Source organism: Streptomyces sp. QH1-20 (assembly GCF_041283565.1).
Lineage (GTDB): Bacteria > Actinomycetota > Actinomycetes > Streptomycetales > Streptomycetaceae > Streptomyces > Streptomyces syringius.
Genome location: NZ_CP166299.1, coordinates 6,577,036 through 6,631,013, shown reverse-complemented (window position 1 = coordinate 6,631,013; position 53,978 = coordinate 6,577,036). Strand labels below are relative to the sequence as shown.

Genomic DNA, 53,978 nt, shown 5'->3' with positions numbered 1-53,978 from the left:
CTCTGCAGAGCACTAACCGCACTGTGTGGTCGGACGTTCAGTCCGACGTCGGTTCGTCGGTCTCCCACGCGTCCAGCTCCCTGTCTCGCCTGCGGTCGAACCTCGATGACACCAAGCAGTTCTTCGAGTCGGCCTCGGGCCGAATTCGGGATGTCTGGCGCTCTGCCATGTCCTACGTGGACTCGTCCACCAGGAGCACGGTGAGCGGTCCGTACAACCGCGGTGCGGTCTCGATGATGTCCGCCATGGCGAAGCTCGCCGGTACAGGGGTTCCTCTGTCTCCGGTGCATTTCGCAACGGGTGGCATCGTGCCGGGCTATCAGCCTGGCGTCGATACGGTCCCGGCGATGCTCTCCAAGGGCGAGGGCATTCTTCGTCCAGAGGTTGTTCGCGCGCTCGGTGCAGAAACGATCCTGCGCTGGAATGACCGGGCGCGTAAGGGCGGCAACGTCTACGCCAACGGCGGCGTCGTCGGCCAGAAGAACTGGTCCGGGCAGACCGGCGGCGACTGGGTCACCAAGCACAAGGACGACGACTACGAAGGCTACACAGCCGCTTTCAAGGCGGGCTGGAAGGCCGTCGTCAAGCCGATGCTCGACATGGTGTCCCCCTCCTTCGGAGTCTCGGGTGACCTGAACAAGCGGGGGTTCGAGAAGGGCCAGCCGTGGGCCGAGAAGTGGACCAGGTGGGTTGACGACCACACCTCCGGCGGCGGCCAGGTCGTCAAGGTCGCCCTGGACGAGTTCCGCACCGAGGCCCCGATGGTGGGCGGCGCTAAGTACAACCTCGGCAACGGGGAATCCTGGTGCGCGGACTTCGTCTCGTACGTCGTAGACAAGGCGGGGGCGAACGCGTCGTACGGGAATTCCCCGAAGGGCACACCGCAGAATCGCTGGCCGGCCGTCGCGACCTGGAACGCGGCCATGCGTCACGTCCCGGTCTCCGAGTCACAGCCCGGCGACCTGCTGACGTACCGGGGCAACGGTCACATCAACATCAAGACCGGTGCCGACGACACCGTTGGCGGTAACGAGTCCAACTCGCTGAAGCACAGCCGCGGTTACTGGCGAAACGCCACGGCGGCCCTTCGGCCGACCGGTGGGAACAGCTCGACTGACGGTCCCATTCTGAAGGCTTGGCCGGGCAGCATTCCGAAGTTCTCGGGAACGCTCGGTGGCGGAGTCGATAGCGATATCGCTCAGGCCATCGCGAAGGCCATGAGCCTCACGGGAGTGAGCGGTTCGAAGTGGGCTGATGGCATCGCGACGATCATTCGTCGCGAGTCCGGAGGCAACGCGAGGGCCGTAAACGACTGGGATTCGAACGCGAAGGCCGGCAACGCTTCTCGCGGGTTGATGCAGGTGGTTCCTTCGACGTTCAAGGCGTTTCACCAGTCGGGTACGTCGTGGGACATCTTTGACCCGGTTGCGAACATTGCTGCCGCGATCAACTATATCAAGTCCCGCTACAAGGACATCTCGAATGTCCAGCAGGCCGATTCCAGCAAGCCGCCGAAGGGCTATTGGACCGGAACGAACTACGCGTCTCCTGGTCTTGCCCTCGTGGGCGAGAAGGGGCCGGAGTTGATCAATTTCCGTGGCGGTGAGCGGGTCTACAACAACGGGGAAACCCGAGACCTTCTTGGTTCCCGTTACGAGATCCACATCCATGAGGCCAAGAGCGAAGACACCACTCAGGCGGTGATTCGCGGCCTCAAGTACGTGGAGACCATGTACGGCATGTAAGCGGTAGCAGCGAGGCCCCGGCCAGTGGCCGGGGCCTTTCTGCTGCCTGAAAGACGAGGTGTTCTATGCCTGTTCCGGGATATAGGTTGCCCAGTTGGGAAGACAATTCCCCAATCGTCGGGATTCCGCCTACCCCGGACCACTGGGGGCATACGCGGGTCACGATCACGGGAGGCAACGGCCACGGGGAAGAGATCCCCCTCACCGACTTCTCGGGCCGGGCCTGGCCCGCAATCTTCCTCCAGGACGGCGCCTCGGGCCTGGACATGCCCCCGATGGAAGTCTTCTCGGACACCAGCCCCAACCTCGACGGCGGGTGGTTCCGCTCCACGAGTGCGAGCGAGCGCCCCATCATGCTCCCGCTGTACCTGTACGGCGTTGACCGCCGCACCCTCCTCAAGCTGAAGCGAAAGCTCTCCCGCGCCCTGAACCCGAAGAACGGCTACTGCCTGCTCCGGTTCACCGAAGGGGACGGCACCTCTCGGTACATCACCGCCTACTACAAGGGCGGGATGGAAGGGAACGAGGGCGTTGACAATGCGGGGTTCACCTGGTGCCGCTACGGCATCCAGCTCGTAGCTTTCGACCCGTGGTTTTACGGAGACCGAGATGTAATGGCTGAGTGGAAGACCGGCGTCGGTAAGGTCTTCCTCAAGGGGGCCGGCAGCCCATTCCTCCCTCTCGATGTCAGCAAGGGAACCATCTCTTCCCGAGGGGTTCCCGTCTTCAACCCCGGCGATATCGAGGCTTGGCCCATCTGGGAGATCGAGGGCCCAGTGCGGTCCTTCACGATCTCCAACCAGGCCAAGCAGAAGGTCGGCATCACTCCGGAGAACCCCTCCGCGGACCTCATAGCTTCCGGCGAGACCCTGACCATTGACACGCGTCCCGGATACAAGACGATCCGCAAGGACAACGGCGAGAACTTCTGGCCCAAGCTGGACGTGAACCCCTCTCTGTTCCACATTCCGGCCGGTGAATCCAAGGTCAACGTGCAGATGAATCCGGGGGCTTCTTCTGCGGTCCTCCGCCTGAAGCTGTCCCCGCGATACGAGACCTATTAGGAGCCGACATGGGTTACAGGGTTTTCGTTCGGGACCGCCCCGGACAGGACGGAACTATGCCGATCCTGGGAGAGATTGATACCTGGATCAAGCTCGACTTCACGATGCGGTTCAACCAACCGGGGGCCTGGCAGATGCTCGTGAAGGTCGGTACCCCGCACGAGCGTCTTCTGAAGGAAGGCCGGGGAATCGTCATCTATCAAGATGGCGTCCCCTCCCCCATATTCAGCGGCCCCATCGACGCCTTCGAGAAGTACTGGACGGTCGAGCAGCACACGGGCGAGGGGTCGGTGTACGTGGGCGGGAAGTGTGACAACCAGATCCCGTTCAACTACCTGGCGCTGCCGAGCGTGGCCGGCGAGGGCACAGACGCCATGCAGCTCCGCCCGATCTCGGACCAGTGGCAGGGGATCGACCGCAGGCCGGCCGGGGGGCCTGTCGGCCAGGCCCTCTGGGTCGAATGTGATCTGGCCTTCGGTTCGCGGGCCCTTCCCGACAGGAAGATGCTGGGCGTCGTCGTGGGCGCCAACCCGAAGATCGGCCCCGACATCACGGACACCCTTCGGTACGACAACTTGGGCACCAAGTTCACGGAATGGCTCAAGGAGAAGAAGGTCGGCTTCCGGTTCCTCTACAACCCTTCGTCTCAGAAGGTCGAGCTGAAGGTCTACGCCTGCGAAGACCTCGGCAAGACAGTCCGCTTCGCGCCCGAACTGGGCAACATCAAGCAGTACACATGGCAGCTCAAGGCGCCGACCGTGACACGAGCCATCGTGGCCTGCCAGGGCGAAGGCAAGGACCGCTACATCTACCAGGCCACCGACGAGGCCGGCGAGAAGCAGTGGGGTGTGGTGGTCGAGCAGTTCATAGACCGCCGTGACATCCCCCTGAAGACCGTGAAGGGCAAGCCCGAGCTGGTCACCAAGTCCGACTCCTCCTCTGGCTTCGAGGACATCGGCCTCAACCCGGAGGGTAAGGAGTGGACGACCGAACTCGCCGCAAGGAAGGCCGCCCTCTCCGCGGTCGAGGCCCAGGTCTCCGCAGCGGAGAAGGCTGTCGCCGAGGCCAAGACGGACGCTGAGAAGAAGGCCGCCGAAGCCCAACTCGCGAGCGCGAGGGCAGCGCTCGTCTCAGCCCAGTCCGCGGTGAAGCAGGCGATCGTGGCGGCTAAGCCGGTGGTCGTAGAGCACTACCTGAAGGCCGTTCAAGACGCCGCGAAGGCGGCGCTCAAGGAGGGCGAGCGGACGGGTCACTTTCAGGTGTATCCGATCGACACCCCTCAGTGCCAGTTCGGGCGCGACTACTACATAGGCGACATCGTGAGCGTGGAAGCCGATAGCCAGACAATCACGGATGCCGTAAAGGAAGTCACCATCACCGTCGATGACGGAGGCCGAGTCAACACGGTCACCCCCAAGGTTGGCGACCAGGGAACTGGCGAGCCACTGAACCTCTACAAGCAGGTCTTCGAAATGCGGGAGAAGCTGCGGAAGTTGGAAGCGAGGATGTAATGGCTGAGATCAGTTTCCCGTTCGAGAAGGACACCGACATATCTTCCAAGCCGGAAGACGGTGGTGGTCGTACTGCGGTCACTCAGAACGACTGGCAAAACATGGCAACCATGTGGTCTGGCGACCGAATCAACCACGTGATCACCAAGGGCAACATGGTCACGGAGACCATGCCTTTCCACGCCCGCGTGACCGACGTAAACACGATCACGGTCGGAAAGGGCGAAGCCTACGTCGGCGGCTTCTACTACAAGCTCGACGCACCCACGAGCGTCCGGGTCGACACCAACCTGAACACCCGGTACGACCGCAAGGACCTGCTTGTGATCCGGGCGGACCTCGCCAAGGGATACGCCAAGCTGGGGGTTTCGCGTGGTGTAGAGACCTCGAACCCGCAGATCCCGAAGCCTGCCAGGCAGCCGGGTGGTATGTGGGAGCTACCGCTGTACGTCATCACCGTCCCCAAGAACAGCGGTCGGCCGGTACCGGACGCGGTCCACCCCTACGCGACCCCAGACGACGTGGCCTCGGTGGCGCCCGCTCAGTCGGTGGCCTACCACCAGCCGGAGGGCACCTTCCTCCGCTGCTTGAGTCCTGGTGGCCAGTATGAGGCGTTCAACGGCGCTGATGGCTTCACCATCACCCGAGACCTCGGGGCGACTAAGACCTACACACCGCGGATTCTCTACACCCGCGTGACGAACCCTCCGGGCCTGGTGGCTCGCGGCCGTTACCGCCGCATCGCCCCGAACTTGGTCTGGTTCTCCATCGACATCAACAACCCAACCAACAACGACTACTGGAATGACGCGAAGGACAACTGCATGTCGTTCACGCTGCCGGAGGACGCCAAGCTGAACGGCACCACCGGTCAGGTCTTCTCTGGCCTTCTGACGAATGGTGGATACGACGCTGGCCTTCCGAACTTTGTGGACCTCCGCGGATATGCCTGGGGTGGCCACAAGGGCGATTACGTGCGGATGCTGCACCAGAACCCGAAGTACCTTCATGAGGGCCTTGACTACATGCGCGTCTTCCCCCGCAAGTCTTACATCCTCTTCTCTGGCGTCTACGAGACGCAGGGTCTCAAGTAACTGGGAGGCACAATGGCGCGCAACTACTTTGGCGGCACGGCCGCGGACTCAGCCGAGAATGAATCCGGCGGCCGGCTCCCCAACCTCAAGGGCCGGGTGTACGCCTCGGAGGAGTCACCGGACCTGGTGACCGATCTCCTCGACGCCTCGGGCAACCCGCTGAAGGATGGCCTCCTCACCGATGAGCGAGGCATGATCCCGCCCTTCCAGGGACCTGATGGCGTCGAGCAGCTTTGGGTGGACTTCAACTCGGGTCGCGTGATGCTGACTCCGAACGATGTCGGCAAGCGCCTGGCGGTCCACCTCGCAGACCCCGACCCCCACGGAGCCAAGGCGTACACCGCCGAGGCCGTGAAGGACTACGTCGCCAAGCGGGGCCGTTCCGACATGCAGACCTCGACCGAGGTCCTGCTTGCTGTGGACGCTCCGGTGGGCACCAACGACGTGATCCGCATGAGCCGCGACGGCGGGACCGGCACTCAGCTCAAGTCCTCTGGTGCGCTGAACCTGCGGCCTTTCGCGGACAGTACTCCTCTGGCCATCACTGCTGACCCGGTGTCCGCTTCCACGCCCGCCGTGAGCGTGAGCGATGGCGGGGCCACCAACATTCGCATGTTCAAGAACGGCGACATCGAGTCCGCGGGCAAGGTAACCGTCGGCGGAGACGTGACCGTTTCTGGATCGGTCCTCGCCGGAAACATCGGATCGGCCCGAGTCTTCTCGGGGACCGTCGATCCCGCCTCTCAGGGAGTTGTTCTCAAGCCCGGCGACATTTGGGTTCAGTATGGCAGCTAGTTACAACAAGGTCGTCCTGTGGAATGGGTCGCGATGGGCTGAATTGCCGAAGAAGATGTGGGACGGAAAGCAGTGGACCGCCAAGCCCCGATTCCGCGTCTGGGACGGCGCGGAATGGATGACCAAGTACCCCGACCCGGTGATGTATCCGACCTACGCAACCGGCAATGGCGGAGCCCTGGCCGCGGAGTACCGCACGTACAAACTTCCAGACGATACCCGGCTCGGGGATTTTGTCGTGTCCATCTGCGCGGCCCGTAGCGCTATGCCGGAGCTACTGAACCCTGCCGGTAATCTCACGGCCGCCAAACAACTCGCCTCGGGCTCCTGGGTTTCCTGTGTCATGTGGAGGTACGACGGGGAATGGGGTCTTCGCAACGGAGATTCAGTCAGGTGGAGGATTCCAGGCGGCGGTGATTCTACGGTGGCGAACTACGTCTACCGAAGCGCGGACGCCTTGCACATCCCCATCACTCCCTTCCACGAGATCAGGGAGTACAAGGACACCTACGAGGTCCCTCTGAACTCTCCTGCGGGCAATACGTCGCTTTTCGTCGTGCTGACCGAGGCCAAGAACCTAACGAACATCAGGTTCCCCGAGGGCGTGATCTCCCGCAAGAAGATCGACGGAGCTTTCGGAGAACATCAGATTCTCTTCCATGCCGGCGACACCCCCGGGTCGGGTTCTGAAGCCTTCGGCAAGGTTCTTTTCGATACGACTGTTCCCGCAGCCGCGGTTATCACGATCAAGATTCCTGGCGCAGACGACGGTAAGCCGGTCTGGATTCTCGGCGACCCTGCGGCTTCTGTTCTCGGCACCACTACCTATCTCCAGTGAGGTGACATATGCCTAAGCCGACTCTGACTGATTGGTCCGTGCGCGAGATCCCTACACCCGCGCTCATGGAGGAGCGGGTGTCGGGGCCGCAGAAGTACTTCGCGAAGATGCCGTACCTGTCGTGCCGCGGGGTGACTGCGAATATGGCAGGCGGGCGGGCGGGGCAGCGCCTTACTCCGGGTTCGACCCTGGAGGTTCAGTTTGATGCCGACCGGGCTCGCCTCTCAGGGTTCTCCAGCTCGAATTACAAGAGCTTCGTCATTCCCGAGGACGGCATCTACCACGTTCATTTTCAGGCAAGCGTGTGGGGCAAGAGCGCCCGTGATATCGGCGACAACGTGAACGCCTACATCACCCTGACTGGGAACGGAGTCAACGGGAACATCGCCGCAGTCACACAGCAGTACGTTCGCTCTGGCTGGTACCAGACAGTTCAGGTGAGCGTCACAGAGTTCTTCACCAAGGGCCAGCGGATTCAGCCGACCATCTATCTCGATAGCGGTGCGAGCGGGGATTGGTGTGTTGCTGACGGGGACGTGGACACCGGCTTCTACGCCTTCATGATCTCCCCGAACACGGGAGGCTGGCTCGAACGGTCTCCGGGGCCGGCCGCCGACCTGTCCAAGTGGACGGACGGCGAGTACGTCTCCGTACAGACGATGAATGAACGGACTGTCGGGCAGCTCAGGGCGAAGGTGAATCCGCCCCGGATCACTTGCCGCAACACGTCGTTCAACATGCAGGGAAACCCGCCCGACAAGAACGCGATCTCGTGGCAGTACATGTACGCCAACGATCAGTTCGATAAGATCGCCATCGGCTCTGGGTGGGGTTCCAACACCGGCTTCACGATTCCGCATGACGGCATCTATCTGGTGTCCGTGATCGGCAACGCCAAGATGATGACGCCGCCTGCCGAGAACGCACAGTTCGCCTTCCAGATCGGGATTTACAGGAACCTCAACGATCAGCCGTACATTCTGTTGCAGAGCGGGAACGCCCGAAAGGCCCACGAGTCGGGGCTACTCATTAGCGATGTCGCGCGCTTCTCCAAGGGTGACAGGGTGAATATCCGATTCTTCGGATACACCTCCACTAGCAAGTGGGAGTCCGGCCGCTCTGACGGGCGCTGGTGGACGATGGCATTTACTCACCTGGGACGGGGGACCTATGGCACTTAGCTATCCGCAGTGGGAACCTCGCCAGAAGATATCCGCTGCCGAATTGAATAGCGCGTCCGCCAACTACAAGACACTGGTGGACCCGCCCTACATGCGGGCTACCGGGATCTCCACGATCACCAACGTAACCAACGAGACGCTTCTGAAGTGGGACGCGTTGGACACGGCCGGCGGCTTCACCACCAAGGACATGGTGGATTTCATAGTCCCGGCCGATGGCATCTATTGGGTTGCCTGCACGGCCACAATGCACACCCCTTCCACCATGACCGGATACAACACAGCCGGCCTGAGCTTGATATCCGGCTGGACGTACAACGGTATCGACGGCCACAACGGGGACGTGAAATACATCAAGGGCATGGTGGGGTCGAAGATTAATAAGGGATATCACAGCACTTCGGCCTCGGGCCTGATGTTCCTCAAGAAGGGTTACAGCATCTGGGCTTCCGTTCAGGGCGTCGGAGGAGTTTGGCGGAAGGCTGATACCAGTAACCCGGCAACATCCCTTTCGTACCTGTCCGCGGTACTGCTCTACCCGGACGCCGGGCAGTTGTGAGGGCCGCCTATGAATAACACGACTCTGATACTCGACATCTTCGGGCTCGTAGGCATTGCAGCCACCATCGTTGGTGGCTTTGTTGTTGTGCGGGCCGCGAAGGAAGCCAAGACCGCCGAGGTTTGGAAGTCTGAGGCCGAAGCGCAGAAGGCGCGTGGTGACCGACTTCAGGACGATCTGACCGAGATTAAGGACCGGTTGCAGCGGATCGAGGAGGAGAACAAGCGCCTTGTTCAGATCCTCACCACTATCGACCCTGAGCGGCTGTTGCTGCTTCGTCATCGTGAATGAACTAACTAGCCGATAGAGGTTAGTTCACGCAGGGGCCGTCCAAGCGGGCGGCCCCTTTGTCATGCCCGAAAGGGGGCAACAATGAGTCAGGTTTCCAAGGTCCTTTCCATAGCCAAGGGAGAGGTCGGCTACAAGGCGGAGCGCGCTCCGGGCGAGCGACCGAGCGGCCATCAGAAGTACTCGGGCCAGGTTCCCGGCCTGGGGTGGTCGAACTTTCAGCCGTGGTGTGCGACTTGGGTGAGCTGGGTCGCCATGAAGGCCGGTGTCGCCAGTCTCTTCCCGCGTACCGCAAGCGTGTGGACCGCGATGCAGTGGTTCAAGCAGCGGTCGAGGTGGAGCGAGTACCCCGCCGTCGGAGCCCAGGTCATTTACGGCACGAGCGGCAGCACGCATACCGGGATCTGCTACGCGTACGACGAGACGTACATCTACACCTACGAGGGCAACACCTCGCTGACCAACGACGCCAACGGCAACGGCGTCATGGCGCGGCAGCGCCACCGTCGCGACTCCTACGTGCACGGCTACGGCCTTCCGGAGTACGCCGAGGGCATCGTCACCGCGGACCCCTCGAAGAAGGGGACGACCGGCTACACCTACGCGGCGAAGGCGGCGGGTTCGACCAGCAGCTCGGGCGGCTCGACGAGCACGAGCAAGTACAGGATCAAGAAGGGGCAGACCCTCGGCGGCATCGCGGCGGCGCTCGGCGTCTCCCTGGCGGCGCTCCTAGCCGCCAACCCTGGCATCAAGGACCCGGACGTGGTCCAGCCGGACCAGGAGATCAACGTTCCGGCGAAGCCCAAGCCCCCGGCCAAGCCGGAGAAGCCGAAGCCGACCGAGAAGCCCAAGCCTCCGGTCGAGAAGCCGAAGCCTTCAACGCCCGAGTCCGGCGGGGGCACTTACACGGTCTCCAAGGGGGACTCGCTCTCCTCGATCGCCAACCGCTTCGGGGTGAGCCTGAACCAGCTCATGAGCTGGAACCCCGGCCTGGCCGCCAACCCCCACCTGATCTACCCCGGCCAGAAGGTGAAGGTCCGCGGTGGCAAGCACGCGGCCACACCGGCCCCCGTGAAGGAGTCGAAGCCTCGTGAGCAGTCTCGTCCCTCGAAGCCCGTCTCGAAGCCTGTTGCGCCTGCGGTTCAAAAGCCCTCTCAGGATGACCGTCTGGCCCGCATCGAAAAGGAGCTGCGAGAGGTCAAGGGCAAGCTCGATGAGGTCTCCGGGAAGCTCGACAAGCTGACCCCGAAGCCCGACCGGAAGCCGGTCGAGAAGCCGAAGCCGGACGTGAGCGAGAAGCCCGAGCCCGCGAAGCCGGCCGTGCCGGTCCAGCCCGAGGTCTCGACGCCCACCCAGGTCCCCGTCGTCCCCCAGCTCGTCATCCCGACCCCGGAGGTTACTCATGCTCCGTAAGCACGTCGTGCGCCTGCTCGGCGCCCTGGCTGCGCTGACTCCCTGGCTGGTCGCGCAGTTCCCGGACATCCCATGGGAAGCACTGATCCCGTTCTCGCTGGCCCTGCTGGGCGGTGCCGAGGTCGCACAGCGGGTCGAGGACCAGAAGACTGATACAGCACTCTCCGAGCCGTCTCCTGACGAGACCGCTTCGGCGGCACACCTCCGTCTCGCCCTGTACGAGATGGAACACGCTTCCAAGGGTGGGACCTTGGGGGGATAGATGAGAGCGCCCATGAATGAATGAACTAACCGCATGACAATGGTTGGTACAAAATGGGTACAAAAAAGAGCCGGGGCCCCACGCGGGGCCCCGGCTTTTGGTGTATCTGCTACTCGTCGAACTGCTTCACGGCCTTGTTCAGGATGGGGAGCTTGCTCGGGCAGTGCTTCTTGTAGACGGCCCGGTAAGCGTCCTCCGCAGCCTTGTCGGCCCTGGCGTTGGTCACGCCGTTGTCGACGGCGAGGACGCTAATGGTGATCAGGTCGGCGCTGACCTCTGCCACTGCGGTGGCCTCGTCCTTGGAGTCAGAGCACATCTTCTTGACGGACAGGCTCCGCAACTTGCCCTCGCTGATCCAGCCGCCGTTGTCCTTCACCGCCCGAGCCACGAGACCCGGCGCGGGGTCGGTCGGCTCGCTCGCCTTCTCGTCGTTGCCACCGTTACCGCAGGCGGAGAGGGCAGTCGTCAGCCCCAGGGCCAGAATGGCAACGAGGGCGGTCTTTCTTATGTGCATATGGTCAATCTACCGACATATGCGTCAGTACCGACAACGGGTGTAAGGCCGTCCCCGAGACAACGAAAGGGCCCCTCAGAACGGAGGGGCCCTCACGTAGGAACTGGGGCTACTCGACGGGTTCTGCCTCGCCCAGCTCCGCCTTGTCCAAGTCGATCCAGTGTCCCGCCGACCAGCGGCGGGCCAGGTCCGCGTACCGCCCCTGCACCATGCGGTTGGGGCGCCTCTGTGGCATCTGGCTGGGGCTCACAGTAGGTCAGCCAGGGGGTTCTTGGACGCGTCTGCCGTCTGGCTGGCGGGGGCGTTCTTCGACGTCCCCTCGCTCTTCTTCCTGACCGCCTTTTTGGCGGGGGCCTTCTTCGTGGCCGGCTGCTTGGGCCCGGTGCTGGCCGCCCGCTTCCGGGGCACTGGCCGCTCCGTCTGCGCGGGGACAACGGCGAGCTTCGGCCGCTCCTCGGGCTGCTCCTGGTGCTCGTCCTCACCCTCCTGCTTGGCATCGACGAAGCGCAGCATCACAGGCTTGGGCCCGCCCTTGGCGGCGCCCTGCCCTATCTCCATCACCACGTCCGGCATCTTCTCGACGGCCGCGGTGAGTGCGTCAGCGTTGCCTCGGGTACCGAGTGAGCGGAGGATCAGAGTGCGGGTGGCCTCGCCGCCGTAGCGGTGCAGCGCCTCCCTGACGATCTGCTCGACCGTCTTCATTTGTCGCCCCGAGCCCTGTCGGGCTTCGTTGATGAGCTGTTCAGTGCAGTTCATTGAGTACTCGATCATCGCGTGAGCGGCCTTCCACGCCTTCACGGAGATCACGGTCTTCCGCTCGGCGGCCACCAGGAGACATGCGATCCGAAGAAGGTTCTCGTCTCCTCGCACGATGAAGCAGGCGGCATCTTCGGGCATCGACGCAATGCGGTCATCGAACTCACGGCGGTACGCGCCGTGCAACTTTGCCGCCTCCGGAGACAACTCCATCTCCCGGACCTTCTCCCGCGCCCACCGGTAGGCGCGGGTGAGTGCTGGGGTTTCCTTCACAGCGTCCAGCGGCTTCTTGATGTCGTCGGGGAGGCTTTGAGACTGCTTCACCAGGAAGTGCGGGATGCGGTTGAACGCACCGCCCAGCGCGAACTCTGGCTTGACGAGGGGCGCCCACCGGCCCGGCTGGATGTGAACGTGATAGCCGAGGAGAGGTACGTCGACCCGCTGTTCCTCCCTCTTACCTCCCTTGCCCTTGGTCGTGTTCACCACGGCCTCACCATCCCAGGCGTTGATGAGCTGGTCGTGGTACGTCGCATCCCGATTGGCGCGCTTGAGGATCGACGCCCACTCCCCTTCCGTGATCATGACGCGGCCATCTCGACCGCCTTCCGAGGTCAAGGACTCCTGCTCGACCTCGAACAGTGCTGTCACCAGCGCCGGGCCGCTACTGATGCCCTTGCGCATTCGCGTGGCCAAGAAGCCGCCGATGGACGGTTCCAGGATGGCCCGCGCGGTACTCAAGGCGAACCCCTTGCGCCCCGCCCTCGTAACCCCTACCAGGGCCGACCAGAAGACAGTCGGCCGGCCGCTGGGCTGGAAGACCTTGCCAGCCACCGCGGAGGACCATAGGGACAGGGTGGCTGCGTACACGCCGATCGGGTCTGCCTCACTGTGCGGCATGGCCGCTGCCACTGCCTTCCCCAGGGGGCCGTACTGCATTTTCCGGAACTGCTCGAACTGCTCGGCGCTCATGGTGGGTTGTTCTTCCTTCGAGGTCTAGGCCGCGACGGCGGCAGTGGTGGCGGGGGTGAACAGGTCCGCGAAGTACGCGGCGAACCGGTCAGCGTGCTCCTGGCACAGGTCGTAGCTATCCGAGCCCACGGTCAGCGCCGTAACTCCCTTGCGCTCCGTGCCCTTTGCACGGCACCCGTCGCAGACGATCTCTTCGATGACTCGTCGCGCCATTTCTTTCTCCTCCATTCCGAGAGGCCATAGCCAAGGGGCCGGATCACCGGCCCCCGACTAAGGCCCCTCGGATCACTTCTGGGCGTGAACCTGGTAGGCGTACCGGCCGAACGGGGTGATGTCTCCGCGCTCGTCGATGAACTCAAAGTTCAGGAGCCGCTTGGCGGACACAGCGAAGCCCGTCACCTTCCCGCCCTTACCTCGCGGGAGGTCACCAACGAGCTGGCCGAGGATCTTGAGGTTGCTGTCCTGGAGTGCGTTGACCCGCTCCAGAAGGGTCATGTCCTCGATGCGCGCGGTGCGCTCGCAGCCATACCCCTCGCGCTTGTGCCAGTTCTTCTCGCGGCCCTGGGGCACCGGAAGCGGCTGATAGTGCGTGGCCGCCTCCTCTTCACTCACGATCACGTCAGACTGCGAAGTCGGATCAGGTGTGGCGGCAGGGGCGGGCGAGGACCCCTCACCGGCCGCCATGCGGTACGCCTCCTGGATGGCGGCCGGGATGCGGCCCCGGTCGTTGACCTCGAAGCCGTTCTCCCTCGCCCAAGCCCGTACGGCCTGGGTGTCCAAGGTGTTCTTGGGCCTGGCAGACGACCGCGAGGCGGGGCGGCCGGCCTCGCCCTGGGCCCTCCTTCCTGCGGCCAGATACGGGGCCAGGACCGAACGAAGCTGATCCTCGTTGGTGTCCGTCAGGTCGATCTCGAACAGGGCCCCATCTATCCCGAACTCCACGGTCCGGATGACGCCCGGCTCTGTGGTCTCCGTGCCGTCGAGGTCATCGATGTAGGTGGTGACGAGCTGCTGCGCCATGACTATTTCTCCTTTGTGGTGCCTGATCGGTTGTCGATCAGCCATGACAAAGGGCCCGGCAGATGCCGGGCCCTTCACCAAAGCTGCTCGCGTCAGCCGTACTGCTCTTCGTACATCGCGGTCTCTGCCGTGCTCAGCCGCGCCAAGACTTGATCGACCAGGACAGTCGGGAAGTCCAAGAGGCTGTGTGCCTCTTCCGCTCCGCACGTGAAGAATGTGGGCGCATCGTGCCCGGCGATCGTGAAGTATGCGGCGCCGTCGTCGTCCGTCCAGATGTTGAGCCACATCGGGACCGTCATCTCCAGGAACGAGTCGCAGTCGTCCACCGGGCAGGGGTAACGGGTCAGGTTCTCGCTCATTCGCGGTGCGGCCTTTCGTATCGCCATGATCTGTACTTCGTCCGCCCGGCTTGCCGTGCCCGTGTAGGTAACGGCGATCATCCGAGGGAAGTCTTCGAGCGGGTTACGTCCGTCCTCCAAGATGCAAGGGCGGGTGACTGCCCGCTTCTCGCCCTTCAGGCGAAACTCGACCTGCCAATGCGTGATTTCGTCGTTCACTGCCGAACCTCACCAGCCTGCGCCCAAGCGGCTTGCGGGTGCTGCTCCAGGCGGCCAGGCGGCACGGTGACCACCTGGTTCGTTCCGGCTTTGCGCACCTTGTAGCGGCCGTCCGGACGACGCCGTTGGACTCGACCGGCCGTGAGTACCGATCCGTCACCGCGCTTGATGAAGACGTAAGCGCCCTTCGTGTAGGTCACGCTCACAGCCCCACCTCTTCGGGCCCGGCCTGGAAGAACGCCATGTGCAGCGTCTTGATCTCCTTACGCCTTGCCCGCCGCTGCGGTCGGTTGAGGGTGCCAGGCAGCACCATGACCGCGCGGTCGATCAACAGGTGTGGTGAGCGGTTCCGGACGTGTACAGCGCATCGCTCGCACGCAGCCCACGGGTCCGCGAACACGTGGGTAAAAGGGCCGTCCTGCATGACGATCGCTTTGACCGTCTCGAAGGCGGTCGAGGGGTGGTCTGCGGAGCAGAAGTCACAGCTCCCCCGGAGCCGGCCGGGGTCATTGGGTACCGGCACGGGATCGTGGTCCCACTCCTTTCCGACCCATGCCGGGTGCTTGTAGGTGACAACGCCCGTTGCGAACGGCATGAACGGGTCGAGCGGCGTACAGCAGGTGTCACACATCTTCGGCTCGAACATCACGCCGCCACCGCCCGAACATCCGCGATGACCTCGCGCCGGGCGCTGATGTACGTCTCAGCAGCTCGCCGCACGAGGACGGACACCACCTTCGGCTTGTCGTGGAAGCGCGAACGGCTGACGTGCTCCCCGATCGCGTCGAACAGGTGGCTTATCGCTCGCATCCTGGTCTTCACGTCGTCGTGATGGGCGGCGTCCTCCGCCGCGTCGAGAACGGAGTCCTCAAGCTCGATGTAGTCCTTGATGCGGCTCACTTGCTGCCCCCCATGCTCCACTCGTTGAACTGCCGCTGTATGTCGGCCATGACGTACGTCATGGTCATTTCGTCGCGCCAGTACTCGGGTCGGCTCGCCTTGCCGACCCAGTACAGTTCGCGGCTGGTGAGTACGAACGAACCGTCAGGGTCGGCCGTCTCCAGGGCCTTCCAGGCAACCCACAGGCCGTTCGCTGCGTGCGCGGACTTGGTGGCCCGCCGCGCGGCTGCAACCGCGTTGCAGAGGCTTTCTCGTGCTCCGTCATCAAGCTTGAACCTGATGTGTTCAAAGTCGGTCATCTTGTGTTCCCTTCGCTCGGGCCTAGGCGGGTCCTAGAGGCTCGACACCAGAGGCTCACATCTCAACTTGAGCCCCTGATATCCAGCCGCTAGGCGTCAGCAGGTACTTACGAAGTGCCAGGTACCGGCCCCCTCGTAGAGGGCGGTCTCACCGCACAGGAGCCGGTCTTGCGCCTCACTGATCGCGATGGCTCGCATGTGGGAGTGATACTCCTGCGGCAGGTTCTGCCAGTAGTGGTCTTCCTGCTCGATGATGTACGCGGCGTACGCGTTCTCCTCCGGGCCCAACTCCTCTGTGACAGAGCCGATGTACTGGTCTTGGCACGTCTCGTAGAGGTCTTCCGTGGGCACCTCCCCGTGGAAGTGGTTCACCACCACGGCGGGGAAGTCATCGAGTGCGAGCGCGATCAAGTGCAAGTCTTCAATCGACTCGTACTCTCCGAGCTGGATACCACCAAAGCCGTCGTAGTCATGGATCGCGAACTCTTCCGCGCCAGGTATCGGGGAGGACTCCAACATGAGCTGGATCTCATGGTGGATCGATTCGGGGTCCTGCGTGGCGTCGATCCATTCGCCGTGATGGATGTCGTGGTTGTAGGCCGCGAGGCACGCGGCGTAGATCTGATGCATGGTTAGCGAACCTTCCGAACATCTTTGAGGGGGATCACGTGCATGTCGTGGGAGCGGTCAACTGGCTTGCTGTCGTATGAGCCTTGAATGACTGCGTGCGTGATGTTGTCGCGCTTCATCTTGGGGGCGCCGTAGACGACTCCCCGGATGGTTCCGGAGAGCTTGTGTCCGTACATCGAGCGGTATTCGACGCGTAGGCCGATCTCCACGCTTGCGGGGGTCATGCGCTCCGATACCTCCGCTTACTCAGGTTCAACTCAACGAATGCGGACGGGAGTCCGTAAGAGGCCGCGTACGCGACCGCTGCCGCGTAGTCGTCAAAGCGTCGGTGCCACTGCGGGCCGATGTGAGCGACGTACATTCGGTGTCCTTACTTGTGAAGGTTGCAGGGGAAGTCAACGCCCATTGCGCATACGCAGTTCTCCAAGTCCCAGCGTTCGCAGTAGTCGCAATCAAAGGGCGGGTTCGTTCCGCAAGCGCATTCGTCGGCCATTACTCCCCATCTCCAACAAGGGGGGCGTGTCCGTGAAGAACCGCGATGTGCCCGAGGTATTCGGCCGCTTCCTTGAAGACGGCTTCCGCTTTGTCGCGCGCTACGTCGCTAGCGTCGGAGGCATTCGGAGCCCATACATGAAAGGTCACGGGGTCGTCCTGACCGAAGTCGCGTACGTCGTCAGCCCCGGACTCCCACCAGTCCGATTCCCAGTCCATGACGACCGTGTAAGGCCGGTCACATCCCCGGCCGGCCTGAGTCTGGGCCTGGAACTCCCCCAGCAGCGCCCGCAGTAGCTCTTGGTGGTCTGGGCCGGTGCCGTTAAAGCGCCACTGGCATTCGTGCCACTTGATGCGCTGGATAGCGTCGCGGAGCACCTTGGAAGCAACCGATTCGTTGACCGGCACCGGGCAGACATGCCGCTCGTTCTCGCAATGACCGCAGTACACGTCGCCATCCGGGCCCGCGTCGTAATCCGACGGGTATGCCGCGAGGTCCATCTTGCAACCCGAGCACTCAACTATTCCGGTCCACTCGTTAACCCGCATCACTTGCCACCCTTCACGGTCACGCTATCCACGAGCGAGTCATAGACGCTGTGCAGGTACTTTGCTTCTTCCTCGACGGGGACTCCGTCCCAGAATTCGCCCGCCAACCCCTGCGCTGCTTCCTCGTTCTCCGCTTCGATCTGAAAGCGGTAAGTGGCCGTCTGGTAGACCTCAATCTCGTATGTCTGCATGATCAGCGACCCTCAATCAATACGCCGTTGTGGTCGATTCGGGCGGAGCCGGTAAGGAACCCATCGGCGGCGCCATGCCCCTTGCAGGGAACCCACACGCCAACGTGGTCGCCATTGATGTATTGGATGGACCCGCGATAGATACCGGCCTCACGGCCGGTGTAGGGGCAAGCAGTGAGCTTGACCCGGACGCGCTTCCCCACTCGGAAGCTGTTCAGGTCAAGGTCTGTCATGTGTCGGATCGTCATCACGTCTTGCCTTTCGTGTTCACTCTCTTCGGCTCTGAGAGTCCATAGTCAGGCTCACATCTCAACTTGTGAACCTGCCTAAAGCCGCTCAGTGCTCGATTAGACGCACCCGCATCGTGTGGTGTGGGTCGCTCAACTCCCAATCGCCGTGGTCGTCGCAGTAGGACGTAGAGAGCCAACGGCGGTCCCCGTAGCGCTCCATATCAATCCAGCGGGTTGCCACGTTCATGCAGCCCATCGTTCGGCAACCGATGCGGCCATCCGGGAGCGCGCCTGTGTGCTGGACTCCACCCCTATTCGTCTGCTTCCCCACGACTCAGACCCCCAGCTTTGCGCCGCCGTGCGGCCAGCGGACCGGATAACACGTCTCACAACCGCGCTGGATCTCTCGCAGATCCGATGCAGCCGGGTACAGCCCCATGTGTCGGAGGCCGTCAACGTAGTTCGGGATGCACTCGCAATCACGCTCGCGCTCGCGCTCTGCGCAGTCATAACAGACGCGCCCAGACGGATACTCGTCCGTCTTAATCCACGTAGAACAGTCCATGCATTGGCTGTATCCAAGCGAGGCCAACGCCTCTTCCACGTCACAGCTTGAGCAGTTGGAGCAGTGCGGCACTTCCGGCATTTCCCGGATCACGTCATCAGCGGTCACGTCGTCGGGGAGCCGGTACAGGTCTTCAATCATCCGTACCGCGTTGTCCCACTCGATCTCGGACAGCCGCTCATCATCCAAGACAGGGTAGTGAGCCAGCGATGCGCTGATCTTCCGCGCTATCTCGTGCCCGGCACGGCTGGATGCGTCCCACACAATCCACCCCTTGTGGCTGTAGGTCTCCACACCAGCGGCCTTGAATGCGCTCAGCGCGCTTTCACAGTTGACCCTGATTCGGTTTTCGGAGCAGTCGCATTCGTAGTAGTTGTGGAAGTCCCACACGGTCAGGGGCTCACCCGTGCCGTCGTCCACCATTCCGAACCCCCGCCACCCAAAGTCAATGGCCAGTTCCGCCATGTCGTACAGGTCCGGGGCGTACCGCGAGGTGTCGGCATACTCCCGTGCGAAGTCGTTGAACTTCACGTCAATGATCACGCTCATGATGTGTGTGTGTCCCTTCCGGTCACTCTTGCCTATTGCTAGAGCGCCATACCCACACCCTCAGATGTCACATCTCAACTTGAGGGCATGAGTAAAGCGCGCTACCGCTTACCTATACGTGCCCCCTTGGATCTCGTGAACCTGCCACGGCTGTAATCTCCAATGATCATCAGCGCTCACCATGCGCAGCCACGCCCCGCGTTCTCTACGCATTGATCTCGCTCGCTTCCTGAACGGGCTTGAATCCTGCCCATTCCCTATTGATTCCGATCATGCACGCACCACACCGGCCATGCATGACTCCCGTATCAGACCACGGGCCAACGTATCGAGCCTGACGCTCAATACCCCACAACTCACACACAGCACAGTGCATCGTGTGCGCCTTTCTTTGCTGGTATCAGAACCCCTCTGACACTCACCCCCACACATCCCATGTCGCGCACTTAGAGACGCGTTCAAGGCCCATGGAAGTATCAGTTCCGCAGTACCCACCACGCTTGCCGTGCATCGGTTCGGGGTGTGTGAGAGTCAATTTCAGATGGTTACGGGGGTAGCTTCCCCGCTAGCTTGAGTGTCTGACCTATCCATTTCGGGCCGGTCAATGTCCCGCTATCCGCTCACGTAGCGCGCCGCTCATCGCAGGATTCACCCCGCTCCGGTACGCGCTCACTCCAGGGTTATTCGCTTCGCCCTGTGTGGCCTATGTGATGTCCCTAGCTGGTATCTCTGTAAGCCCTGTAGGGGCTCTTACACAGAGACCTAGCACTAGTTCCTAGGTTGGTTTGGGATCGGCCCTCAGAAGGGCCTTTCCGTTCGCTGTACGCATCCCCGGTTACTGATCTCCCGTTCCGCATTCTCGCTTAGCGAGTGGTACTGGGGGCGCTTCCCTGTGGGGCGTTCCTTGCGATGACCTAAAGGTGTCACATCTCCACGTGCTTCGCAACCACATGGACGCGCCAAGGCAGGCACCTCACTGCGACACGAATCCTTTATTTCAAAGGAGACGCGCGCGATTGCATAAGGCGCACGCACGGTCAATGCCCTTCAGCGTTGCATGTGTCACATCTCAACTCATGAAATACCCTCCTTCTGCACACGTGCCACCAATAGGCAAGGTCTCAAAGAGGGTGGATTATGTGGCGCTAGTCACGCAGGTATACCGCCCTTTAGGCCCCCCCTGTGTCCCATGTCACACCTATAGGGCGCTCCACTTGGCTAGCCGTCGGCCCACAGTGAGACTGATGTCACATCTCAACCTGTAACTTGACCACTATGCGCGGCAATGCAGGCTCCGGAATGGGTATGCCGTAACGGAGTGTCGCGCCTTGATTACCTACGGAATACGGTTAGTTCGTTCATTCCGAAAGGTATTCAGCGCTAGCCCGAATGTCATGACGGATACCTGGGTTCATTCGTGCCGCATTCATGCATGAACTAACGCTAATACAATGTGTGATACATGCCCGGGGGTAATACCTGTGCATTCATTCAAAGGACCCACCAGGGGTGCCTTCCTTCGATCATGTACGGGTATGAACTAACTAACCCGCAGCGTGGTTCGCGGCCCCCTGCCGGCCTCAGCTAATCCCCTGAACCCTTCTTCGAGCCCTTTAAGGGCCCCGGCAGCCCCCTTAAAGGTGACCTGGCTCACTCTTTGGAGGTTTCTAGTCCCCCAGATCGTCAGGTGACACCGACATTAATAGTGAGGGGGTTATATACCCCCGAACGTTCTGGTCAGGTCTGACCTCCGAGGCCAGAGTCGGCCTCTACGCCCGCCCCTCAGAGAGGGCGGTGGTACCTGCATTGGGGCGAGAATGAATGAACTAACCCTGATACAGACCGTGACACAAAGAAGGGGCCCCCAGAGGGGCCCCAGCTCTTGCAAAGAACTAACTAACCTCGTGGATCTCACGACACTCGTAGTAGTTCTGCATGTACCGGTTGCCGCCCGCCCTGCACGCGAGCCCGCCATCCTTCAGTCTCGCGAGCATCTCCCGCGGCATGACGCGTCCACAGCGGGTACATGGCCTGTCCCGCTCCTCCGTGATCCACTCTTCTCGCCAGTCAGGGTCGCCCTGATCGCCCAGGAGCTTGCCGACATCGAGCATCAGGTTCTCAAGAACCCCGGCTTCGTCCTCCAGGCCGGCCGCCAAGGCTTCATCCCTGCGCCGAAGCAGAGTCTCGATGATGGGGCCGCCCGCCATAAAGGGCCCCTTGGCCCGCAGGAACTCTTCGATGGTGTCCATGCCGGTCATCTTGCCCCAGAGCGCTGACACACCGGCCCTGCGCGGGCATCTATGCAGGTCAGCGCCCTTGTGTTACGGTTCGGACGTTGCTCCCCATGGCGGTGGCGGTGGGAAGGCCGAAACGGCGTGTCTTGCCGTCGGTTTCGTGCATGGGGTGGTGCGCCTCTCGTCCTGCTGGCGAAATCGCCGGTCGTGCGACAACACATGGTTCAACGAGGCGCGACACTCCGCCAAATCACTGAGTTTTGTCAAGCATTCCCGGGTCGCCGACCGCAAAAGGTGCAGGCAAATCGCCCATCGGCAGCGATTCGTCCACCACCCCTCGATGAATCGGAATCCGACCCACCGGTACCTGCGGCCCGCTCGCCTCGCGCAGCCAGCGCCGCAGCACCCGGTGCACCGCCTCCGCGCCGACCAGCTCCTCGCCCTCCTCGACGGGCGCGCTCAGCTCCTTCGGCCACAGCAGGAACGGCCGGCCCTGCTCGCCGCCCAGCCCGCCGTGCGAGCCGATCTGCTCCTCGAAGGCGTGCACCTCGCCGGTCGCCGGGTCATAGGCGGAATTGACCATGATGTCCGCCGTGTGAGGGAAGCCCGCCGTGCGCCGCACGGCCTCCTCGGCGCCGGGGCCGAGCGCCCGCAGCGGGCTGTCCTCGGCGCCCTCGCCGGTGTCCAGCCGGTGCTCCGCCCCGCCGGGGCCGAGGACGACGGGCCCGTGCTCCTCGGACCGCAGGAGCAGGAAGCCGATCCCCGGGTGGTCGGCGAGCGTGCGCAGCAGCCCGGGGTGCCGCTCCTCGATCAGCTCCCGGCTCACCCGGCCCGGCAGGTCGGGGAAGGAGACCAGGCCCAGATTGCCCGAGGCCAGCACGACCGGCTCCCGCCCGGCGCCCGGCGCGAGGCCGGCCCGCACCAGCTCCTCCAGGGTCAGGCCGTAGCGGGCCGCGAAGGTCTCGCCGGGGCTCTGCCCGTGATCGGAGAGGAGCACCAGGCGGTACGGGCGCGGGGCGTGCTCGGTGACCTTGGCGATCAGCTTGATGGCGCGGTCGAGGCCGCGCAGCACCTGGTGGGTGTCGCGGCCTCGGGGGCCGGAGTGGTGGGCGACCTCGTCGTAGCCGACGAGGTCGGCGTAGACGGCGGTGCGCCCGGAGAGGATGTCGCCGATGACGGCGGCGACGACCACGTCACGCTCGACGACGGTCGCGAAGGCGCGGACGAAGGGGTAGAGGCCGCCACGGCCGAGGCGGGGGTGCTCGCGGCGGAGCTTGGCGCCCACGGACTGGCCGATCTCCCGGCAGACCTCGGCGACGTAGGAGACGGCGGTGCGGGTGGCGTTGGCGGGGTCGGAGAAGTAGGCGAAGTAGCCGGAGCGGGAGCGGTTGTGTCTGCCGCGGCGGGCGGCGACGGACAGCACGAGGGCCAGCTGGTCGGCGCCGCCGCTGAAGAGGTTGCCGCGGCTGGCGCCGTCGGCGCTCAGCAGCCCGCCGTCCCGGGTGCGGGCAACCGCCCGGCGCTGGAGCTCGGCCGCGCCGGCGGGCCGCCCGCTGACCAGCACCTCGCCGGTCTCCTTCTCGTACCAGCGGAAGGCGGGCACGTCCTCGTTCGTGCCGTGCAGGATGCCGAGCTGGCTGGCGCCGGTCTGGCTGGACCAGTCGGTGCGCCACGGGGTGAGGCGGTGGCTGTCGGCCGCCCACCCGGCGACGGTCTCCATCAGCGGCGGCCTGCGGCGGCCGCCCGCCCCGGTGCGCGGCCGCAGGGCCTCGCACAGCACGTCGTGGCCCACCCCGTCGAGCTGGAGGAAGACCGTGCCGGGCGTGGTCCGGGGGCCGCCCTCGGCGCCCCGGCGGCGTCTTTTGCGGTCGGCGAGGCGGGCGAGGCGCCGCCGGTAGGCGCCGTCGTCGCGCACGGCGAGGAAGGTGCTGGTGGCGGACGAGGCCGCGGACATCACGGCGGCGACCACGACGGCGGTCTCCGGCTCGGCCGCGCCGTGGCCGACGGGCACCAGACGCAGGGCTATCAGCAGCAGGGAGCCGTTGAGGAAGAACACCAGCAGCCCGAGCACGAAGGCGGGCACGAGCAGCAAGGCCCGTACGAGCACGGGCCACACCAGCGCGCTGAGCACGCCGAACGCCCCGGCCCCGAGGGCGGCGGTGATCGCTGTGCGGGTGGTGCTCTCGCCGTCGGTGGACCGGAGCCGGAAGTCGGGCAGGACACCCGCGAGGAGCAGCATCGTGAGGGTGCTGACCGCCCATACGGCGACGACCCTCATCAGGGCTCCGCCCACGGTCCGCCATCGGGGCCTGCGCAACGCGATTCACCTCACGATCGCCGCCCGCACCGGGGGGACCCGGACTTCGGCGCCTCGGGCGGGCTCTCCTCCAGCGTGGCACAGCGGTGGTCCGGACGGCCGGGCCGCGGGGGGCGGCCCGGGGCGGCGGTGTCACCCCCGCCCCTCTCAATCCCCGTGGTGCACAGATCATTCCCGTCCCACGTGGCTTCGGTCCTCCCGCTGGGCAGGATGGCGGCATGACCTCCCTTCGCACCCCCCGACTGACGCTGCGCCGCTGGCGCGAGGACGATCTCGACGCGATGGCCGCCATCAACGCCGACCCGGAGGTGATGCGCTGGATCGGGGACGGTTCGGTGCGGGACCGGGCCGAGACGGCCGACGCGATCGCCGCGTGGGAGCGGGAGTGGGAGGAGCTTGGTCTCGGGCTCTTCGCCGTCGAGGTGCGCCAAAGTCGCCAACTGGCCGGTTTTGTAGGGCTGTCGGTGCCGCACTTCCTGCCGGAGATCCTGCCGGCGGTGGAGTTGGGCTGGCGGCTCGGCCGCCCGTTCTGGGGCAGCGGCCTGGCCACCGAAGCGGCGCGCGCGGCTTTGCACTTCGCGTTGCGCGACCGCGGTCTGGCCCGTGTCGTCAGTGTCCACACCGTGGGCAACGACGCGTCCGAGCAGATCATGCGCAAGCTCGGTATGCGCCGCGAGCGCGAGACGACACACCCGGTGCACGGGCTGCCGCTGTGCGTCCACGTCATCGAGGCGCGCTCCTGAAGTCCCGCGCGAGGACTAGGCTCGGGACGCGTACGCGCGTGACGGAAGTGACGTGGGAAGACGTGGGAAGCGATACGGGGAGGTGCCCGGGTGCCGGTGGAGATCACCTGGTGGGGGCATGCCACCGCGACGGTGGAGGACTCCGGGGTGCGGGTGCTGACCGATCCGCTCTTCGTCCGGCGGCTGGGGCATCTGCGCCGCCGCCGGGGCGCGCTGCCGCCCGCGGCGGCGGCCGTGGCGGACGTCGTGCTCGTCTCGCATCTGCACGCCGACCATCTGCACCTCGGCTCGCTGGTCCGGCTCGCGCCCGGCACCCGTCTGGTGGTCCCCCGGGGCGCGCCCGCCGCGGTGCCCGGGCTGCGCAAGGTGGCCACCGCCCGGGGCCTGCTGGTCAGTGAGGCCGCCCCCGGCGACGAGCTGACCGTCGGGGCGGTGCGGGTGCGGGCGGTGCACGCCGAGCACGACGGGCGGCGGCGCCCGTACGGGCCGCACCGGGTGCCGGCGCTCGGCTATGTGGTGCGCGGCGAGGCCACGACGTATTTCGCCGGTGACACGGGGCTGTTCGCCACGATGGCCGACGAGGTGGGCCCGGTGGACGTGGCGTTGCTGCCGGTCGGCGGCTGGGGCCCGTTCCTCGGCCACGGCCACCTGGACGCCGGCCGCGCGGCGCGGGCGCTGGCCTTGCTCGACGCCGCGAGCGCGGTGCCGGTGCACTACGGCACGTACTGGCCGATCGGCATGGACGCGGTGCGGCCGCATGAATTCCACGCGCCCGGCGAGGAGTTCGTCCGCCTCGCGGCGCAGCTCGCGCCGAAGGCGACGGTGCACCGGCTGGCCCACGGCGAGTCGGTGCGGCCGACGGAGGCCGTGTGATCGGGTCACTGGCCGAGGCGGTGACGCGAGCCGTGCCGCCGGAGTCGACACAGCAGGCGGTCGGCTATCCGTCGCTGTTCCTGCTGGTGGTGCTGGGTGCGCTGGTGCCGGTGGTGCCGACGGGCGCGGTGGTGAGTTCGGCGGCGGTGGTGGCGTTCCACCAGAGCTCCCCGTTCTCCCTGCTGTGGGTCTTCCTGGTCGCGGCCGCCGCGGCCTTCCTCGGTGACCTGGCGCTGTACGGGCTCGGGCGGCGCGGCGTCGCCTCGCGGGGCGGCTCGCGCTGGCTGGCGCGGCTGCGCGAGCGGGCCGCGCCCGAGCGGCTGGCGCAGGCACGGGCGGGACTGGAGGAGCACGGGGTAACCGTGCTCGTGCTGTCCCGGCTGATGCCGGCCGGGCGGATCCCGGTGATGCTGGCCTGTCTGCTCGCCCGGATGCCCGCCCGCCGTTTCGCCCGGGGCGCGCTCCCCGCGGCGCTGGCGTGGGCGGCCACGTACCAGGTCATCGGCGTCCTGGGCGGCTCCCTGTTCGCCCGGCCGTGGCAGGGCGTGGTCGCCGCCGTCGCCCTGACGGTGGCGGTCGGCGCGGCGCCCACGGTGTGGCGCCGGCTGCGGCGCGGCTCCGCCGGCTAGGAGTGTCGGCCGCACCTCCGCGGCGCGGCGGTGTCCTCAAACGCCGGACGGGCTGCTGTGCCTTGTCCTCAATCGCCGGACGGGCTGGTATTGCCCGCACCGCGGGAGGTCAACCGCCGGCGAGTTCACCGAAGACCGAACCCAGGAGGCTCAACGCCTCCCGCACCTCCGGCACTTCCAGCGGGTCAGGGGCGTCGAAGGCCCGCTGCCGCTGTTCGTCGGTGGTGCCCAGCAGCGGCGGTGTGGACAGCCGGACCCGCAGGTCGTCGGGGCTGTCGCCGAAACGGTGGCCGCCGGGGACGGGCCGGCCGAGCCGCGCGCTGAGGTGCGTTTCCAGGTCGACGGAGTCGGTGATGCCGCGGGCGGCCAGGGGCGCGCGCAGTTCGCCCAGGTCGGCGTAGAGATAGGGGCCGGTCTGCGGGGGTCGGCAGAGCACCCCGGCGGCGGAAAGCCGCTCCCGGGCCGCGGCGGCGAGGGAGCCGTAGAGGTGGGACAGGGCGGCGGCCCGGGCGCGGATGGGCTGGGGCTCGCCCAGCGCGTAGGCCGCGGCGGCGGCGATGGGGGGCGGCAGCTCGGCCCGCACGGCGGTGAGGGCCGAGGTGACCCTGGCCCGCAGGATCGGCCCGCGCCCCTGCGCGGGGAAACGGGCCACGGCGGCGGGCCAGGCGGTGGGAGTGAGGGAACCCGCGAGGTCGGTGAGGACCACGACATGACCGGGGATCATCTCCGCCGGCCCGACGAAAACGGTGCCGTGCGGGTCGTGCCGGGTGTCGCGCCACGTCTCGTCACTGATGACGGTCAGCTCCTCGGCGACGGCGGCCTCGCAGACCTCGTGCAGGATCTCGGGCGGGGCGACGGTGCCGGTGGGGTCGTCGGCGACGGACAGCAGCAGCACCCGCGGCCTGCCGCCCTCGGCACGGATCCGCCCCACGGTCTCCAGCATCGCGAACGGATCGGGGACGCCGCCGCTCTCGGCCGTGACGGGCACGTGGTACGCGGACCGCCCGGCGAGCCGGGCGAGCGGCCCGTACCCGGCGGCACACGGCCGGGTCAGCAGCACGTCCCCGCCCGCCGCCGCGAGCAGCGCGAGCAGCAGGGGCTCGGCGCCCGGGGCCGCGATGACATCACCGGGCGCGGTGGGCAGTCCGCGCCGCGCCCAGTACCCACAGGCGGCGTCCCGCAGCTCGCTCCCGCCCCCGACGGCCTCGGGCCCGGTCCGCCCGGCCGCCTCCGCGACCCGCGCGGCGAGCTCCGCCAGCACGGGCAGCCCGCGCTCCGGTGCGGTGAGAGCGGGAAGCGGCGGAAAATTCGCCTGCATCCGTTACCTCCACCTCTTGCCTGGCCAGCCTCTACCTTCGCAGGCAGCCCCGCCACTCAGCGGGTGCCCCGCCGGTGCCGCTGCGCGGCGGGCTTTGACCGTTGCCGCTGCGTGGGGCGGTGTCCGCTGCGCGAGGCTGTTCAGGTGCGGTGTCGGGCCTCCGCGGGCCTGTTGTTCGGGCGTAAAGCGAAGCAGCCCCACCACAGGCCACCGCAGGCCCGGCACCGACCTGTACAAGCCCCGCGCAGCGGCACCGCCCCGCGCAGCGGAAACCCACGCGTGGAAACAGTCAAAGACCGGGTACACGTTTGCGCATGCGACGTGTACTTGGTGCGTGGGACCGGTCAGTGTTCAAGATGGTTGCCGGCAGGCATTGGCCTGGGGGTGACCGTGTGCTGCCCAGGCTGTCGCGCAGCGCCGATCACGGAGCGTTGTGGCTCGGGCTGGCGGCAGGGGCCGCGGTGGTGGGCGGGCGGCCCGTGCGGCGGGCGGCGCTGCGCGGGGTGGCGTCGCTGGCTGTCGCGTCCGCGACGGTCAACACGGTCGCGAAGGCGTCCGTGCGCCGTCACCGGCCGTTGCTGGACGCCGTGCCGGTGATACGGCAGCTGGCCCGGCAGCCGTTCACGACGTCCTTCCCCTCCGGGCACTCCGCCTCCGCGGTGGCGTTCGCGACGGGTGTCGCGCTGGAGAAGCCGGCGTGGGGGCTGGCCCTGGCGCCGATCGCCGCGTCGGTGTGCTTCTCCCGCGTCTACACCGGTGTGCACTACCCCGGGGACGTCCTGGCGGGCGCGCTGCTGGGCGCGGGCGCGGCGTTCGCGGTGCGGGGGCTGGTGCCCACGCGGGCGCAGCTCGCGCCACCGGCCCGGCCGCGCGCGAGCGCCCCGGCACTGCCCGGCGGCGAGGGGCTCGTCGTGGTCGCGAACGCGGGCTCCGGTCAGCGGGCGGCGGTCCGGGCGGACGTGGCGGAGCAGGTGCGCGCCGTGCTCCCGCTCGCGGAGGTGGTCGAGTGCGGTGCGGAGGACGACGGCGAGCCGCTGGAGGAGGCGCTGAAGGCGGCGGCGGCCCGCGCGGCGGAACTCGGCGGGGCGCTCGGCGTCTTCGGCGGTGACGGCACCGTCAACGCGGCGGCGGCCGTCGCGCGGCGGTACGGGCTGCCGCTGGCCGTACTGCCGGGCGGTACGTACAACCACTTCGCCTACGACCTGGGCATCGAGTCCGTGGCCGACGCCTGCCGGGCCGTGGAGACCGGGGAGGCCGTGGCGGTCGACCTGGTGCGGTTCAGGCCGACGGACGACGCCGCGGACGCGGACACGACGAAGCATTTCCTGAACACCTTCAGCATCGGCGCGTACCCGGAGCTCGTGCGGGTGCGCGAGCGGTGGGCCCCCCGGATCGGGGCCTGGCCGGCCGGGGTGCTGGCGGCGGTGCACGTGCTGAACTCGGCGAAGCCGGTGCGGCTGTGGATCGACGGCCGGGAGCGGCAGCTGTGGATGCTCTTCGTCGGCAACTGCACGTACCGGGGCGTGGGCCTGGCCCCCGTGCGGCGTCACGACCTCGCCGACGGGATCCTCGACGTCCGTCTGGTCTACGGCGGCCGGCTGGCCCGCACCCGGCTGCTCGCGGCCGCGCTGACGGGCGCGCTCCGGCATTCGCCGGTGCTCGGCACGGCCCGGGCGCGGCAGTTGCGCATCAGCGGCATCCGGCCCGGTACGCACCTGGCGTACGACGGTGAAATCGCCCCGGCACCGCACGCGTTGACCATGGCGAAGGAGAACGAAGGGCTGGTCGTCTATCGACTGCCCGAATGACGAGACAGCTCTCTCGCGATCCGAGACGAGCGCCTACGGTGGCGGGACCAGCCCCGCGGACATCGAGGGAGTCGTCATGTCGCACGAGACCGCCGTCTACACCCACGGACACCATGAGTCCGTCCTGCGTTCGCACAGCTGGCGCACCGCGGCGAACTCCGCCGCGTATCTGCTCCCCGAGCTGCGGCCGGACATGGTGGTCCTGGACATCGGCTGCGGGCCGGGCACCATCACGGCCGATCTGGCGGAGCGGGTGCCACAGGGCGCGGTGACCGGTCTGGACGCGGCCGCGGGCGTGCTGGAGCGGGCCCGCGCCGTCGCCCGTGAGCGCGGTCTGGACAACGTCCGCTTCACGACCGGTGACGTCCACGCGCTGGACTTCCCGGACGACTCCTTCGACGTCGTCCACGCCCACCAGGTGCTCCAGCACGTCGGCGACCCGGTGGGCGCGCTGCGCGAGATGCGCCGGGTCTGCCGCCCCGGCGGGATCGTCGCCGTCCGGGACGCGGACTACGCGGCCATGACCTGGTACCCGCGCGTGCCGGGGCTGGACGCCTGGCAGGACCTGTACCAGCGCGTCGCCCGCGCGGGTGGTGGCGAACCCGACGCGGGGCGCCTGCTGCTGGCCTGGGCGCGGCGGGCGGGGCTCACCGATGTCACCGCCGGCGCGAGTACCTGGTGTTTCGCCGGCGAGGACGATCGTGCCTGGTGGAGCGGGCTGTGGGCGGACCGCACGGTGGCGTCCACGTACGCGGGGCTCGCCGTGGACGGCGGCCACACGGACGCTGCGGGGCTCGCGGACATAGCGGCGGCCTGGCGGGAGTGGGGGCGGCAGGAGGACGCGTGGTTCGCCGTGCTGAACGGCGAACTCCTGTGCCGGGTATGAAGGTCGGGGATGCGATGGAGGGTGAAGCGGTCCCTCCCCAAGATCTCCGTGCGCCAACTAGCCTTGTTCCATGAACATTCTGGGGACTTCGCTACGGGTCTGTGTCGGTGATCTCGACGCGGCGATCGGTGTCTACGAACGTCTGACCGGCGCCGAGGCGCTGCGCTTCCGGCGTGGTGGGGTCGATGTCGCGGCGGTCGGCTGCTTCTTCCTGATGAGCGGCCCGGAGAAGGAGCTGTCGATCCTCCGGAAGATCACGGCCACCATCGCCGTCACGGACGTCGACGAGGCGCACGCCGATCTGCGGACCGTGGGCGCGGAGATCATCGCGGGGCCCGTGGCGACCCCGATCGGCCGCAACCTCGTGGCCCGCCACCCGGACGGGGCGGTCTTCGAGTACGTCGACCGCAAGTCCGCCTGATCCCCGCCCTCGGACGACGGCCCCTCCGGCGCGCCTCCGCTGCCTGGAGGGGCCTCGGCGCGAGGTGACACGCAACCAACCGGGTGACCTGCCCTGCCCCATCAGTACCGTCCGGTTACTCCTGACGCATGCTCACCATGCGCGCACAGCGCCCGGTTGCCGTCGTCGCCCTCGCGCTGGCCGCAGTCCTCACCCCGTCCGTGGTCTCTCCGGCCGCCGCGGCGCCCGCCGACATGCCCGAGCCGCCGCCGGTGGCCGTCGCCCGCGAGGAGCTCGGGAAGCTGACCGTCGAGGCGCCGCACTCGATGGACGGCTACGCGCGCGCGAAGTTCCCGCACTGGGCGCAGCAGGGCAACAAATGCGACACCCGGGAGATCGTGCTGCGGCGTGACGGCCAGGAGGTGACCCAGGACGACGAGTGCCGGGCGGTCTCCGGGACCTGGAAGAGCCTCTATGACGACAAGGTCCTGACCTCGGCGTCACAGGTGGACATCGATCACATGGTGCCGCTGGCCAACGCCTGGCGGTCCGGGGCCGACGGCTGGACGACGGACCGGCGCAAGGCCTTCGCCAACGATCTGGAGCACTCCCAGCTGATCGCCGTGTCCGCGGCCTCCAACCGGAGCAAGGGCGACCAGTCCCCCGACCAGTGGTCCCCGCCGAGCAGCGCCTACTGGTGCACGTACGCCCGCGCCTGGACCGACGTCAAGCACCTGTACGGCTTGTCGGTGACACAGCCGGAGAAGGACAAGATCGTCTCGATGCTGGACACGTGCGCCTGATGAGCGAGGAGACGCGGCGCTACGCGGACGAGGTCACGGCCGGCCCCGGCGGGGCGATGACCGAGGAGGTGGGCGTCGTCACCGGTGACCTCACCGTCGCCACGACCCGGCTGCCCGACGGCCGGGCGACGGTGCGCGTCCAGTACACCGGCGCGGAGGAGTGGTACACGCTCACCGGCAGCCCTGCCGAGGTCCCGCCGGACGGCCTGGAAGCTTTGCACCTCGCGGTCGTGCGAGCCGTACGCGCGGGTGGCGAGGCGGTCGTACCGGGCTCGTGACGACGGCCGGATTTTCCAGCCCGTCCGGCGATGGAGGACAAAGCAGCCCGGGCGCTCGTCTCACGACGGTCGCATCCGGTACTCGTAGCGTTCCGGCAGCGGATGCCGGGCGCGGGCCGTCGCGCGTACGGCGTCGGTGACGGGGCCGTCGCCCGCGACGAGGCGTTCGGCGATGGCGTACCAGGTGTCGCCCAGCGTCTCGTCGCCCTCCCGCAGGTCGGCCACCTCGAAGCCGTCGTCGAAGAGCGCCCGCGCCGCGGGGGCGTCGCCCTGGGCGAGCAGGATCCGGGCTCTCAGCAGGAGGAAGCGGCCCCGTTCGCGAACGCCGGGGCGCAGGCCCGCCAGGACGTCGGCGGCGTCGTCCGCGCGGTCGGCCGCGAGCAGCGCGGTGATCGCCTCACGGCCGAGCGCGGCCACCGCGGCGGCCCCTTCGGCGCCCGCCCCGCATGCCGCGGCGGCCCGTCGGAAGGCGTCGAGGAAGCGGTCGGCCGCGCGGTCGTGGTGGCCGGACTCCTGGTCGGCGACGGCGAGGCAGCGCAGGGACGGCCAGTGGCCGTCCGCGACGCGCTCCCAGCTGCGGACCGCCTGCGAGCGGTCGCCCGCGTGCCATTGGGCGACCCCCAGGTGGTAGCAGACCACCGGATCCGGTTCGGCCACCTCCAGGTGGTCACGCCACGGTGCGGAGACGAGCGAAGGGCCGGGCGGCAGGGCCTCCGACGTCTGCGGGAAGCGGCCGGTCCGCAACAGCTCCAGCCACGGCGCCTGTTCCTCGCCCAGCGTCGTGGGGTCGAAGGGCGTGCCCGGCAGTTCGTACCCGCCGCGTTCGACTTCGAGCGCGCCCCAGCCGGAGCCGGTGGCCAGCCGTTCCTTGGGCTCGTGGTCGGCGTGGGGCCGCCACGCGGCGTACGCGGCGTCCACGTCGGCGCGCGGCAGGGCCTCCTCCAGCCGGGTTTCGACCTCGTCGCGCGCGGCGGCCCAGTCGGTGCCGTGGACCCGGCCGGGGTCGGCGGCGAGCGGCCCGTACGCCTCCAGCCAGGCGAACTCCCCTCCCCCTTCCAGGGGTACGTGCTCCAGCTGGGTGCGGGCGAGCCCCGCCTGGATCTCGGCGTAGCCGCCGGTGCCGGGCTCGGTGAGCCAGCGCTGCCAGCGACGGCCGCCCGCGCCCGAGCCCCACAGGAACAGCTTGCGGCCGCGCAGCAGATCGGTCGAGGTCTGTACGAGCCCGTGTCCGTCGCCGTCCAGCGAGGCGATCCAGCGGCGGGTCCCGTCGGGCAGCTCGTAGAAGTAGTCGGCGGGGAATTCGCTGTTCAGCGGGTAGGTGCGGTCGACGCCGTCCCGGGTGGGCACCGGGACGCGGCGCAGCGCGCGCTCGTAGCCGAAGTGCCAGGCCTCGTCGGCCGGGGCGAGGACGCGGGTGCGGGGCACTTCCGGTACGGAGATGTTGGACCACCAGTAGACCGGCGCGGGGCGGTCGTGGGGGTTGCGGATCCGCACGCCCACGTAGAGGAAGTCGGAGCCGTCGGGCAGCCACAGGTCCACCTGGAAGGGCAGGTCCCGCAGCCGCTCCCATTCCCACAGGCGCAGCATCTCGCCGCCGCCGGGTGCGGGCACCCGGGCGGCGTGCAGCGGGGCGACGGAGAGCGTCGTGTGCCCGGTCGCGCCGATGTTCCACTCGATGCCGCCGGAGAACCAGGCGCCGTTGAGGGCGAAGTCGGCGGGCTGGAGGACGGGGTTGCGGTAGAGGAGGTGACGACCGGTCGGCTTGTGTTCGATGGAGTGCACCCGGCCGCCGAGGCCGGGGAGGACGGTGACGCGCAGCCGGTCGTTCTCGATGACGACGGCGTCGAGGTCGGTGGGGACCCGCTTGCGGGTGTAGCCGTCGCGCATCCGCACGGGCAGGACCGTGCGCAAGGGCGCGTGGCCGAGCTGCCGGGCCATGTCGGCGGGGAAATCGGCCCGTTGCCGGCTGTCGACGCGGTGGACCTCGGCGCGGGTCCGTAGCGCGGGCAGCGGGTTCTCGGGTCCCGGCGACGCGGCGGGAAGGGACAGGACAGCTCGTCGGATGCTCGTGGCCACGCCGACCTCGTTCCCTTCCGGGGAGCGCCGTACGCCCGGCGGGCCCGTGATCTTCATGACCTCGGAGCGCCCGGAACCCGGCCGAACAGGGCTTTTCCGGCTCCGCGGCACTCCCGCCGCGCGTCAGCTCCAGCGCGGGGCGGGGTCCCCGCCGAGGGCCGCCCGGGACTGATCCGTCGCGTCGGTCGCTCGCTTGATCACCCCTTCAGTCTGGCACTCCGTGTCAGGCTCGGGACGGGAGTTGGCGTGCCCTGGTGGTCCGGAGGCACGGCGAGCAGACTTGCCCCATGGAACTCATGGTGTCGGTCAAGAACGGCGAGGTCTGGGCGGACGACTCGGGCGGCGACGGTCTGCCGCTGGTCCTGCTGCACCCCGGAATCGGGGACTCCAGCATCTGGGACCCGATCAGGCCGCGCCTGGTGGAGCGGCACCGGGTGATCCGCTACGACGTGCGGGGGTTCGGCCGTTCTCCGGTGGCGACGGCGACGTACTCCATGGTCGAGGACCTGGTGGCGGTCCTGGACCACTTCGGGCTGCGCCGGGTGGCGTTGGTCGGCACCAGCATGGGCAGCGTTCCGACGCTGAACCTCGCCCTCGACGACCCGGCGCGGGTCGCCGCGCTCGCCCTGCTGTGCCCGGGCGTCACCGGCTATCCCGGGGAGCTCACCACCCCGGAGTTCATGGCCGAGTTGGAGGCGCGGGCCGAGGCAGGCGACATGGACGGCATTCTCGCCCTGGCCATGCGCACCTGGGCGAGGGCCGGCGTGGGTGACGACGCCGAGGCCGCGGCCCGGATCCGGGCGTCGATCCCGGCGTGGTTCACCAACCAGCCGTACCAGACGCAGGACCCGCCCACGTTCGGCAGGCTGGGCGAACTGGCCATGCCGTGCGCCCTGGCACTGGGCGAACAGGACCAGCCGGAGGTCGTGCGCTGCAACGAGGACATGGCCGCGCGCATCCCGGGCTGCCGCCTGGTGCGGCTGCCGGGGTCGGACCACCTGCCGACGCTGCGCGAGCCGGAGGCGGTGGCGGATCTGGTGCTGGAGCTGTGCGACGGAGTGCGGTGAGCGTCTCCCGTCACGACGCCTCGGGTCAGGGCGCTTCGGGTCAGGGCGCGAGGTAGGACTGGAAGAGATTCTCCGGGTCCCAGGCGGCCTTGAGTTCCTGCAGCCGGTCCCAGTCGGCGGGCGCGTAGGCCCGCCGGGCCCGGGAGGGGTCGGCTTCCAGGTCCGTCTCGGCGATGTAGTGGCCGCCGAGCCCCGACGGATCCGCCGCGGTCATCGTGTCCCGCAGCCACCGCTGGTTGGCCGCGTCCCCGGCCGGGTCGTCCCAGATGGCGTAGCAGACGAGGTAGGAGGCGCCGAGCGGGGAGAAGGCCATGTTCCGCAGCAGGGCGGGGACTTCGGAGACGGGCCGTACCGGCGCGAGGACCAGGGACTTGGCGGAGGGGGCGTGGGCCACGGCGTCGGCGACGCGGCTCAGCTGCGTCTCGTACGACTCCGGCGACCACAGGGTGTCCGCCCCGTACCGGTACTCCGGCGGCCACGCCGAACCGGCGCCCGCGTGCAGGTCGGCGAACGAGGTCGGTGTGGCCGGCTGCCGGGAGACGGCGCTGTCGGCAAGGGGGCAGGCCTCCGCCGGGGCGAGGGCGGCGTATGCCTCCTCGCGGGTCGTGGCGAACGCGGTCATACCGACCGTGACGCGCGGGCCCGCCGGGGCGTGCGGGGTGGCTTCGCCGGAGGCGGTGAGGACGAGAGCCGTCTCGACGTGCGCCGGGAGTTCGGCTGCCGTCGCCTCCGCCCAGGCCGCCACCCGGGCGGTGTCGGCCAGGGGGAAGGTGAGACCGGTGGTCACGACGGCCCCCGGGAGGGGGTGGAGGGCGAGCCGGAAGCGGGTGACGACGGCGAAGAAGCCGGGTCCCGCGCCCCGGGCGGCCCAGAACAGGTCGGGGTGCTCCGTCTCCCCGCAGCCGATCGTCCGGCCGTCGGCGGTGACGGCTTCGATCTCCCGGACGTCGGCGCAGGCCGGTCCCCACGCGCCCGAGTTCCAGCCGAGTCCGCCGCTCAGCAGGTAGCCGCCCACGGCGACGGACGGGCAATGGCCCACGGGAAAGGCGAGCCGGTGCGGGGTGAGCGCCGCGACGAGGTCCCCGCCGGTGGTGGCGGGCCCGACTGTGGCCGTCGCCGACGCGGGGTCGACGTCGCACTGCCGGAGGCGTGAGAGGTCGAGCAGCAGACTTCCGTCCCGGAGCGAGGAGCCGGACCAGTTGTGACCACCGGAGCGGATCGAGACGCGGAGCCCCTCGGAGCGCGCGTAGGCGAGGGCTTCGGGGACGTCCCGCTCGGACGCGGCCCGCACGATGACGTCGGGGAAGCGCTCCGGTGTGAGGCCGTTCCACACCGCGTCGGCCCTGGCGGCCTCGTACGCGTGGTCACCCCGCCGGACGAGGTCCCCTTCGATACGTACCGCGGGTGTCCGTCCGGGCATCGAGAGCCCCCGTTCGTCCTCGTCTGCCGACGCCGGCACTCGTCGACGCGACCCGCGACCGCGCGGACTTTCTGCGAGGTCACCACCGTGGCATGCTCGGCCGCGGAGTCACTGCTTGCGCGTGAACTCACCCGGAGTAGCCTAGCGCATACAGTATTTATAGGGCAATCGGAGCATTTGGGGACCGGGCTCCGTGACCCCCTTCCTCGAGGGAATCGATGCCGATCGGAGACGCCGCGATGGACCACAAGGAACTCATCACCGAGGCGGTGCGCCTCGCCACCGAATCCGTGGAGAACGGCTGGGGCGGCCCCTTCGGCGCGGTGATCACCCGCGACGGGGAAATCATCGCGCGCGGACAGAACCGCGTCCTGCTGACCGGTGACCCCACCGCCCACGCCGAGGTCGAGAGCATCCGCAAGGCCGTGCAATGCCTCAACGCCGAGGCGCCGTCGATCTCCGAGGAACGCCAGAACGACAGCACGCTGAAACTGGTACCCCGCCCCGAAGGCTCACCGGACCCGGTGCCCGAGCGCGCCCGGATGCTCCAGGGCTGCTCCATCTACATCAGCGGCGCCCCGTGCCCGATGTGCATGAGCGCCATCTACTGGTCCCGGATCGACGCCGTGTACTTCAGCCGCAGCCTGGAGGACACCCGGAACATCGGCTTCGACGACTCCTTCCAGTACGAGGACTTCGGGAAGCCGCTCGAGGAGCGCAGGATCGACATCCAGCAGATCCACCCCGAGATCGGCGCCCGCGCGTACGACGCCTGGACGAACAAGCCGGACCGGCACCCGTACTGAGCGGTTCGGCATCCTTAAACGATCGGTACGGCATCGCTACCGATCGGTGCGGACCGGCCGGTTCGGGGTGGCTGCGCCCCGAACCGGCGTCGCTGGTCCGGTCATCGGCCGATGGCGGTCAGGCGTGCGTGCCCGGCGACGCGAGGTGCGCGACGAGGGCCTCCGCGAGGGGCTCGACGGCCGGGGGCGTGATCATGTGGCCCATCCCCGGGACGGTGATCATCCGCGCGGAGGGGATCTCCTCCGCGATCAGCCTGCCGTGGCCCGGCTTGACCGGTTCGGCGGTGCCCTCCACGACGAGGGTCGGAGCCTTGATGCGCGCCGGCGCGCCGACCGGTTCGAACTCCTGGTCGACCGCCCACGCGAGCTGGTGGTTCGCCGCCGTCCGCGGGTCGCGGGCGCGGTCGAAGAGCCGCTCCTCCAGCAGCCGCTGGGCGTCCTCGTCGAAGGGCAGCTCGGCGCCGCCCAGCATCCGGGCGACCTCGATCTGAAAGTCGATCACCTCGGCGCGGGTGGCGGGCGGCGGGCTCACGGCCGCCCGCCGGAACAGCTCGAGGAACGCGGGAAGCGGTCCCGGAAGGCTGCCTTCCGGCTGCGGCTCCCCCATGAGTGCCCGCATGAGGACCTGCCCCTCCCGGCCGCCGAGCGGCGAGGAGCTGATCACCGTGAGCGTCTCGACCCGGTCGGGCAGGTCCGCCGCGATCCACTGCGCGAGCAGCCCGCCCGCCGAGTGGCCGACGAGGTGCGCCCGCTCGATGCCCAGGGCGTCGAGCAGCCCCACGGCGTCGTCCTTGAGGGCGGCGCAGGTGTACGGGTGGGCCTCGAAGTCCCGGGCCGTCGAGCGGCCGACGTCCCGGTGGTCGTAGCGGATGACCCGGTGGCCGGCTGCCGCGAGCCGGCCGACGAACTCGTCGGGCCACAAGGGCGCCTGCGACATCGAGCCCATGATGAGCAGTACGGCCGGGTGGGCCGGGTCGCCGAACTGCTCCGTCCAGAGCTCGATGTCGCCGACGCGGATGAGCTGTGCTGCTGCCGTCAAGGTGGCGTTCTCCTGTGCTGGTGTTGCGGTGTCCTGCTGACAAGCCGGAACTCTGCCGCACCGCGGGCCACGGGCCCATCTGTAGGACTACTGGTGTGAGTACGTAGCCCACTGGGTCCGGTGCCCCACTGGGTCCTGTCCCCGGGGCCGGTTACGCGAGCAGCCGGGCCAGCTCGGTCCGCGAGGTGACGCCGAGCTTCGGATAGACCTTGTACAGGTGGTACTCGACGGTGCGCGTGCTGAGGAACAGCCGGGCGGCGACGTCCCGGTTGGACAACCCCTCGGCGACGAGCCGGGTGATCCTCAGTTCCTGCGCGGTCAGGGTGGTGAGGGCGGCCGGCTCGGCCCGGTCGCCCGCCTCGCCCGCCGCGCGCAGCTCGCCCAGGGCCCGGCGCTCCCACGGCACGGCCCCCAGGCGCCCGAACGCCTCCGCGGCGTGCCGCAGATGCGGGCGGGCCTCCCCCACCCGGCGTTCCCGGCGCAACCGCTCGCCGAGCAGGAGGGCGGTACGGGCCCGGTCGTACGCGGCACCGGAGTCGTCGGCCAGGAGGTCGAGGGAGTGGCGGAGCAGCTCCGGGGCGGCGTCGCCCTCCGCGACGAGGGCCCGGCAGCGGGCGAGCAGCGCCCGCGCCCGCGGTGAGGTCGCGTTGGCCGACCACCGCTCCAGGAAGTGGACGGAGGCACGGGCGGCGTCCACGTCGCCCGCGCCGACGGCGGCCTCGACGCGGTCCGCCGTCGACCCCCACACGGCGGCGGGGTGCCCGGCACCCGGGCCGGCGGTGGTCAGCGCGGTGAGCCGCTCGTGTGCCTGCTCGAACCGGCCGAGGCCGAGGTCCAGCAACCCCAGCGCGTACGAGGCGACGCCCACGCGCAGGCCGAGGCGGTGCGGAATGGCGATGGCCAGCGCCTCGTGCGCATACGTCCGCGCGTCGGTCTCGTCGCCCCGCACGGCGGCGCAGACGGCGAGGTTCGCCAGGTGCGCGGCGGCGGAGTTGGTGATGCCGGTCTCCCGCGCCAGCGCCAGGCCCTCCTCGGACAGGGCGGCGCTGAGCGCGAAGGCGCTGTTCATGCGCTCGGCGGTGGCGGTGCTCTCCAGTACGACGGGGAGCGTGCCGACCATGCCGGAGACCCGGGCGACGCGGCCCGCGCGGGCACCGAAGCGGGCCCCGACGTCGCCCTCGCCGAGCAGGCTCGCGGCCGCCGCCGCCCACAGCAGGAGCACGGCGTCGAAGCCGTCGTCCGGGACGGCGTCGAGCGCGCGGCGCAGCCGCTGCGCTCCGCCCCTGCTGTCCCCTCCTTGGAGGGCGCCCGCACCGATCAGGACGTCCCGGAGGAACGCGTCGGCCGGGTCGCCGGGTTCGGGGAGTTCCTCGGCGCGGCGGCCGATGAGGACGGCGGCGCCGGTGTCCCCGACGTAGGAGGCGGCCTCGGCGGCGTCCGCCAGGATCGACAGTCTCGCTCGCGCTGTCTGCCCCGATACCTGTTCTGCCGTCCGTTCCGCTGCGGCCAGGAAGGTCCGCAGCGCCTCCGCCGCGTCAGCCGAGTGCAGCTCGAACCGGCCGCTAAGCTGGGCTATTTCCACCGACGGCCCATCGTCCCCCGCGGCCTCCCGGGCCGCGGCGAGCGAGCTCCGTGCCTGCCCCGGCCGGCCACCGAGCCAGGCCGCGACGGCCGCGTCCTTCAATCTGAGGGACCGTGTCCGCCGGTCCGGTGTCAGGTCCGCCGCGCGGATGAGCGTCCGCGCGGCATCCGCGTAACCGCCCCGGGCACGGGCCAGACCGGCGGCGGCCGCCAGTTCCGCGGCGATGTCCTCGTCCGGCCCCAGCGCCGCCTCCGCCCGGTGCCGGGCCCCGCGGCCGGTGTCGCCCGCTTCCTCCGACTCCGCGGCGAGCGCGCGATGGACCGCCCGTCGGTCGGCGGCGCCCGCCCCCGCGTGAACCGCCGACCGGATCAGCGGATGCCGGAAGCGGATGCCCGTCGGCTCGATGTCCAGGAGCCCTGCGGCCTCGGCGGCGTCCAGCGCGTCCGCCGCCGCCCCGAGGCGCGCGGCGGCGCGGAGCACCAGCCGCAGGTCGCCCAGACCCTCCAGCGCGGCGACGAGCAGGACGAGCCGGGTGGCCTCGGGCAGTCGCGCGATCTGCTCGCCGAAGACCGCGCCGATGCCGTCACCGACCGGCAGCGGGTCGGGCAGCGGCGCCCGGCCCGTCAGTTGCTCGGGTGTCAGCAGCCCCGCCGTCTCCCGCAGGGCGAGCGGATTGCCGCCGGTGGCGGCCGCGACGAGCGCGGCGACGTCCGGGACGGGTGGCACGGCCGACCTCGCGGCCAGCACGAGCGCGGCGTCCGCCGCGTCCAACCCGGCGACGGTCAGGCCCGGTACGTCCTTGAGCGCGTGGCGGGCCTCCGCCGTGTCCCGCGCGGCGAACAGCAGCCCCACGCCGTCCGCCCCGAGCCGCCGTGCCGCGAACAGCAGGGCGTCGGCCGATGCCCGGTCGACCCACTGGAAGTCGTCGACGACACAGACCAACCCGTCCGGAACAGCCGCCTCCGCGAGCAGCGACAGCACCCCGGCCGACACCAGGAACCGGTCCTGCCCACCCGTCGGCGCGGCCAGCCCCAGCGCACCCCGCACGGCCTCGCGCTGCGCCTCGGGCAGGGCGTCCACCAGGCCGCTGACGGGCCGCAGCAGTTGGTGCAGCGCGGCGAACGCCATCTGGCTCTCCGGCTCGGCGCCCGTCGCCCGCAGCACCCGGGCGGGGGCCGCCCGCTCGGCGGCCCGCAGCAGCAGCGCGGTCTTCCCGGCTCCCGGCTCGCCCCGCAGGGCGAGCGCCTGCCCGGTGCCGGACCGCACGCCGGTCAGGAAGTCGTCGATCGCGGCGAGTTCGCGCTCACGTCCGGCGAGCCGGTCAACTGCTGTCATGTGTACGTACGTCCCTGGCGACCCGGGGGGGCGGCCCCCGTGCCGCACCTGCTCCGGGGCCGACTGTACCCGGGCCGCGTTTGCTCGTTTCCGACCGGTTACGACACCAGCCCGATCGCCTCGATCTCGATCATCCATTCCGGATCGGCGAGCGAGGAGACCTCGACGAACGATTCCGCGAGATGGGGCTTGCTCGGAAAGTGCTCCGCGCGCAGCTTGGCGAAGACGTCCTGCTGCCCGATATCGGTGACGAAAACGGTCGCCTTGACGGTGTCGGCAAGGCTGGAGCCCGCGTTCGTCAGTACCGTCGACAGATTGGCCAGCGCCTGCCGGGCCTGGGCCTCGAAGTCGCCGACACCGACCGTCGTGCCGTGCTCGTCGATCGGGGCCTGCCCCGAGGTGAAGACCAGGTTCCCGACCCGGACACCGAGCGAGATGCCGGCCGACTCGTACCAATCAGGGTCCGCCGTGACACGGACGCGCTCGGGGGCGGGCTGAGCGAAGGACATACTGACTCTCTCTCACTTCACAACAAACACCGAGGCCGAGAAGACCGCGGCCCCGGAGTGGGGTCCATGAGTGACAAGTGCCGCGCAGCGGTGATCCATTCCCGGATCCCCGCATCGCACTTACATACGTGCATGCATGTACGTACGATGCGAAGGCGTGGACCACCCGAGGGAGGCATGTGGGATGAAGACCCAACTGGCCCGACAGGTACGTCGGATCGCCGTCACCGACCCGATCGCCACGGCTCAGCGGTACGACTACGCCGACGCCTTCGAACTCCGGCTGCCCGGACCCGACCCGTACCCGCCCGAGACCTGGATCCGGGCGGGAATGGACTCCACCCCGAAGTGGGCGGAGCGCATCGTGGGACTCCTGGGAATGCACAGGTCACCTACGGAACCGGCGGACCAAGTGAGCCCGTTCCGGATCGTCGAGTCCGGCCCCGAGATGATCCACCTCGAGACATCACTACCTCTGATGCACGTCGTTCTCATAGGGCGCCGGATCGAGCCGGACCGACGGACGTTCACCAGCGTTCTCCGCTACCGCCGACCAGTAATCGCCCGCCTCGTCTGGGCAGTCGTCGGCATCGGTCACCGGCGGATGGCACGCCAGTTGATCGCGAACAGGATTTCGACCGAATGATCGGAGCGGGAGATGCCTGACGGGCCCCGGGAGAGGCCGACCCAGGCCGACCGCAGCCGGCGCACCCGTACCGCGCTGCTCGAAGCGGCCGCGCGGGGTCTGTCCCGCTACGGCTACGGCAACCTCGTGCTGGAGCAGGTGGCCAAGGAAGCCGGGTACACGCGCGGGGCCCTCTATCACCAGTTCAAGGACAAGCAGGCTCTGGCCCAGGCCGTGTCCGAATGGGTCCTGGAGACCTGGGACCAGGAGGTGGGCCGGTTCGTCGAGCAGCAGTCGGATCCCGTCGCGGCACTGCTCACCCTGGCCCGCGGGCACGCCGTCTTCTGCCGACGCGACATCGCGCGGGTGGCGATCGCGCTACGCCTGGAGTTCTCCGGGCAGGACCATCCGGTGGGGCGCTCGGTGGAGGAGGGCTACGAAGCGCTCATCACGCACTGCACGGGCCTGATCGAAGCCGGGCGCGAGGCGGACACCATCCCGCCGGGCCCACCGGCCAGAGCCGTCGCGCTCGCTTTCGTCGGCGCACTGGAGGGAACCGTGATCGCGCTCGCCGGCCAGGTGGAGCACGACGAGCTGCTCGCGGCCCGCACCGCCGCCGGTGTCCTCGGACTCGATTCGCTCGCCGTCACCCGTCCCTGACCACGGAGAGCACCCTCACCTCCCGCCCACCGCCCGCCGCCTTGTCGATGCTGTACAGCGCCTCGCCCATGGGAGAGTTCTCGCCACTGACGTGCGCCCGGACCGAGGCGAGGTAGTCCTCACGGCGGACAAGCCCGTCGCCGTCGCCGTCCAAGGCGACAAAGGCCGACTCGATGTTGCTGACCGGGTTGCCCAGCGCGGTGCGCAGCGCGGTGAACTCCGGCAGGTCCAGGGCACCGTCCCCATCGGCGTCGACGAGGTCGAACAGTGCGCTGAGCACGGGCTCGCAGACGGTGTCGAACGCCTCGGCACCGGCCCAGGCCGCGTACTCCTCGAACGTCACCCCTCCGTCGCCGTCCGCGTCCATCGCCGCCCACGCCCGCGCGCCGGCCGTGCGCGCGGTGACGACCAGGGGGTCGTCCTCGGAACGTCCCGAGACCCGAGCCACACGGTCGGCCCTCGCCGCGTACTCGTCCTTCGAGATGACCCCGTCCCCGTCCGTGTCCAGCATGGCGAAGACGAGCCGTTTGGCTGCGGTTTCCTTCATTGCGGCACCTTCCACCCGGTATGCGAGCTGTGTTCTCGTTCGGCTCTCACTACCCCGTACGCCGGGGTTCAAGACGGCTGGGACAGCTCGCGCCGCGATGACGTGGTGCACGGGGCGTACACACCGCGCACGGAGCCGGGCGGGCGCGGCCCGGCGCTGCCGACAGCCGGGGGTGGCCAGGACGACGAGGGGTAGTCAGGGGCCGGTAGCGGATCCGGAATCCCTGGAGGATGCATGATCGGCGGACGTCGCACGACGGTGGCGTTGAGTTCCCTGGTCCTGGTGGGCTCGTCGTGGCTGGGGGCACCGGCCGGTCAGGCCGATGAGGTCAGCAGACACAGAGACACCGGAGTCATCCTGTGCACAGGCCCCAGCGACAGCACCTACGACCCACCCCTGACCCTCGAGCCACGCACGACCCGCGTCCACACCGAGGCCCGGTACACGTGCACCGTCGCACCCGGCCGGATCGTACCGGCCACCGGAACCCTGGACGGGGTGTCACCGTCGGCGTCCTGCAACGGTTTGACCAACCCCCGCATCACGGAGACCGTGCGGTACGCCGACGGCAAACAGTCGTTGATCGTCTACGACAGCGGCACGACGGTACGTACCGTCGGCGTCCTCGACGTCCACCTGTCGGGCCGGGTCACCGAGGGGCGCGGCAAGGGACAGTCGGCGCAGCGGGACGTACTCCTCGCACTCCCCCGCGAGCTGCCCACGGAATGTCTGTCCTCCGGTCTCCCGGGGAACAGTGGCCAGGCGCAGCTGGGGATCCGGCCATGAGCGCATCCTCCGTGGGCCTTCCCACCGAACCCATCGGCAGCATTCCCCGGCCCGCCGAGCTGCTCGCGGCCATGGCGGACCACGCGGCGGGCCGGATCGGCGAGGACGCACTGGCCGCCGCCCAGGACGACGCGGTCCGTGACACCGTCCGCCGTCTGGAGGCGATCGGCTCGCCGGTCGTGACCGACGGCGAACAGTCCAAGCCCAGCTTCGCCACGTATCCCCTCACCGGGCTGGACCAGCTGGCGCCCGACGGCGTCGTCATCCCCTTCGCCGATGGACACCAGCGGCAACTGCCCCGCCTGACGGCGCCGCCGTTGCGGTACGCCGTGCACGCCGACCGCTATCTGCGCGCCGCCCTGCGGCACGCGACCGTCCCCGTGAAGCAGGCCGTCATCGCCCCCTCGGCGCTCAGCCTGCTCTACCCGTCGGACGGCATCGACGGCTATCCCCGGGAAGCCTTTCTCCACGATCTGACCGACGAAGCCGAGGCCGACATCCGTGGCTGTCTCGACGCCGGCGCGCACGTCGTCCAACTGGACTTCACCGAGGCCCGCCTCGCGCTGAAGCTGGATCCGTCAGGGGCCCTGCTGGAGCAGTTCGTCGCGCTCAACAACCGTGTCCTGGAGCGCTTCTCCCCCGTCGAACGGGCCAGGATCGGCGTCCACACCTGCCCCGGCGGCGACCAGGACTCGACCCACAGTCTCGACGTGGACTACGCCGCCCTGCTGCCCGGCCTCCTGCGGCTCAAGGTGGGCGCCTTCTACGTCCAGCTGGCCGGCGAACCGGAACCGGACAAGGCCCTCGGCGTACTCGCCGACCATCTGCCCGATCAGGCCCGCGTGTTCATCGGAGTCACCGACCCGATCGACCCGCGCATCGAGACCCCGGAGCAGGTCCGCGACCGGGTCCTGACCGCCGCCCGTCATCTGCCCGTGGACCGTCTGGGAACGTGCGACGACTGCGGATTCTCGCCCTTCGCCGACGACACCTCCACGTCCCGTGAAACCGCCTTCGCCAAGATCCGCGCCCGGATCGAGGGCACGGCTCTGGCTGCCGCCGAGTTGGGCGTCTGACCCGCCGGACCGGGCGGGCACCTGGTCGAAAGCTCGCCCGGGCCGGCCTTCGTCAGTCACGTGCCGTCCGTCACTGGGCGCTCGCCGCGGGTCGTACGACGATCTCGTTGACGTCGACTTGCGGCGGCTGGGAGATCGCGTAGGCGACGGCGTCCGCGATCGCGGACGCTGGCAGGGCCGCGGCGCGGTACGTCCGCATGGCTGCCCGGGCGGCCGGGTCCGTGATGCCGTCGGCGAGTTCGGACTCGGTGACGCCGGGCGAGACCAACGTGACCCGGACATCACCGGCGGACTCCTGACGCAGCCCCTCGGAGATCGCACGGACCGCGAACTTGGTGGCGCAGTAGACGGCGGCGGTGGGAGAGACCTCGTGCGCGCCGACGGAGGCGATGTTCACGATGTGGCCTGCGCCTTGCGCGCGCATCACGGGCAAAGCGGCGGAGATACCGTGCAGGACACCCCGCACGTTGACGTCGATCATGCGGTTCCATTCCTTGGTCCTGAGGGCCTCCAGCGGTGACAGCGGCATCACCCCGGCGTTGTTGACCATCACGTCCACGCGCCCGTAGCGCTCTGCGGCCGCTGTCACAAAGCTTTGGACGTCGGCAGCTTCGGTGACGTCCAGGCGCCGGGCCGCCGCCGTGCCGCCCGTGGCGGTGATCTCCATGACGAGTCGGTCCAGGCGATCGGTGCGCCGTGCCCCCAGGAACAGGCGGTGGCCGTCAGCGGCGAGCCGACGGGCGGTCGCCTCGCCGATCCCACTGCTGGCGCCCGTGATCACTACGACCTTGGCTGTCCGGTCCGGCATGACTGCCCCTTCTCTCGGTAGGGCACCGAGTCTGGGCGGGGCGTCCCGGGCGGCCCAGGCCGTGTGCTGCCTGGGTGCGGCACACCCAGGCAGCATGCCGGGCCCGCCGCCTAGCCTGGGTACATGACCGACAACCAGCTGGGTGAGTTCCTGCGGGCGCGCCGGGCGGCCGTGCGGCCGGACGAGGTCGGAATGCCGAGCCATGGCGTACGGAGGGTGGCCGGGCTGCGCCGTGAGGAGGTCGCCGTACTGGCAGGGGTGAACGCGGACTACTACACCAGACTGGAGCAGGGCCGCGAACGCCACCCGTCCGCGCAGATGGTGGATGCGCTCAGCCGCGCGCTGCTGCTGGATACGGACGCCCGGGCGCACCTTCACCACCTGTCCGGAACCACACCGCCCCAGCGGACCGTCGCCGCCACCGACCGGGTCGCCCCCACCCTGCGCGTCCTGCTGGATGGCTACCCCAGCACTCCGGCGTTCGTCATCAACCCCACCCTGGACATCCTGGCTGCCAACGTCCTGGCCGAGGCGCTGTACTCCCCCTTCGCACGGATGGACAACCTGGCCCGCATGGCCTTCCTCGACCCGGCGGGCCGACCGTTCCACACCCGGTGGGACCGGGCGGCCGAGACGCTGGTGGGGCATCTGCGCCAGGCGTCCGGCGTCGATCCGGGCAATCCGCGTCTGCGGGTTCTCGTGGGCGAACTCATCGCGCGCAGCCCGGACTTCGCCCGGCTGTGGAACACCCACACCGTGCGCGGCAAGACCCGGGAGAACAAGCACTTCCACCACCCGGACGTCGGCGGCCTGACCCTCACCTACCACGCGTTCGACGTGCGGGACGCGCCCGGCCAACAGCTGATCATCTACCATGCCGAACCCGGCAGCCCCAGCGCCGAGGCACTCAGCCTGCTCGGCTCGGCGCACGTCACGGCGAAGCACGCCTAGGTCCTGCCCGCTCAGCGCACAGCCAGCCGGGAGGCACCTCTCGCGAAAGCCGTCGGCCGAGTGCGGCCCTGAGGCCGATCCCGGGCGGCTTGGGCGAGGGCCGTGTAGTCCGGGAACCTGCGCAGTCCGCAGCGGTCGCAGGCCGCGGCACCGTTCCTGGTGGTCCAGGCGGGGTGAGGGCAGCGGGTGGTGGCGGCCGGTGTCATGAGTGGGCGGTCCGTTGGTGACGGCCCATGGTCATGGTCCATTCCTCGGCGAGCCGACGGTTGCCCCCAGCCGTGGCGTCCCGGTGCCCGGCCTTGATCCGATCGCACTCCATGCAGTGCGGCTGCGTGACCGGCAGCAGGTTCTCGGCAGCGGCATGCCACTCGATTCCGCCACCGGGCGGGCGCAGTTGGTAGCGGAGCCACTGGGTGTCCATGACCTCCCCCACGCGCTTGGTGCTGGTGTCCCAGACGAGGTCGCCCGTGGCGGGTGCGTAGGTGGACGTTGTGCCTGTGACCGTCAAGGCTTCGCGCGGCTGTTCGGGGGTATGGGGCATGCGGCTACCTCTTGCGTTCCGTTCGCTCGTTCGGAGCGATGTTCACTGACCGTGTCACCAGCGTTGCGCTCCGCTTTTACGGTGAATAGGTAGGCCACCTGGACAGACGCAACTGTCCAGCCCAGTGCGGGGAGTTCCTGTGAGCGTGGAGAACGAGACGGACGATGCAGACCTTCCGGTGACGCCGCTGGCGCACTTCGGGCGCGAGGTGCGCTTGGGAGTGCGCCGTTCCTCCTTCTGTCCTTCAACGAAGGTGCGGACGTGGTGCACGTTGACGGCTTTCCAAGGGGACACTTGCTGGCCGAGCGAGAAGACGTCGCCACGGCCGTGTACGCCTACGATCTGCTCAGGGCAACGGCGCTACCGCCGGATGAGTCTGCTCCCTTGATCAACTCGATCCTTAAGGAGAGGTACTCGTGACCAAGTCACCCCGCATTCCGGACGCCGCGTGGCGCAAGTCCAGCCACAGCGACAATACTGGGAGCGAATGCGTCGAGGTCGCCGACCGTATACCCGGCATCGTCCCCGTCCGGGACAGCAAGAACCCTCAAGGCCCGGTGCTCGTGTTCCCCGCCACGGCGTGGACGGCGTTCATCACAAACATGCAGAACGCCCCCGCGTAAACGCCCGGACCTGGCACGGTCCGGGGCGTTCAACACCCACTGGTGTCGCCAAGCTACGTGTCGGTGGGGGCGTCGGCGCTCGTCCGGTTCTGAGGGGCAACTACCTCCCGCAGGCGGATGATGCTCTGTCGCCATTGGTCATCACCGTTCTCGTCCCAGAATTCAGCCAGCTCGGAATCCGCTGCCAGAACCCGGTCGAGAGCCTCGGCTGCGCACACGCGCAGGTCGACGGGGAAAGTCGGCATGGGCTCCTTGGGGCCACAGGCGGAGCTGACCGGCTCGCCTCCGGGGCAACGATCTGCTACAACGGCGGCTGCGACCAACGCCTCCGCTCCTTCGGAGCTGTCAAGGTACCCCTGAGTGTTGATCGTGGCGATCAGAGCCTGGCGGACCATGGCTTCACGGTCAGTCTCGGCAAGCTCGTCGAGGGCGAAGGCAAAGTCTGCGGCCATGTCGTTCTTGAATGGGCCAATGCCCCAGGTGCCCATGTCGGTGATCCTCTCGTGTCGTGTCACGTGATCGTCGCAGCGACCACTGACAACGAGGCGATCCACCGCGCCTCCGCGCAGGCGGAGGTAGGCTGTTTCGGCCGCCAGGGCGTGCGCGGAACGCTGCCGACCCTCGGCACGGTCTACGAAAGGCGGGTGCCGGAAATGGCCGCCCGGCTGCCGTTCGGCCAGCGCTCCTGCTCTGAAACTGCTGAAACGCCACCACGAGGCTAGCCATCAGATTCAATGGACACAGAGCCTGCTCCTTGAAGTCACGAATTGGCAAAGCCCCTCTAACGTCCCAGGTCGCGAAGGGTGGTCTCCGCGCAGGCGGAGGTGAGTCGGTCCGCTTGAAGCGCCTGCTGGGACAGCGGTGGTGGTCTCCGCGCAGGCGGAGGTGAGTCGGCGGTCGCCGACCAGCGGCCGTCCTGGTCGGCGTGGTCTCCGCGCAGGCGGAGGTGAGTCGACGCGGTCGTTGGCCAGGAGCTGCCAGCCGGCGTGGTCTCCGCGCAGGCGGAGGTGAGTCGGCGACCCAGGGGCTCGGCAGGCTCGGCGGCGCGTGGTCTCCGCGCAGGCGGAGGTGAGTCGCAGAGGCCGGCGAATCCGGCGGACCCGCTTGTGTGGTCTCCGCGCAGGCGGAGGTGAGTCGACCATCACCGCGCGTCTGGAGCGCCAGCACGCGTGGTCTCCGCGCAGGCGGAGGTGAGTCGTCGTGCGGGAGAATCCGCGCGGTGAGGCCCGGGTGGTCTCCGCGCAGGCGGAGGTGAGCCGCGGGCCGGCGGCGCCCTGGGCACCCCAGATGAATGCGCTCCGCGTACGCGGAGGGGAACCGGGGTGGCTACTCGTCCTTCGACGTGCCTAGCCAGGGCCTTTGCCCAGATGGAAGCGCCTCCTGCCGGCCTCGCCGCCCGTCAACCCATGTCATCCGATGCCTCGTTGTCAGTGTCTACTGCTAGATCTATGGGCGCCAACTCCGGAGACATAGGTGTGCGCATGTGGAGGGTTCATGAGCGATGAGGCCGTCGATTTTCGGTTTTGGGGCAAAGCGCGGGGGCTCACCCGCCCGTATCCGCTGATCTGCCACTTATTAGACACAGCATCGATCGCCGGTGAGCTGTGGGACCGGATACTGAGTGAGCAGGCACGGGAGCGGGTGGCGATTGCCGTGGGCCTGCCGTCGGACGGGTGTCGGCGGCTGTTGTGCCTGTGGGCAGGGCTGCATGATCTGGGGAAGATCACTCCGCCGTTTCAGGCGCAGCTGCCGGGCGTGTACCGGGGGATCGTCGGGAGTGCTGGGTTCGGGCATGAGCCGGGTGCGGAGCGAGAGCGGTTGCGTCATGACCGTGCTGGACACTGGGCGCTGACCGCGCTTTTTGGGGAGTGGGGTTATGCGTCGTCGCGTGGGGTGGTGAGGTCGGCGCATCACCAGGTCGCGCAGATGCTGGGTGGGCATCATGGGTGTTTTCATCGCGTGCTTCCGGTGAATCAGCTGAGGAATCCGGAGGCGTGGGTTCCGGGCTTGGGTGGGCCCGGGTGGGCGGCGCAGAGGACTGCTCACGCTGGTGTGGTGCGTCGATTGACTGGTGGAGTGGAGGTGCCTGGGGCGCCGTTGCCCGCTCACGTCGCCGTTCAGCTACTGGGCCTGATTGTGGTGGCGGACTGGCTGGCGAGCCAGGAGCAGGTCATCGAGGGGCGGCTGCCGGGTGTGGAGTGGCGGGCTGACGATGCCACGCTGCGGAGCCACTGGGACACAGCGGTGTCGGAGGCGTCGCAGATCGTGGCTGATGCGGGCCTGGGGGCGGCGCGTTTCCCGGTGTTGTCGTTCGCTGAGCAGTTTCCGTTTCCGCCGAATGATCTGCAGGCGTCGTTGGGCGGGGAGTTGCCGGCCCTGCTGGACGGTCCGGGGCTGTTGCTGGTGACGGCGCCGACGGGGGACGGCAAGACGGAGGCCGGTCTGCACGCGGCGGGGCTCTTGGCGCGGGCGTCGGGTTCGTCGGGGCTGTATTTCGCGTTGCCGACGATGGCTACAGCCGATGCGATGCATCTGCGGGTGCGGGATTTCGCTGAGCGGAACGTGGAGGGCGAGAGGTCGCTGACGTTGCTGCACAGCATGGCGTGGCTGAGTGAGTCTTACGGTGCCGTTCCCGGCGTCGGCTCGGCGTCGCCCGGTCCGACGGTGACGGATCATGTCTCGGGCACAGCGGCAGGGCGGTGGCTGCGCGGGAGCAAACGGGGGCTGCTCGCGCCGTTGTCGACGGGCACCATTGATCAGGCTCTGGCGGGTGTGCTGCCGGTGCGGTACAACGTGCTGCGGCTGCTGGGCCTGTCGAACAAGGTCCTGGTCGTGGATGAGGCGCATGCGTACGGGCCGTGGATGCACAGTCTCCTGGTGCGGCTGCTGGAGTGGCTGGGGGCGATGGGTGCGCCGGTGGTGCTGTTGTCGGCCACGCTGACCGGCGGTGCGGCGGGTTCGCTGGTGGAGGCGTACCGGCGCGGGTGTGGTTTTCGTGTGCCGTCGCCGGTGGAGCCGGTGTATCCAGGGTGGTTGTTCGTCAGTGCCGGGACAGGGGAGGTATCCCAGCCGCGTGCTGTGGTCAGCAACCGGCGGCGTACGTTGGGCGTCCAGCCTGTGCAGGTCGCGTGGGACCTCCCGGCCGGCGAGGGGGACGCTGCGGTTCGGCCGGTGGAGGGCAGCCGGAGCGCGGCCTTGACGGACCACCTGGCGCCGTATGTGCGCGACGGCGGTTGCGTGCTGGTGTGCTGCACGACGGTGGCCGAAGCCCAGCGCACCTACCGCTTTATCCAGCAGGCGTTCCCCGAGCTGGCAAAGGTTTCCGGCGGGGTGCGGCTGCTCCACTCGCGGTATCCGGCCGACTGGCGTGGTTCGATCACGGATGAGTGTGAGCGGGATTTCGGGAAACCGGGTCCGCCTGGTGCGCGGCGGCCGAGGCCGCCGGTGTCGGTGCTGGTGGCCACGCAGGTGGTGGAACAGTCGCTGGATCTGGACTTCGACCTGGTGATCAGCGATCTGGCACCCCTGGCGCAGTTGCTGCAGCGGGCCGGCCGGTGCATACGGCACGACCGGGAGGGCCTGTCCACGGAGGAGGGCGGCCGACCGACGTGGGTGGAAGCTGAGCCGAAGCTGGTGGTGCTGGAGCCGGTGGGTCCGGGCGGCACGGTGCTCCCGCCCCGGACGTGGGGGACGGTCTATGACGAGTCTTTGCTGCGTCGTACCAGTCGTCTGCTGCACGAGTCGGCGCCCGGCGGCATTGCGGTTCCGGGGGATGTGCAGCGGCTTGTGGACGCGGTGTACGCGGAGGACTTCGGTGAGCGTCTTGCCACAGCGGCGGAGCGGGAGAAGCAGCAGCGGCTCGACGCCGAGCGGGAGGGGGCGGTGATGGCGGAGGAGCAGCTGGCCCGGATGGTGGCGGTGAAGTCGCCGGTGGGGGTGGTGGACCTCGCCGGGCTGAGCAATGACGGCCAGCTGGTGGATGAGGCGCTGGTGACCACTCGTCTGGGTGCGGATTCAGTGCGGGCGGTATGCGTCTACGTACAGCCCCGCGATGCGAGCGCTGCTGACGAGGTCGGTGGTTCTGGTGGCGAGGTCGTCACTCTTGATCCTGAGGGGGCGGTGGTTGTGCCCGGTGCGGCAAGGGGCCGGTTGTCGGGGGCGGAGGTGCGAGCGGTGATGCGTAAGAGTGTGCCGCTGCCCGGTAGCTGGTTCCGGCAGCGTGACGAGGAGCAGGAGTTGTGGCCGGCTTGGGCGGAACACCCGGTGCTGGCGGAGCTGGCTGTCCTCCGCATGAGGCGATCCGTCAGCGCAGACAGTGACACAAAATGGTCATCTCGGGTCGGAGATCAGACAATTTCGATCTCCGAGGTCGGATTGAGCCGACCATGAGACATACCCGCCCCACTCTTCGTATGGTGTGAAACACCTCTTCCGCGTGCTGCAGCACGCGGAAGAGGCTCGCCCGGCTCACCCCCGCCTGCGCGGGGCATTTGACCGGCCGTCGGGCGGTATCCCCGCCCCACTCGGCTCACCCCCGCTCGCGCGGGGCTGTGATGAGCCTACCCACCCCTATGCCGTGAGGCGCCATGTCTGTTGTCGATCCCTACGACCTTCTCGTCCAGCCGACCTTCCCGGTGCGCTGGGCCGATCACGTCCCCAAGGAGGAGCGTCCGGAAGCTGTCGGCTTACGGGAGCTGTTCCTGCGCGCCCATGACATCAGCGCGCTCGCTGTCCCGTTACCTCCGGCGCTGTCCGCGCTCTACCGGATCCTGTACGCGCTGACCGCGCGGATCACCGGCCTGGACGGTTCCGAGGACTGGCACGAGGACCGCTACCGGATCCTTGACGCGGGGGCCTTCAGCCCCGGGGCCGTCAGCGCGTATTTCGATAATGAGAGCCGGGCCGGGAGGTTCCGTCTCTTCGATCCCCGGTTCCCTTTCCTGCAGGATCCGCGGCTCGCCGCCGAGTGCGACAAGCCAGCCGGAGTGAACAAGCTCGTGACGACCCGGCCGTCCGGGTCGAATCACGCGTGGTTCCAGCACGCGGCCGACGCCCGCCCCGTTCAGGTCGAGCCCGCCGAGGCCTTCCTCCACCTGCTGGTGTGGCGCTACTACGGCCCGTCGGGCCGCTGCTCCTCGCGCACCGTCCGGGGGATGAAGGAGGCGAACTCCACCGCGGGACCGCTGCGCACCGCGCTCTCCTACCACCCGCTGGGCGAAACCCTGTTCGAGACGCTTCTGGCGGGGCTGGCCGAGCCGGACCCCTCCCGCCTCTATGACCGGGCCACGGACCTTTGCCCCTGGGAGCGGGCGGAACTGCCGGACCCCTTGTCGGTCAAGGGCACGGTCACCGGCCCGATGACCGGCCTGACCGCCCGCACCCAGCACGCGGTGCTTCTGGTCCCCGATGCCACCGGGGCGGCGGTGCGTGACGCCTACATCACCTGGGCTTACCGGGAAAGGATCCCACGGGATGACGACTACCTGATCTGGCAAGTGAGCCAGGCGGGCAACGCCTACGCGCGGTACGCGGACTCCCAACGGGCCCTGTGGCGGGACCTGGACGCGCTGCTGCTGAACGACCCGCCCGGCCAGGACACCGCCCGGCCGCCGGTCTTCCGCACCGCGGTGGAGCTGACGGAGAAGACCTTGCGGGTGCAAGCCCTGGGTATTCACCAGGAGGGCCAGGCCAAGGACACCCAGCTGGTGTCCTCCTCCACTCCCCCCGTGCTGCACCTCGCCCAGGAACGCGACCCCGAACGTGCCCGAATGATCGGCCGGCTGCGGCTCAGCGGCGAGCTTGCAGGCGGGCGCCTGGCGCGGGCGACGAAGCAGGCGTGGGCGGCGTTCAGCAACGCCCGTAAGGCCGAGGACTGCGGCTGGTCTGCGGAAGCGGCCGCCCGGTACTGGCCCGCCGCGGAGGCCGAGTTCTGGCAGCGCCTGGAGGAGCAGCGCTTCGAAGGGGCCACGCAGGCCTTCCGGGCGATCGCCGAGCGGGTATACGACCAGGTCACGGGCACCGCGGCGGGAAGCCTGCGTGGGGCACGAGCGCGTGAGAGCGCGCGGATCGAGCTGTACGGCGGACGCCCGAAGCGGCCCACGAGTGCGAAACGTAGAACTGGGAACGACACGGAGACGGACGGCTGATGAGCGATTCCCTGACTTCACTTGCTGGTCCCCAGGCGGCAGTGCCGCCGAGCCCTTCACCTTGGCTGGCAGAGGCCCACAGGTTCGTGGATGCCATCGCCCGCATCAGCGCGCGCGACCC

General features: G+C 68.4%; 58 protein-coding genes, 2 pseudogenes and 1 CRISPR repeat array (2 of these 61 only partly in view). Of the genes and pseudogenes, 31 read left to right on the top strand and 29 right to left on the bottom strand.

Going from position 1 to position 53,978, the window contains the following annotated elements; genetic code table 11:
• The 11 genes from AB8O64_RS29795 to AB8O64_RS29745 all read left to right on the top strand — a co-directional run.
• A protein-coding gene (locus AB8O64_RS29795) for a transglycosylase SLT domain-containing protein (RefSeq protein ID WP_370422495.1) crosses the window boundary here: on the top strand, nt 1-1,745 show its 3' end. Its footprint begins 4,054 nt before the window's first position; only the last 1,745 of its 5,799 coding nucleotides appear in the window; its start codon lies beyond the left edge, outside the window; the stop codon is at nt 1,743-1,745.
• A 65-nt stretch (nt 1,746-1,810) separates the two neighbouring features.
• On the top strand, nt 1,811-2,809 hold the full coding sequence (locus AB8O64_RS29790) for a phage tail family protein (protein ID WP_370422494.1): 999 nt from the start codon (nt 1,811-1,813) through the stop codon (nt 2,807-2,809).
• Between the two features lie 8 nt (nt 2,810-2,817).
• Nucleotides 2,818-4,320, top strand: a complete 1,503-nt coding sequence (locus AB8O64_RS29785) for a hypothetical protein (protein ID WP_370422492.1) — start codon at nt 2,818-2,820, stop codon at nt 4,318-4,320.
• Nucleotides 4,320-5,414: a hypothetical protein gene (locus AB8O64_RS29780; RefSeq protein ID WP_370422491.1), complete on the top strand. Its 1,095-nt coding sequence runs from the start codon at nt 4,320-4,322 to the stop codon at nt 5,412-5,414. The genes AB8O64_RS29785 and AB8O64_RS29780 overlap by 1 nt, the downstream gene beginning before the upstream one ends.
• Before the next feature lie 12 nt (nt 5,415-5,426).
• Nucleotides 5,427-6,209: a hypothetical protein gene (locus AB8O64_RS29775; RefSeq protein ID WP_370422489.1), complete on the top strand. Its 783-nt coding sequence runs from the start codon at nt 5,427-5,429 to the stop codon at nt 6,207-6,209.
• Nucleotides 6,210-6,327: 118 nt separating this feature from the next.
• Nucleotides 6,328-7,047 (top strand): hypothetical protein, encoded by a 720-nt coding sequence (locus AB8O64_RS29770; RefSeq protein ID WP_370422488.1) that lies wholly within the window; start codon nt 6,328-6,330, stop codon nt 7,045-7,047.
• A gap of 65 nt (nt 7,048-7,112) precedes the next feature.
• Nucleotides 7,113-8,228: a hypothetical protein gene (locus AB8O64_RS29765; protein WP_370422486.1), complete on the top strand. Its 1,116-nt coding sequence runs from the start codon at nt 7,113-7,115 to the stop codon at nt 8,226-8,228.
• Complete coding sequence (locus tag AB8O64_RS29760) at nt 8,218-8,787, top strand: hypothetical protein (RefSeq protein WP_370422485.1); 570 nt, start codon at nt 8,218-8,220, stop codon at nt 8,785-8,787. Before AB8O64_RS29765 ends, AB8O64_RS29760 begins: the two co-directional genes overlap by 11 nt.
• Before the next feature lie 9 nt (nt 8,788-8,796).
• Nucleotides 8,797-9,078 carry a hypothetical protein gene (locus tag AB8O64_RS29755; protein ID WP_370422483.1) on the top strand — a complete coding sequence of 94 codons (282 nt, stop codon included), beginning with the start codon at nt 8,797-8,799 and terminating at the stop codon, nt 9,076-9,078.
• Between the two features lie 81 nt (nt 9,079-9,159).
• Entirely contained in the window at nt 9,160-10,488 is a 1,329-nt protein-coding gene (locus tag AB8O64_RS29750) for a LysM peptidoglycan-binding domain-containing protein (protein ID WP_370422482.1), read from the top strand.
• Complete coding sequence (locus AB8O64_RS29745) at nt 10,478-10,750, top strand: hypothetical protein (protein ID WP_370422480.1); 273 nt, start codon at nt 10,478-10,480, stop codon at nt 10,748-10,750. Before AB8O64_RS29750 ends, AB8O64_RS29745 begins: the two co-directional genes overlap by 11 nt.
• Nucleotides 10,751-10,859: 109 nt before the next feature.
• On the opposite strand, the gene AB8O64_RS29740 is transcribed toward AB8O64_RS29745, so the two are convergent.
• The 18 genes and pseudogenes from AB8O64_RS29740 to AB8O64_RS29655 all read right to left on the bottom strand — a co-directional run bounded on the left by AB8O64_RS29740 (nt 10,860) and on the right by AB8O64_RS29655 (nt 23,483).
• On the bottom strand, nt 10,860-11,264 hold the full coding sequence (locus tag AB8O64_RS29740) for a hypothetical protein (RefSeq protein WP_370422479.1): 405 nt from the start codon (nt 11,262-11,264) through the stop codon (nt 10,860-10,862).
• Nucleotides 11,265-11,373: 109 nt separating this feature from the next.
• Nucleotides 11,374-11,499, bottom strand: coding sequence for a hypothetical protein (locus AB8O64_RS29735; protein ID WP_370422477.1), 126 nt, complete (start codon nt 11,497-11,499; stop codon nt 11,374-11,376).
• Nucleotides 11,500-11,510: 11 nt separating this feature from the next.
• Nucleotides 11,511-12,989 (bottom strand): hypothetical protein, encoded by a 1,479-nt coding sequence (locus AB8O64_RS29730; RefSeq protein WP_370422476.1) that lies wholly within the window; start codon nt 12,987-12,989, stop codon nt 11,511-11,513.
• A gap of 24 nt (nt 12,990-13,013) precedes the next feature.
• Nucleotides 13,014-13,202: a hypothetical protein gene (locus tag AB8O64_RS29725; RefSeq protein ID WP_370422474.1), complete on the bottom strand. Its 189-nt coding sequence runs from the start codon at nt 13,200-13,202 to the stop codon at nt 13,014-13,016.
• A gap of 459 nt (nt 13,203-13,661) precedes the next feature.
• Nucleotides 13,662-14,009: pseudogene (locus AB8O64_RS29720) on the bottom strand (Lsr2 family protein); the annotation flags it as partial.
• Nucleotides 14,010-14,101: 92 nt separating this feature from the next.
• The gene (locus AB8O64_RS29715) at nt 14,102-14,566 is read right to left on the bottom strand and encodes a hypothetical protein (RefSeq protein WP_370422473.1); all 465 of its coding nucleotides are present in this window, start codon (nt 14,564-14,566) and stop codon (nt 14,102-14,104) included.
• Nucleotides 14,563-14,766 carry a hypothetical protein gene (locus AB8O64_RS29710; RefSeq protein ID WP_370422472.1) on the bottom strand — a complete coding sequence of 68 codons (204 nt, stop codon included), beginning with the start codon at nt 14,764-14,766 and terminating at the stop codon, nt 14,563-14,565. The genes AB8O64_RS29715 and AB8O64_RS29710 overlap by 4 nt, the downstream gene beginning before the upstream one ends.
• 2 nt (nt 14,767-14,768) lie before the next feature.
• Complete coding sequence (locus AB8O64_RS29705; protein WP_370422470.1) at nt 14,769-15,212, bottom strand: hypothetical protein; 444 nt, start codon at nt 15,210-15,212, stop codon at nt 14,769-14,771.
• Nucleotides 15,212-15,466: a hypothetical protein gene (locus tag AB8O64_RS29700; RefSeq protein ID WP_370422469.1), complete on the bottom strand. Its 255-nt coding sequence runs from the start codon at nt 15,464-15,466 to the stop codon at nt 15,212-15,214. The genes AB8O64_RS29705 and AB8O64_RS29700 overlap by 1 nt, the downstream gene beginning before the upstream one ends.
• The gene (locus tag AB8O64_RS29695; protein ID WP_370422468.1) at nt 15,463-15,765 is read right to left on the bottom strand and encodes a hypothetical protein; all 303 of its coding nucleotides are present in this window, start codon (nt 15,763-15,765) and stop codon (nt 15,463-15,465) included. The genes AB8O64_RS29700 and AB8O64_RS29695 overlap by 4 nt, the downstream gene beginning before the upstream one ends.
• Before the next feature lie 96 nt (nt 15,766-15,861).
• Nucleotides 15,862-16,395, bottom strand: coding sequence for an antirestriction protein ArdA (locus AB8O64_RS29690; RefSeq protein ID WP_370422467.1), 534 nt, complete (start codon nt 16,393-16,395; stop codon nt 15,862-15,864).
• A gap of 2 nt (nt 16,396-16,397) precedes the next feature.
• On the bottom strand, nt 16,398-16,619 hold the full coding sequence (locus AB8O64_RS29685; protein WP_370422466.1) for a hypothetical protein: 222 nt from the start codon (nt 16,617-16,619) through the stop codon (nt 16,398-16,400).
• 268 nt (nt 16,620-16,887) lie between these two features.
• Nucleotides 16,888-17,388 carry a hypothetical protein gene (locus AB8O64_RS29680; protein ID WP_370422464.1) on the bottom strand — a complete coding sequence of 167 codons (501 nt, stop codon included), beginning with the start codon at nt 17,386-17,388 and terminating at the stop codon, nt 16,888-16,890.
• A gap of 47 nt (nt 17,389-17,435) precedes the next feature.
• Entirely contained in the window at nt 17,436-17,627 is a 192-nt protein-coding gene (locus AB8O64_RS29675; RefSeq protein WP_370422463.1) for a hypothetical protein, read from the bottom strand.
• A 2-nt stretch (nt 17,628-17,629) separates the two neighbouring features.
• Entirely contained in the window at nt 17,630-17,860 is a 231-nt protein-coding gene (locus AB8O64_RS29670) for a hypothetical protein (RefSeq protein ID WP_370422462.1), read from the bottom strand.
• 331 nt (nt 17,861-18,191) lie between these two features.
• The gene (locus AB8O64_RS29665) at nt 18,192-18,971 is read right to left on the bottom strand and encodes a hypothetical protein (RefSeq protein WP_370422461.1); all 780 of its coding nucleotides are present in this window, start codon (nt 18,969-18,971) and stop codon (nt 18,192-18,194) included.
• Between the two features lie 1,892 nt (nt 18,972-20,863).
• Nucleotides 20,864-21,220, bottom strand: a complete 357-nt coding sequence (locus tag AB8O64_RS29660) for a hypothetical protein (RefSeq protein WP_370422460.1) — start codon at nt 21,218-21,220, stop codon at nt 20,864-20,866.
• A 235-nt stretch (nt 21,221-21,455) separates the two neighbouring features.
• Nucleotides 21,456-23,483 carry a phage holin family protein gene (locus AB8O64_RS29655; protein ID WP_370422459.1) on the bottom strand — a complete coding sequence of 676 codons (2,028 nt, stop codon included), beginning with the start codon at nt 23,481-23,483 and terminating at the stop codon, nt 21,456-21,458.
• Between the two features lie 257 nt (nt 23,484-23,740).
• Here AB8O64_RS29655 and AB8O64_RS29650 point away from each other — a divergent pair, with 257 nt between their 5' ends.
• From AB8O64_RS29650 to AB8O64_RS29640, 3 genes are all read left to right on the top strand, one after another.
• The gene (locus AB8O64_RS29650) at nt 23,741-24,265 is read left to right on the top strand and encodes a GNAT family N-acetyltransferase (RefSeq protein ID WP_370422458.1); all 525 of its coding nucleotides are present in this window, start codon (nt 23,741-23,743) and stop codon (nt 24,263-24,265) included.
• 90 nt (nt 24,266-24,355) lie between these two features.
• Nucleotides 24,356-25,138 (top strand): MBL fold metallo-hydrolase, encoded by a 783-nt coding sequence (locus AB8O64_RS29645; protein ID WP_365216380.1) that lies wholly within the window; start codon nt 24,356-24,358, stop codon nt 25,136-25,138.
• On the top strand, nt 25,135-25,767 hold the full coding sequence (locus AB8O64_RS29640; protein ID WP_370422455.1) for a DedA family protein: 633 nt from the start codon (nt 25,135-25,137) through the stop codon (nt 25,765-25,767). Before AB8O64_RS29645 ends, AB8O64_RS29640 begins: the two co-directional genes overlap by 4 nt.
• Before the next feature lie 109 nt (nt 25,768-25,876).
• Here AB8O64_RS29640 and AB8O64_RS29635 read toward each other — a convergent pair whose 3' ends face one another.
• Nucleotides 25,877-27,085: an aminotransferase class I/II-fold pyridoxal phosphate-dependent enzyme gene (locus AB8O64_RS29635; protein ID WP_370422453.1), complete on the bottom strand. Its 1,209-nt coding sequence runs from the start codon at nt 27,083-27,085 to the stop codon at nt 25,877-25,879.
• Nucleotides 27,086-27,399: 314 nt separating this feature from the next.
• Here AB8O64_RS29635 and AB8O64_RS29630 point away from each other — a divergent pair, with 314 nt between their 5' ends.
• From AB8O64_RS29630 to AB8O64_RS29610, 5 genes are all read left to right on the top strand, one after another.
• A complete protein-coding gene (locus AB8O64_RS29630; protein WP_370422452.1) occupies nt 27,400-28,893 on the top strand; it encodes a bifunctional phosphatase PAP2/diacylglycerol kinase family protein in 1,494 nt (497 codons plus the stop codon).
• Between the two features lie 76 nt (nt 28,894-28,969).
• Nucleotides 28,970-29,779 carry a class I SAM-dependent methyltransferase gene (locus tag AB8O64_RS29625; protein ID WP_370422450.1) on the top strand — a complete coding sequence of 270 codons (810 nt, stop codon included), beginning with the start codon at nt 28,970-28,972 and terminating at the stop codon, nt 29,777-29,779.
• A gap of 70 nt (nt 29,780-29,849) precedes the next feature.
• On the top strand, nt 29,850-30,200 hold the full coding sequence (locus AB8O64_RS29620) for a VOC family protein (protein ID WP_370422448.1): 351 nt from the start codon (nt 29,850-29,852) through the stop codon (nt 30,198-30,200).
• A gap of 128 nt (nt 30,201-30,328) precedes the next feature.
• On the top strand, nt 30,329-30,982 hold the full coding sequence (locus tag AB8O64_RS29615) for an HNH endonuclease family protein (protein WP_370422446.1): 654 nt from the start codon (nt 30,329-30,331) through the stop codon (nt 30,980-30,982).
• Nucleotides 30,982-31,260, top strand: coding sequence for a hypothetical protein (locus AB8O64_RS29610; RefSeq protein ID WP_370422445.1), 279 nt, complete (start codon nt 30,982-30,984; stop codon nt 31,258-31,260). Before AB8O64_RS29615 ends, AB8O64_RS29610 begins: the two co-directional genes overlap by 1 nt.
• A gap of 60 nt (nt 31,261-31,320) precedes the next feature.
• On the opposite strand, the gene AB8O64_RS29605 is transcribed toward AB8O64_RS29610, so the two are convergent.
• On the bottom strand, nt 31,321-33,336 hold the full coding sequence (locus tag AB8O64_RS29605) for a DUF5107 domain-containing protein (protein ID WP_370422444.1): 2,016 nt from the start codon (nt 33,334-33,336) through the stop codon (nt 31,321-31,323).
• A 287-nt stretch (nt 33,337-33,623) separates the two neighbouring features.
• Between AB8O64_RS29605 and AB8O64_RS29600 the strand changes: the two genes are divergently transcribed.
• Nucleotides 33,624-34,403, top strand: coding sequence for an alpha/beta fold hydrolase (locus AB8O64_RS29600; RefSeq protein ID WP_370422442.1), 780 nt, complete (start codon nt 33,624-33,626; stop codon nt 34,401-34,403).
• Nucleotides 34,404-34,443: 40 nt separating this feature from the next.
• Here the strand turns inward: AB8O64_RS29600 and AB8O64_RS29595 are convergent, their stop codons facing one another.
• Nucleotides 34,444-35,823, bottom strand: a complete 1,380-nt coding sequence (locus AB8O64_RS29595) for an FAD-binding oxidoreductase (RefSeq protein ID WP_370422440.1) — start codon at nt 35,821-35,823, stop codon at nt 34,444-34,446.
• Nucleotides 35,824-36,041: 218 nt separating this feature from the next.
• On the opposite strand from AB8O64_RS29595, the gene AB8O64_RS29590 reads away from it, so the two are divergent.
• A complete protein-coding gene (locus tag AB8O64_RS29590) occupies nt 36,042-36,629 on the top strand; it encodes a nucleoside deaminase (protein ID WP_370422439.1) in 588 nt (195 codons plus the stop codon).
• Between the two features lie 118 nt (nt 36,630-36,747).
• On the opposite strand, the gene AB8O64_RS29585 is transcribed toward AB8O64_RS29590, so the two are convergent.
• The 3 genes from AB8O64_RS29585 to AB8O64_RS29575 form a co-directional block, all read right to left on the bottom strand.
• A complete protein-coding gene (locus tag AB8O64_RS29585) occupies nt 36,748-37,668 on the bottom strand; it encodes an alpha/beta fold hydrolase (RefSeq protein ID WP_370422438.1) in 921 nt (306 codons plus the stop codon).
• A gap of 151 nt (nt 37,669-37,819) precedes the next feature.
• Nucleotides 37,820-40,585, bottom strand: coding sequence for an AAA family ATPase (locus AB8O64_RS29580; protein ID WP_370422436.1), 2,766 nt, complete (start codon nt 40,583-40,585; stop codon nt 37,820-37,822).
• 98 nt (nt 40,586-40,683) lie between these two features.
• Nucleotides 40,684-41,094 (bottom strand): RidA family protein, encoded by a 411-nt coding sequence (locus AB8O64_RS29575; protein ID WP_370422434.1) that lies wholly within the window; start codon nt 41,092-41,094, stop codon nt 40,684-40,686.
• 184 nt (nt 41,095-41,278) lie between these two features.
• Here AB8O64_RS29575 and AB8O64_RS29570 point away from each other — a divergent pair, with 184 nt between their 5' ends.
• Together AB8O64_RS29570 and AB8O64_RS29565 are read left to right on the top strand one after the other, a co-directional pair.
• Nucleotides 41,279-41,740, top strand: coding sequence for a hypothetical protein (locus tag AB8O64_RS29570; RefSeq protein WP_370422433.1), 462 nt, complete (start codon nt 41,279-41,281; stop codon nt 41,738-41,740).
• Between the two features lie 12 nt (nt 41,741-41,752).
• Nucleotides 41,753-42,379 (top strand): TetR/AcrR family transcriptional regulator, encoded by a 627-nt coding sequence (locus AB8O64_RS29565; protein ID WP_370422431.1) that lies wholly within the window; start codon nt 41,753-41,755, stop codon nt 42,377-42,379.
• On the opposite strand, the gene AB8O64_RS29560 is transcribed toward AB8O64_RS29565, so the two are convergent.
• Nucleotides 42,366-42,926: an EF-hand domain-containing protein gene (locus AB8O64_RS29560; RefSeq protein WP_370422429.1), complete on the bottom strand. Its 561-nt coding sequence runs from the start codon at nt 42,924-42,926 to the stop codon at nt 42,366-42,368. The two genes, AB8O64_RS29565 and AB8O64_RS29560, sit on opposite strands and share 14 nt — an antisense overlap.
• A 234-nt stretch (nt 42,927-43,160) precedes the next feature.
• Here AB8O64_RS29560 and AB8O64_RS29555 point away from each other — a divergent pair, with 234 nt between their 5' ends.
• Both AB8O64_RS29555 and AB8O64_RS29550 read left to right on the top strand, forming a co-directional pair.
• The gene (locus AB8O64_RS29555) at nt 43,161-43,712 is read left to right on the top strand and encodes a hypothetical protein (RefSeq protein ID WP_370422427.1); all 552 of its coding nucleotides are present in this window, start codon (nt 43,161-43,163) and stop codon (nt 43,710-43,712) included.
• Nucleotides 43,713-43,723: 11 nt separating this feature from the next.
• A complete protein-coding gene (locus tag AB8O64_RS29550) occupies nt 43,724-44,788 on the top strand; it encodes a cobalamin-independent methionine synthase II family protein (RefSeq protein ID WP_370424012.1) in 1,065 nt (354 codons plus the stop codon).
• A gap of 70 nt (nt 44,789-44,858) precedes the next feature.
• On the opposite strand, the gene AB8O64_RS29545 is transcribed toward AB8O64_RS29550, so the two are convergent.
• Nucleotides 44,859-45,596 carry an SDR family oxidoreductase gene (locus tag AB8O64_RS29545; RefSeq protein WP_370422425.1) on the bottom strand — a complete coding sequence of 246 codons (738 nt, stop codon included), beginning with the start codon at nt 45,594-45,596 and terminating at the stop codon, nt 44,859-44,861.
• 123 nt (nt 45,597-45,719) lie between these two features.
• On the opposite strand from AB8O64_RS29545, the gene AB8O64_RS29540 reads away from it, so the two are divergent.
• Entirely contained in the window at nt 45,720-46,547 is an 828-nt protein-coding gene (locus tag AB8O64_RS29540) for a helix-turn-helix transcriptional regulator (RefSeq protein WP_370422424.1), read from the top strand.
• An 11-nt stretch (nt 46,548-46,558) separates the two neighbouring features.
• Here AB8O64_RS29540 and AB8O64_RS29535 read toward each other — a convergent pair whose 3' ends face one another.
• Together AB8O64_RS29535 and AB8O64_RS29530 are read right to left on the bottom strand one after the other, a co-directional pair.
• Nucleotides 46,559-46,753, bottom strand: coding sequence for a DUF6255 family natural product biosynthesis protein (locus tag AB8O64_RS29535; RefSeq protein WP_370422422.1), 195 nt, complete (start codon nt 46,751-46,753; stop codon nt 46,559-46,561).
• A complete protein-coding gene (locus tag AB8O64_RS29530; protein ID WP_370422421.1) occupies nt 46,750-47,088 on the bottom strand; it encodes a hypothetical protein in 339 nt (112 codons plus the stop codon). The genes AB8O64_RS29535 and AB8O64_RS29530 overlap by 4 nt, the downstream gene beginning before the upstream one ends.
• 228 nt (nt 47,089-47,316) lie before the next feature.
• Between AB8O64_RS29530 and AB8O64_RS29525 the strand changes: the two are divergent.
• Nucleotides 47,317-47,508 (top strand): annotated as a pseudogene (locus tag AB8O64_RS29525) (Scr1 family TA system antitoxin-like transcriptional regulator); the annotation flags it as partial.
• Nucleotides 47,505-47,711, top strand: coding sequence for a DUF397 domain-containing protein (locus AB8O64_RS29520; protein ID WP_370422419.1), 207 nt, complete (start codon nt 47,505-47,507; stop codon nt 47,709-47,711). The pseudogene AB8O64_RS29525 and the gene AB8O64_RS29520, both read left to right, overlap by 4 nt.
• Before the next feature lie 53 nt (nt 47,712-47,764).
• Here the strand turns inward: AB8O64_RS29520 and AB8O64_RS29515 are convergent, their stop codons facing one another.
• Nucleotides 47,765-48,265, bottom strand: a complete 501-nt coding sequence (locus AB8O64_RS29515; protein WP_370422417.1) for a DUF4259 domain-containing protein — start codon at nt 48,263-48,265, stop codon at nt 47,765-47,767.
• 249 nt (nt 48,266-48,514) lie between these two features.
• A CRISPR array of direct repeats spans nt 48,515-49,031; the repeat unit is 29 nt; unit sequence GTGGTCTCCGCGCAGGCGGAGGTGAGTCG.
• Between the two features lie 174 nt (nt 49,032-49,205).
• On the opposite strand from AB8O64_RS29515, the gene AB8O64_RS29510 reads away from it, so the two are divergent.
• From AB8O64_RS29510 to casB, 3 genes are all read left to right on the top strand, one after another.
• Nucleotides 49,206-52,100, top strand: coding sequence for a CRISPR-associated endonuclease Cas3'' (locus AB8O64_RS29510; RefSeq protein WP_370422416.1), 2,895 nt, complete (start codon nt 49,206-49,208; stop codon nt 52,098-52,100).
• 197 nt (nt 52,101-52,297) lie between these two features.
• Nucleotides 52,298-53,857 carry a type I-E CRISPR-associated protein Cse1/CasA gene (casA, locus tag AB8O64_RS29505; RefSeq protein ID WP_370422414.1) on the top strand — a complete coding sequence of 520 codons (1,560 nt, stop codon included), beginning with the start codon at nt 52,298-52,300 and terminating at the stop codon, nt 53,855-53,857.
• An 86-nt stretch (nt 53,858-53,943) separates the two neighbouring features.
• Nucleotides 53,944-53,978, top strand: partial view of a type I-E CRISPR-associated protein Cse2/CasB gene (gene casB, locus AB8O64_RS29500; RefSeq protein ID WP_370422412.1) — the beginning only. The gene runs 679 nt beyond the window's last position; only the first 35 of its 714 coding nucleotides appear in the window; the start codon lies at nt 53,944-53,946; the stop codon falls past the right edge of the window.

What these genes read in the sequence shown, in the direction of transcription:
- AB8O64_RS29770 (WP_370422488.1), top strand. Translation starts at nt 6,328, where the DNA reads ATGACCAAGTACCCCGACCCGGTGATGTATCCGACCTACGCAACCGGC.
- AB8O64_RS29580 (WP_370422436.1), bottom strand. Translation starts at nt 40,585, where the DNA reads ATGACAGCAGTTGACCGGCTCGCCGGACGTGAGCGCGAACTCGCCGCG.
- AB8O64_RS29775 (WP_370422489.1), top strand. Translation starts at nt 5,427, where the DNA reads ATGGCGCGCAACTACTTTGGCGGCACGGCCGCGGACTCAGCCGAGAAT.
- AB8O64_RS29730 (WP_370422476.1), bottom strand. Translation starts at nt 12,989, where the DNA reads ATGAGCGCCGAGCAGTTCGAGCAGTTCCGGAAAATGCAGTACGGCCCC.
- AB8O64_RS29540 (WP_370422424.1), top strand. Translation starts at nt 45,720, where the DNA reads ATGACCGACAACCAGCTGGGTGAGTTCCTGCGGGCGCGCCGGGCGGCC.
- AB8O64_RS29610 (WP_370422445.1), top strand. Translation starts at nt 30,982, where the DNA reads ATGAGCGAGGAGACGCGGCGCTACGCGGACGAGGTCACGGCCGGCCCC.
- AB8O64_RS29725 (WP_370422474.1), bottom strand. Translation starts at nt 13,202, where the DNA reads ATGGCGCGACGAGTCATCGAAGAGATCGTCTGCGACGGGTGCCGTGCA.
- AB8O64_RS29535 (WP_370422422.1), bottom strand. Translation starts at nt 46,753, where the DNA reads ATGACACCGGCCGCCACCACCCGCTGCCCTCACCCCGCCTGGACCACC.
- AB8O64_RS29575 (WP_370422434.1), bottom strand. Translation starts at nt 41,094, where the DNA reads ATGTCCTTCGCTCAGCCCGCCCCCGAGCGCGTCCGTGTCACGGCGGAC.
- AB8O64_RS29665 (WP_370422461.1), bottom strand. Translation starts at nt 18,971, where the DNA reads ATGAGCGTGATCATTGACGTGAAGTTCAACGACTTCGCACGGGAGTAT.
- AB8O64_RS29530 (WP_370422421.1), bottom strand. Translation starts at nt 47,088, where the DNA reads ATGCCCCATACCCCCGAACAGCCGCGCGAAGCCTTGACGGTCACAGGC.
- AB8O64_RS29735 (WP_370422477.1), bottom strand. Translation starts at nt 11,499, where the DNA reads ATGCCACAGAGGCGCCCCAACCGCATGGTGCAGGGGCGGTACGCGGAC.
- AB8O64_RS29750 (WP_370422482.1), top strand. Translation starts at nt 9,160, where the DNA reads ATGAGTCAGGTTTCCAAGGTCCTTTCCATAGCCAAGGGAGAGGTCGGC.
- AB8O64_RS29685 (WP_370422466.1), bottom strand. Translation starts at nt 16,619, where the DNA reads ATGACCCCCGCAAGCGTGGAGATCGGCCTACGCGTCGAATACCGCTCG.
- AB8O64_RS29565 (WP_370422431.1), top strand. Translation starts at nt 41,753, where the DNA reads ATGCCTGACGGGCCCCGGGAGAGGCCGACCCAGGCCGACCGCAGCCGG.
- AB8O64_RS29695 (WP_370422468.1), bottom strand. Translation starts at nt 15,765, where the DNA reads ATGACCGACTTTGAACACATCAGGTTCAAGCTTGATGACGGAGCACGA.
- AB8O64_RS29570 (WP_370422433.1), top strand. Translation starts at nt 41,279, where the DNA reads ATGAAGACCCAACTGGCCCGACAGGTACGTCGGATCGCCGTCACCGAC.
- AB8O64_RS29595 (WP_370422440.1), bottom strand. Translation starts at nt 35,823, where the DNA reads ATGCCCGGACGGACACCCGCGGTACGTATCGAAGGGGACCTCGTCCGG.
- AB8O64_RS29690 (WP_370422467.1), bottom strand. Translation starts at nt 16,395, where the DNA reads ATGCATCAGATCTACGCCGCGTGCCTCGCGGCCTACAACCACGACATC.
- AB8O64_RS29545 (WP_370422425.1), bottom strand. Translation starts at nt 45,596, where the DNA reads ATGCCGGACCGGACAGCCAAGGTCGTAGTGATCACGGGCGCCAGCAGT.
- AB8O64_RS29615 (WP_370422446.1), top strand. Translation starts at nt 30,329, where the DNA reads ATGCTCACCATGCGCGCACAGCGCCCGGTTGCCGTCGTCGCCCTCGCG.
- AB8O64_RS29785 (WP_370422492.1), top strand. Translation starts at nt 2,818, where the DNA reads ATGGGTTACAGGGTTTTCGTTCGGGACCGCCCCGGACAGGACGGAACT.
- AB8O64_RS29755 (WP_370422483.1), top strand. Translation starts at nt 8,797, where the DNA reads ATGAATAACACGACTCTGATACTCGACATCTTCGGGCTCGTAGGCATT.
- AB8O64_RS29560 (WP_370422429.1), bottom strand. Translation starts at nt 42,926, where the DNA reads ATGAAGGAAACCGCAGCCAAACGGCTCGTCTTCGCCATGCTGGACACG.
- AB8O64_RS29675 (WP_370422463.1), bottom strand. Translation starts at nt 17,627, where the DNA reads ATGCAGACATACGAGATTGAGGTCTACCAGACGGCCACTTACCGCTTT.
- AB8O64_RS29670 (WP_370422462.1), bottom strand. Translation starts at nt 17,860, where the DNA reads ATGACAGACCTTGACCTGAACAGCTTCCGAGTGGGGAAGCGCGTCCGG.
- AB8O64_RS29705 (WP_370422470.1), bottom strand. Translation starts at nt 15,212, where the DNA reads ATGTTCGAGCCGAAGATGTGTGACACCTGCTGTACGCCGCTCGACCCG.
- AB8O64_RS29600 (WP_370422442.1), top strand. Translation starts at nt 33,624, where the DNA reads ATGGAACTCATGGTGTCGGTCAAGAACGGCGAGGTCTGGGCGGACGAC.
- AB8O64_RS29680 (WP_370422464.1), bottom strand. Translation starts at nt 17,388, where the DNA reads ATGGACCTCGCGGCATACCCGTCGGATTACGACGCGGGCCCGGATGGC.
- AB8O64_RS29655 (WP_370422459.1), bottom strand. Translation starts at nt 23,483, where the DNA reads ATGAGGGTCGTCGCCGTATGGGCGGTCAGCACCCTCACGATGCTGCTC.
- AB8O64_RS29630 (WP_370422452.1), top strand. Translation starts at nt 27,400, where the DNA reads ATGCGACGTGTACTTGGTGCGTGGGACCGGTCAGTGTTCAAGATGGTT.
- AB8O64_RS29745 (WP_370422480.1), top strand. Translation starts at nt 10,478, where the DNA reads ATGCTCCGTAAGCACGTCGTGCGCCTGCTCGGCGCCCTGGCTGCGCTG.
- AB8O64_RS29590 (WP_370422439.1), top strand. Translation starts at nt 36,042, where the DNA reads ATGCCGATCGGAGACGCCGCGATGGACCACAAGGAACTCATCACCGAG.
- AB8O64_RS29660 (WP_370422460.1), bottom strand. Translation starts at nt 21,220, where the DNA reads ATGGACACCATCGAAGAGTTCCTGCGGGCCAAGGGGCCCTTTATGGCG.
- AB8O64_RS29620 (WP_370422448.1), top strand. Translation starts at nt 29,850, where the DNA reads ATGAACATTCTGGGGACTTCGCTACGGGTCTGTGTCGGTGATCTCGAC.
- AB8O64_RS29625 (WP_370422450.1), top strand. Translation starts at nt 28,970, where the DNA reads ATGTCGCACGAGACCGCCGTCTACACCCACGGACACCATGAGTCCGTC.
- AB8O64_RS29650 (WP_370422458.1), top strand. Translation starts at nt 23,741, where the DNA reads ATGACCTCCCTTCGCACCCCCCGACTGACGCTGCGCCGCTGGCGCGAG.
- AB8O64_RS29555 (WP_370422427.1), top strand. Translation starts at nt 43,161, where the DNA reads ATGATCGGCGGACGTCGCACGACGGTGGCGTTGAGTTCCCTGGTCCTG.
- AB8O64_RS29740 (WP_370422479.1), bottom strand. Translation starts at nt 11,264, where the DNA reads ATGCACATAAGAAAGACCGCCCTCGTTGCCATTCTGGCCCTGGGGCTG.
- AB8O64_RS29790 (WP_370422494.1), top strand. Translation starts at nt 1,811, where the DNA reads ATGCCTGTTCCGGGATATAGGTTGCCCAGTTGGGAAGACAATTCCCCA.
- AB8O64_RS29635 (WP_370422453.1), bottom strand. Translation starts at nt 27,085, where the DNA reads ATGCAGGCGAATTTTCCGCCGCTTCCCGCTCTCACCGCACCGGAGCGC.
- AB8O64_RS29510 (WP_370422416.1), top strand. Translation starts at nt 49,206, where the DNA reads ATGAGCGATGAGGCCGTCGATTTTCGGTTTTGGGGCAAAGCGCGGGGG.
- casA (WP_370422414.1), top strand. Translation starts at nt 52,298, where the DNA reads ATGTCTGTTGTCGATCCCTACGACCTTCTCGTCCAGCCGACCTTCCCG.
- AB8O64_RS29780 (WP_370422491.1), top strand. Translation starts at nt 4,320, where the DNA reads ATGGCTGAGATCAGTTTCCCGTTCGAGAAGGACACCGACATATCTTCC.
- AB8O64_RS29760 (WP_370422485.1), top strand. Translation starts at nt 8,218, where the DNA reads ATGGCACTTAGCTATCCGCAGTGGGAACCTCGCCAGAAGATATCCGCT.
- AB8O64_RS29765 (WP_370422486.1), top strand. Translation starts at nt 7,113, where the DNA reads ATGGAGGAGCGGGTGTCGGGGCCGCAGAAGTACTTCGCGAAGATGCCG.